The organism is Gluconobacter sp. P1D12_c, from assembly GCF_018812105.1.
GTDB lineage: Bacteria > Pseudomonadota > Alphaproteobacteria > Acetobacterales > Acetobacteraceae > Gluconobacter > Gluconobacter oxydans_A.
The window spans coordinates 56,964-114,634 of sequence record NZ_JACSIQ010000010.1; the positions used below are offsets into that span (position 1 = coordinate 56,964).

General features: G+C 55.8%; 54 protein-coding genes, 2 tRNA genes and 2 pseudogenes (1 of these 58 only partly in view). 38 read left to right on the forward strand and 20 right to left on the reverse strand.

What is annotated here, in order from left to right; translation table 11 throughout:
* From trpD to KP705_RS11920, 9 genes are all read left to right on the forward strand, one after another.
* A protein-coding gene (trpD, locus tag KP705_RS11880; protein ID WP_046901657.1) for an anthranilate phosphoribosyltransferase crosses the window boundary here: on the forward strand, positions 1–843 show its 3' portion. It extends 249 nt beyond the left edge of the window; the window shows 843 of its 1,092 coding nt (coding positions 250–1,092); its start codon lies beyond the left edge, outside the window; it ends in the stop codon at positions 841–843.
* On the forward strand, positions 840–1,763 hold the full coding sequence (gene trpC, locus KP705_RS11885; protein WP_046901656.1) for an indole-3-glycerol phosphate synthase TrpC: 924 nt from the start codon (positions 840–842) through the stop codon (positions 1,761–1,763). The genes trpD and trpC overlap by 4 nt, the downstream gene beginning before the upstream one ends.
* A 166-nt stretch (positions 1,764–1,929) precedes the next feature.
* Positions 1,930–2,934, forward strand: a complete 1,005-nt coding sequence (gene pdhA / locus KP705_RS11890) for a pyruvate dehydrogenase (acetyl-transferring) E1 component subunit alpha (protein WP_046901655.1) — start codon at positions 1,930–1,932, stop codon at positions 2,932–2,934.
* A 5-nt stretch (positions 2,935–2,939) separates the two neighbouring features.
* On the forward strand, positions 2,940–4,307 hold the full coding sequence (locus KP705_RS11895) for a pyruvate dehydrogenase complex E1 component subunit beta (protein ID WP_046901654.1): 1,368 nt from the start codon (positions 2,940–2,942) through the stop codon (positions 4,305–4,307).
* 6 nt (positions 4,308–4,313) lie between these two features.
* Positions 4,314–5,546, forward strand: coding sequence for a pyruvate dehydrogenase complex dihydrolipoamide acetyltransferase (locus KP705_RS11900; RefSeq protein WP_215764491.1), 1,233 nt, complete (start codon positions 4,314–4,316; stop codon positions 5,544–5,546).
* A 3-nt stretch (positions 5,547–5,549) separates the two neighbouring features.
* A complete protein-coding gene (lpdA, locus tag KP705_RS11905) occupies positions 5,550–6,956 on the forward strand; it encodes a dihydrolipoyl dehydrogenase (RefSeq protein WP_215764492.1) in 1,407 nt (468 codons plus the stop codon).
* 5 nt (positions 6,957–6,961) lie between these two features.
* On the forward strand, positions 6,962–7,930 hold the full coding sequence (gene lipA / locus KP705_RS11910) for a lipoyl synthase (protein WP_086633185.1): 969 nt from the start codon (positions 6,962–6,964) through the stop codon (positions 7,928–7,930).
* Complete coding sequence (locus tag KP705_RS11915) at positions 7,930–8,400, forward strand: type II toxin-antitoxin system RatA family toxin (RefSeq protein ID WP_046901650.1); 471 nt, start codon at positions 7,930–7,932, stop codon at positions 8,398–8,400. The genes lipA and KP705_RS11915 overlap by 1 nt, the downstream gene beginning before the upstream one ends.
* A 94-nt stretch (positions 8,401–8,494) precedes the next feature.
* Positions 8,495–8,815, forward strand: coding sequence for a hypothetical protein (locus KP705_RS11920; protein WP_046901649.1), 321 nt, complete (start codon positions 8,495–8,497; stop codon positions 8,813–8,815).
* Between the two features lie 61 nt (positions 8,816–8,876).
* On the opposite strand, the gene KP705_RS11925 is transcribed toward KP705_RS11920, so the two are convergent.
* The 3 genes from KP705_RS11925 to KP705_RS11935 are packed head-to-tail and all read right to left on the reverse strand — an operon-like array spanning position 8,877 to position 11,815.
* On the reverse strand, positions 8,877–9,362 hold the full coding sequence (locus tag KP705_RS11925; RefSeq protein ID WP_215764493.1) for a CinA family protein: 486 nt from the start codon (positions 9,360–9,362) through the stop codon (positions 8,877–8,879).
* The gene (locus KP705_RS11930; RefSeq protein WP_215764494.1) at positions 9,349–11,223 is read right to left on the reverse strand and encodes a lytic transglycosylase domain-containing protein; all 1,875 of its coding nucleotides are present in this window, start codon (positions 11,221–11,223) and stop codon (positions 9,349–9,351) included. The genes KP705_RS11925 and KP705_RS11930 overlap by 14 nt, the downstream gene beginning before the upstream one ends.
* Positions 11,204–11,815: a YjbE family putative metal transport protein gene (locus tag KP705_RS11935; protein WP_064272890.1), complete on the reverse strand. Its 612-nt coding sequence runs from the start codon at positions 11,813–11,815 to the stop codon at positions 11,204–11,206. Before KP705_RS11935 ends, KP705_RS11930 begins: the two co-directional genes overlap by 20 nt.
* A gap of 81 nt (positions 11,816–11,896) precedes the next feature.
* Here KP705_RS11935 and purB point away from each other — a divergent pair, with 81 nt between their 5' ends.
* The 9 genes from purB (at position 11,897) to KP705_RS11980 (ending at position 18,810) form a co-directional block, all read left to right on the forward strand.
* On the forward strand, positions 11,897–13,228 hold the full coding sequence (purB, locus tag KP705_RS11940) for an adenylosuccinate lyase (RefSeq protein ID WP_215764495.1): 1,332 nt from the start codon (positions 11,897–11,899) through the stop codon (positions 13,226–13,228).
* Positions 13,229–13,371: 143 nt separating this feature from the next.
* Positions 13,372–14,133, forward strand: a complete 762-nt coding sequence (gene purC, locus KP705_RS11945) for a phosphoribosylaminoimidazolesuccinocarboxamide synthase (protein WP_046901644.1) — start codon at positions 13,372–13,374, stop codon at positions 14,131–14,133.
* Positions 14,133–14,375 carry a phosphoribosylformylglycinamidine synthase subunit PurS gene (gene purS / locus KP705_RS11950; protein WP_046901643.1) on the forward strand — a complete coding sequence of 81 codons (243 nt, stop codon included), beginning with the start codon at positions 14,133–14,135 and terminating at the stop codon, positions 14,373–14,375. Before purC ends, purS begins: the two co-directional genes overlap by 1 nt.
* Positions 14,372–14,761 carry a Rap1a/Tai family immunity protein gene (locus KP705_RS11955; protein ID WP_064272889.1) on the forward strand — a complete coding sequence of 130 codons (390 nt, stop codon included), beginning with the start codon at positions 14,372–14,374 and terminating at the stop codon, positions 14,759–14,761. The genes purS and KP705_RS11955 overlap by 4 nt, the downstream gene beginning before the upstream one ends.
* A complete protein-coding gene (gene purQ, locus KP705_RS11960) occupies positions 14,758–15,459 on the forward strand; it encodes a phosphoribosylformylglycinamidine synthase subunit PurQ (protein ID WP_064272888.1) in 702 nt (233 codons plus the stop codon). The genes KP705_RS11955 and purQ overlap by 4 nt, the downstream gene beginning before the upstream one ends.
* Positions 15,456–17,660 (forward strand): phosphoribosylformylglycinamidine synthase subunit PurL, encoded by a 2,205-nt coding sequence (gene purL, locus KP705_RS11965; RefSeq protein ID WP_215764496.1) that lies wholly within the window; start codon positions 15,456–15,458, stop codon positions 17,658–17,660. The genes purQ and purL overlap by 4 nt, the downstream gene beginning before the upstream one ends.
* Positions 17,661–17,663: 3 nt before the next feature.
* Positions 17,664–17,894, forward strand: coding sequence for a BolA family protein (locus tag KP705_RS11970; protein WP_046901639.1), 231 nt, complete (start codon positions 17,664–17,666; stop codon positions 17,892–17,894).
* 88 nt (positions 17,895–17,982) lie between these two features.
* Complete coding sequence (grxD, locus tag KP705_RS11975; protein WP_046901638.1) at positions 17,983–18,318, forward strand: Grx4 family monothiol glutaredoxin; 336 nt, start codon at positions 17,983–17,985, stop codon at positions 18,316–18,318.
* Positions 18,319–18,510: 192 nt separating this feature from the next.
* The gene (locus KP705_RS11980; protein WP_046901637.1) at positions 18,511–18,810 is read left to right on the forward strand and encodes a hypothetical protein; all 300 of its coding nucleotides are present in this window, start codon (positions 18,511–18,513) and stop codon (positions 18,808–18,810) included.
* Between the two features lie 2 nt (positions 18,811–18,812).
* Here the strand turns inward: KP705_RS11980 and KP705_RS11985 are convergent, their stop codons facing one another.
* From KP705_RS11985 to KP705_RS11995, 3 genes are read right to left on the reverse strand one after another with little or no spacing between them, the layout of a single operon-like run.
* A complete protein-coding gene (locus tag KP705_RS11985) occupies positions 18,813–19,184 on the reverse strand; it encodes a YraN family protein (protein WP_308267496.1) in 372 nt (123 codons plus the stop codon).
* Positions 19,181–20,179, reverse strand: coding sequence for a porphobilinogen synthase (gene hemB / locus KP705_RS11990; RefSeq protein WP_252348350.1), 999 nt, complete (start codon positions 20,177–20,179; stop codon positions 19,181–19,183). The genes KP705_RS11985 and hemB overlap by 4 nt, the downstream gene beginning before the upstream one ends.
* 25 nt (positions 20,180–20,204) lie before the next feature.
* Positions 20,205–21,638: an APC family permease gene (locus KP705_RS11995; protein WP_215764498.1), complete on the reverse strand. Its 1,434-nt coding sequence runs from the start codon at positions 21,636–21,638 to the stop codon at positions 20,205–20,207.
* 92 nt (positions 21,639–21,730) lie between these two features.
* On the opposite strand from KP705_RS11995, the gene glyA reads away from it, so the two are divergent.
* Positions 21,731–23,035 carry a serine hydroxymethyltransferase gene (gene glyA / locus KP705_RS12000; RefSeq protein WP_215764499.1) on the forward strand — a complete coding sequence of 435 codons (1,305 nt, stop codon included), beginning with the start codon at positions 21,731–21,733 and terminating at the stop codon, positions 23,033–23,035.
* On the opposite strand, the gene KP705_RS12005 is transcribed toward glyA, so the two are convergent.
* On the reverse strand, positions 23,032–24,081 hold the full coding sequence (locus tag KP705_RS12005) for a succinylglutamate desuccinylase/aspartoacylase family protein (RefSeq protein ID WP_046901633.1): 1,050 nt from the start codon (positions 24,079–24,081) through the stop codon (positions 23,032–23,034). The genes glyA and KP705_RS12005 overlap by 4 nt on opposite strands.
* A complete protein-coding gene (gene argE, locus KP705_RS12010; RefSeq protein WP_211514293.1) occupies positions 24,078–25,253 on the reverse strand; it encodes an acetylornithine deacetylase in 1,176 nt (391 codons plus the stop codon). Before argE ends, KP705_RS12005 begins: the two co-directional genes overlap by 4 nt.
* Before the next feature lie 169 nt (positions 25,254–25,422).
* Here argE and KP705_RS12015 point away from each other — a divergent pair, with 169 nt between their 5' ends.
* Entirely contained in the window at positions 25,423–26,619 is a 1,197-nt protein-coding gene (locus KP705_RS12015) for a glycosyltransferase family 4 protein (protein WP_215764500.1), read from the forward strand.
* Positions 26,616–27,683: a glycosyltransferase family 4 protein gene (locus tag KP705_RS21140; RefSeq protein ID WP_215764501.1), complete on the forward strand. Its 1,068-nt coding sequence runs from the start codon at positions 26,616–26,618 to the stop codon at positions 27,681–27,683. The genes KP705_RS12015 and KP705_RS21140 overlap by 4 nt, the downstream gene beginning before the upstream one ends.
* Here the strand turns inward: KP705_RS21140 and KP705_RS12025 are convergent.
* A complete protein-coding gene (locus KP705_RS12025) occupies positions 27,680–28,918 on the reverse strand; it encodes a DEAD/DEAH box helicase (protein ID WP_215764502.1) in 1,239 nt (412 codons plus the stop codon). The genes KP705_RS21140 and KP705_RS12025 overlap by 4 nt on opposite strands.
* Here KP705_RS12025 and KP705_RS12030 point away from each other — a divergent pair.
* The 3 genes from KP705_RS12030 to KP705_RS12040 all read left to right on the forward strand — a co-directional run bounded on the left by KP705_RS12030 (position 28,902) and on the right by KP705_RS12040 (position 32,874).
* A complete protein-coding gene (locus KP705_RS12030; RefSeq protein WP_215764503.1) occupies positions 28,902–29,834 on the forward strand; it encodes a mitochondrial fission ELM1 family protein in 933 nt (310 codons plus the stop codon). The genes KP705_RS12025 and KP705_RS12030 overlap by 17 nt on opposite strands.
* An 11-nt stretch (positions 29,835–29,845) precedes the next feature.
* Positions 29,846–31,720: a hypothetical protein gene (locus tag KP705_RS12035; protein WP_215764504.1), complete on the forward strand. Its 1,875-nt coding sequence runs from the start codon at positions 29,846–29,848 to the stop codon at positions 31,718–31,720.
* A 197-nt stretch (positions 31,721–31,917) separates the two neighbouring features.
* The gene (locus KP705_RS12040) at positions 31,918–32,874 is read left to right on the forward strand and encodes a glycosyltransferase family 2 protein (protein WP_046901626.1); all 957 of its coding nucleotides are present in this window, start codon (positions 31,918–31,920) and stop codon (positions 32,872–32,874) included.
* Positions 32,875–32,941: 67 nt separating this feature from the next.
* Here the strand turns inward: KP705_RS12040 and KP705_RS12045 are convergent, their stop codons facing one another.
* Positions 32,942–34,081 (reverse strand): acyltransferase, encoded by a 1,140-nt coding sequence (locus KP705_RS12045; protein ID WP_215764505.1) that lies wholly within the window; start codon positions 34,079–34,081, stop codon positions 32,942–32,944.
* Positions 34,082–34,203: 122 nt separating this feature from the next.
* On the opposite strand from KP705_RS12045, the gene KP705_RS12050 reads away from it, so the two are divergent.
* Positions 34,204–34,278, forward strand: a tRNA-Val gene (locus KP705_RS12050).
* 324 nt (positions 34,279–34,602) lie between these two features.
* Here the strand turns inward: KP705_RS12050 and KP705_RS12055 are convergent.
* Positions 34,603–34,842 (reverse strand): hypothetical protein, encoded by a 240-nt coding sequence (locus KP705_RS12055; RefSeq protein WP_046901624.1) that lies wholly within the window; start codon positions 34,840–34,842, stop codon positions 34,603–34,605.
* A 630-nt stretch (positions 34,843–35,472) separates the two neighbouring features.
* On the reverse strand, positions 35,473–35,958 hold the full coding sequence (ruvX, locus tag KP705_RS12060) for a Holliday junction resolvase RuvX (protein ID WP_046901623.1): 486 nt from the start codon (positions 35,956–35,958) through the stop codon (positions 35,473–35,475).
* Between the two features lie 67 nt (positions 35,959–36,025).
* Here ruvX and gatC point away from each other — a divergent pair, with 67 nt between their 5' ends.
* From gatC to KP705_RS12090, 6 genes and pseudogenes are all read left to right on the forward strand, one after another.
* Positions 36,026–36,313 (forward strand): Asp-tRNA(Asn)/Glu-tRNA(Gln) amidotransferase subunit GatC, encoded by a 288-nt coding sequence (gatC, locus tag KP705_RS12065; protein ID WP_046901622.1) that lies wholly within the window; start codon positions 36,026–36,028, stop codon positions 36,311–36,313.
* Positions 36,313–37,800 (forward strand): Asp-tRNA(Asn)/Glu-tRNA(Gln) amidotransferase subunit GatA, encoded by a 1,488-nt coding sequence (gatA, locus tag KP705_RS12070; RefSeq protein WP_215764506.1) that lies wholly within the window; start codon positions 36,313–36,315, stop codon positions 37,798–37,800. Before gatC ends, gatA begins: the two co-directional genes overlap by 1 nt.
* On the forward strand, positions 37,797–39,254 hold the full coding sequence (gene gatB / locus KP705_RS12075; protein WP_099212552.1) for an Asp-tRNA(Asn)/Glu-tRNA(Gln) amidotransferase subunit GatB: 1,458 nt from the start codon (positions 37,797–37,799) through the stop codon (positions 39,252–39,254). Before gatA ends, gatB begins: the two co-directional genes overlap by 4 nt.
* Positions 39,255–39,346: 92 nt before the next feature.
* A tRNA-Ser gene (locus KP705_RS12080) sits at positions 39,347–39,438 on the forward strand.
* Between the two features lie 485 nt (positions 39,439–39,923).
* A pseudogene (locus KP705_RS12085) lies at positions 39,924–40,085 on the forward strand (damage-inducible protein); the annotation flags it as partial.
* Between the two features lie 67 nt (positions 40,086–40,152).
* Positions 40,153–41,208, forward strand: a pseudogene (locus tag KP705_RS12090) (IS3 family transposase).
* 5 nt (positions 41,209–41,213) lie between these two features.
* Here KP705_RS12090 and KP705_RS12095 read toward each other — a convergent pair.
* From KP705_RS12095 to KP705_RS12120, 7 genes are all read right to left on the reverse strand, one after another.
* The gene (locus KP705_RS12095; protein WP_252348352.1) at positions 41,214–41,990 is read right to left on the reverse strand and encodes an ABC transporter permease; all 777 of its coding nucleotides are present in this window, start codon (positions 41,988–41,990) and stop codon (positions 41,214–41,216) included.
* Between the two features lie 20 nt (positions 41,991–42,010).
* A complete protein-coding gene (locus tag KP705_RS20105) occupies positions 42,011–42,241 on the reverse strand; it encodes a hypothetical protein (RefSeq protein ID WP_252348353.1) in 231 nt (76 codons plus the stop codon).
* Between the two features lie 113 nt (positions 42,242–42,354).
* Positions 42,355–43,767, reverse strand: coding sequence for a TolC family outer membrane protein (locus KP705_RS12100; RefSeq protein WP_215764507.1), 1,413 nt, complete (start codon positions 43,765–43,767; stop codon positions 42,355–42,357).
* A gap of 38 nt (positions 43,768–43,805) precedes the next feature.
* Positions 43,806–46,238 (reverse strand): ABC transporter permease, encoded by a 2,433-nt coding sequence (locus KP705_RS12105; RefSeq protein ID WP_046901618.1) that lies wholly within the window; start codon positions 46,236–46,238, stop codon positions 43,806–43,808.
* A 5-nt stretch (positions 46,239–46,243) separates the two neighbouring features.
* On the reverse strand, positions 46,244–48,700 hold the full coding sequence (locus KP705_RS12110) for an FtsX-like permease family protein (protein ID WP_046901617.1): 2,457 nt from the start codon (positions 48,698–48,700) through the stop codon (positions 46,244–46,246).
* A gap of 15 nt (positions 48,701–48,715) precedes the next feature.
* Positions 48,716–49,399: an ABC transporter ATP-binding protein gene (locus tag KP705_RS12115; protein WP_015074006.1), complete on the reverse strand. Its 684-nt coding sequence runs from the start codon at positions 49,397–49,399 to the stop codon at positions 48,716–48,718.
* A gap of 14 nt (positions 49,400–49,413) precedes the next feature.
* A complete protein-coding gene (locus KP705_RS12120) occupies positions 49,414–50,733 on the reverse strand; it encodes an efflux RND transporter periplasmic adaptor subunit (protein ID WP_235271811.1) in 1,320 nt (439 codons plus the stop codon).
* Between the two features lie 198 nt (positions 50,734–50,931).
* Here KP705_RS12120 and KP705_RS12125 point away from each other — a divergent pair, with 198 nt between their 5' ends.
* From KP705_RS12125 to KP705_RS21415, 6 genes are all read left to right on the forward strand, one after another.
* Positions 50,932–52,101, forward strand: a complete 1,170-nt coding sequence (locus tag KP705_RS12125; protein ID WP_046902092.1) for a sigma-54 dependent transcriptional regulator — start codon at positions 50,932–50,934, stop codon at positions 52,099–52,101.
* The gene (locus tag KP705_RS12130) at positions 52,102–53,322 is read left to right on the forward strand and encodes a PAS domain-containing sensor histidine kinase (RefSeq protein WP_215764508.1); all 1,221 of its coding nucleotides are present in this window, start codon (positions 52,102–52,104) and stop codon (positions 53,320–53,322) included. It abuts the gene before it with no gap.
* A gap of 361 nt (positions 53,323–53,683) precedes the next feature.
* Positions 53,684–54,172: an O-methyltransferase gene (locus tag KP705_RS12135; RefSeq protein WP_235271810.1), complete on the forward strand. Its 489-nt coding sequence runs from the start codon at positions 53,684–53,686 to the stop codon at positions 54,170–54,172.
* A 60-nt stretch (positions 54,173–54,232) separates the two neighbouring features.
* Positions 54,233–54,544 (forward strand): transposase, encoded by a 312-nt coding sequence (locus KP705_RS12140; RefSeq protein WP_152659247.1) that lies wholly within the window; start codon positions 54,233–54,235, stop codon positions 54,542–54,544.
* A 147-nt stretch (positions 54,545–54,691) separates the two neighbouring features.
* A complete protein-coding gene (locus KP705_RS20110) occupies positions 54,692–54,787 on the forward strand; it encodes an IS3 family transposase (protein WP_235271809.1) in 96 nt (31 codons plus the stop codon).
* 34 nt (positions 54,788–54,821) lie between these two features.
* Positions 54,822–55,034: an IS3 family transposase gene (locus tag KP705_RS21415; RefSeq protein ID WP_080951504.1), complete on the forward strand. Its 213-nt coding sequence runs from the start codon at positions 54,822–54,824 to the stop codon at positions 55,032–55,034.
* A 52-nt stretch (positions 55,035–55,086) separates the two neighbouring features.
* Here the strand turns inward: KP705_RS21415 and KP705_RS12155 are convergent, their stop codons facing one another.
* On the reverse strand, positions 55,087–56,397 hold the full coding sequence (locus KP705_RS12155) for a D-serine ammonia-lyase (protein WP_046901615.1): 1,311 nt from the start codon (positions 56,395–56,397) through the stop codon (positions 55,087–55,089).
* 98 nt (positions 56,398–56,495) lie between these two features.
* On the opposite strand from KP705_RS12155, the gene KP705_RS12160 reads away from it, so the two are divergent.
* Positions 56,496–57,461, forward strand: coding sequence for a LysR substrate-binding domain-containing protein (locus KP705_RS12160; protein WP_046901614.1), 966 nt, complete (start codon positions 56,496–56,498; stop codon positions 57,459–57,461).
* Positions 57,462–57,671 lie beyond the last annotated feature (210 nt).

Here is a 57,671-nt window from a genome sequence, read left to right on the forward strand (position 1 = left end):
TGCGGAACGGGCGGAGATGAGCTAGGGACGCTTAATGTCTCCACTGCGGTGGCATTCGTCCTGGCAGGACTCGGCGTTCCTGTGGCCAAACATGGCAACCGGGCACTTTCATCCCGCTCCGGCGCTACGGATGTACTGGAAGTTCTGGGTATTCCCCCGACCGATGACCTGACGCTTCAGTCCCATCGGCTACGTGAAAACAATCTGGCCTTTCTGGCGGCACCTTTTCATCACCCCGCGATGCGTCATGCCGCCCCGATCCGGAAAGCTCTTGGCTTCAGAACTCTCTTCAATCTACTTGGCCCCCTGTGTAATCCTGCGCAGGTTCATCGCCAGCTGATCGGTGTTTTTGATGCCCGATGGTGCGAACCTGTCGTCCGGACTTTGGCTAATCTTGGCAGCACGCATGTCTGGGCTCTTCACGGAACCACAGATGAGGGCGGCAGCGATGAACTGACGCTGGCAGGCCCAGCTCAGATTGTCTGTCTGGAGAATACGAAAGTTCTCTCCCTTTCATTCGAACCAGAAATGGCGGGAATGGTCAAAACGCCGATCTCTGCCGTTCGCGGCGGAAACGCTGAAGAGAACGCCGTCGCCCTGCGCGCACTCCTCAATGGCGCTCCCGGCCCGTATCGTGATACTGTACTTCTGAATGCTGCAGCTGCCCTGCATGTGGCAGGCCGAGGTAGCGTCGTGCAGAACGGCACAATTGACGCACAGGCTTTTCGTAACAATGTAGCTCTGGCAGCAAGTGCCATCGACGATGGCTCCGCGCGCGCAGCTCTGGACAGAGCGGCCATGACAAATTCCACCCTTATAAAAACAAACGCAGGACTATCATGACCTTCATGCATCAGCGACCCGCGATGACCTATGCACCTGAAGGGGTAGAGCAGTTTCCTGACCCGGAAGTTCCGGAGACGACCACGCCGCCCATCAAGGATCCCGCCGTCGAGACAACCGATCGCAGCGACGTTCTTGCTCGCATCTGCGCCCGCACACGGGTGGATGTAGAACAGCGTTCACAGATCATGTCTCTCAAGGAGATCACGCTGCGCGCGCGTGAAGTCACGGCGCCGACACGAGGCTTCGGTCAAGCCCTCCAGCATCTGACAGCAGACCGACAGGTTGGACTGATCGCGGAAATCAAGAAGGCATCTCCATCCGCTGGTGTGCTCCGCCCCAATTTCAATCCTGTTGAAATTGCGCTGTCTTATCAGGCTGCTGGTGCAACGTGCCTGTCCGTTCTGACGGAAGGATCATGTTTCCACGGCAGCACAGATGATATCCGTGCCGTTCGCGAGGCGTGCAGCCTTCCAATCCTGCGCAAGGACTTCATTCTTGATCCCTGGCAGGTCCACGAGAGTCGTCTGATTGGGGCAGATTGCATCCTTCTGATTATGGCCGCCCTGACAGAAACGCAGGCATCGGAACTCATTGGAATTGCACGTGGCCTGGACATGGATGTGCTGGTTGAAGTGCATGATGCTGACGAACTGAACCGGGCTCTTGCGCTCGACACGTCTTTGATCGGCATCAACAACCGAAACCTCCGCACCCTGAAGACAGACATTCAGACAACGCTTGATCTGGCCCCTATGGTCCCACCTGACCGTCTGGTTGTGTCCGAGAGCGGCATTAAAACGCAGGACGATCTGTTGAAAGTCGGTGAAGTCGGCGCCAGTGCCGTGCTTGTGGGAGAAAGCCTCCTTCGTGAAGAAGATCCGGGCCAGGCTGCACGCCGGCTATTAGGTTTCGTCTAATTTTTCTTGCTGAGATGGGGTTCTTCCCCTCTCAGCCATGTCATTCCGCATCGAGCTCACGCCCTCCCGCTTTTCCTTTCGGAGATGTAACTGGGGTCGCTCTGGCCTTCCGGGTCGAGTGACGGTAAGAGCTTCCCCAGATTTGTGCATTTGCAGGAGACCTGCCATGGGCGAGACAACGTCCGCTTCCTACCGGAGCAATGGTCCGGCCCTTTCGCCGGAAACAATGAAGCAAGCCTACAAGGACATGCTTCTTATCCGACGTTTTGAGGAAAAAGCTGGTCAGCTCTATGGAATGGGCCTGATTGGCGGCTTCTGCCATCTTTACATCGGGCAGGAAGCTGTTGTGGCGGGTATCGGTCTGAACATGAAGCAGGGTGATAAATCCATCACCTCCTACCGCGACCATGGCCAGATGCTTGTGGCCGGCATGACACCCCGCGGCGTAATGGCTGAGCTTACCGGGCGTTCAGGCGGCTACTCACGCGGCAAGGGCGGCTCCATGCACATGTTCTCCCGCGAGAAAGAATTCTACGGCGGTCACGGCATTGTCGGTGCGCAGGTGGCTCTAGGCACAGGCTTGGCCTTTGCCAACATGTATCGAGGCACGGACGAAGTCTCCATCGTCTATTTTGGCGAAGGTGCATCAGCTCAGGGACAGGTCTACGAGAGCTTCAATCTCGCAGCCTTGCACAAACTTCCCTGCATCTACGTCATCGAGAACAACAGATACGGCATGGGCACGTCCATTGAGCGTGCTTCTGCCTCCAAAGATCTTTCTCGTAATGCTGAGCCTTGGGGCATCGCGAGCCGCAAGGTCGATGGTATGGACATTTTTGCCGTCCACCAGGCTGCGCAGGAAGCCATGGAACACTGCCGCTCCGGGAAGGGGCCTTTCCTGCTGGAAATGGAAACCTACCGTTATCGCGGGCACTCCATGTCTGATCCGGCCAAATACCGTGATCGTGCTGAAGTTGAGGAAATGCGTCGGACACGTGATCCGATTGAAACCTTGAAGGCTGAAATGCTGCGCAACGGCATAGAAGAAAGCATCTTCAAGGACATTGAAACCGAAGTGAAAGCCGTCGTGGCGGACGCTGTTGAATTTGCACAGACCTGTCCTGAGCCGGATCCATCCGAACTCTGGACTGACATTTTGGTGGAGGCCTGATTTCCATGGCATCTCTGATTCTGATGCCGGCCCTGTCGCCGACCATGACCGAAGGTACAATCGCACGCTGGCTTCGTCAGCCTGGCGATGCAGTGAAGTCTGGCGATGTGATCGCCGAGATTGAGACCGACAAGGCCACGATGGAAGTCGAAGCCGTTGATGACGGTGTGTTCGGTAAGGTTCTCGTGCCCGAAGGCAGCGAGAGCATTGCCGTCAATACGCCTATTGCTGTCCTTCTTGAAGATGGCGAAGACGCAGCCGCCGCTGAAAACGTGACGCGTTCAGCCGATCCAGTTGTCGGTGCATCAGTTGCTATCGAAACTCCGTCCTCACCTGCCACTGTCGAAGCTCCGGCCATCAAACAGGCTGACGACGAGAAAGACTGGGGCGAAACGAAAAACATTACGGTTCGCGAAGCTCTTCGGGACGCGATGGCTGCGGAGTTGCGCCGTGATGAAGACGTCTTCCTGATGGGTGAGGAAGTTGCCCAGTATCAGGGCGCTTACAAAATCAGCCAGGGTCTGCTGGACGAGTTTGGTGAAAAGCGTGTGATCGACATGCCTATCACCGAGCATGGCTTTACTGGCATGGCCGTAGGTGCGGCGCTTACGGGCCTGAAGCCTATCGTTGAGTTCATGACAATGAACTTCTCTCTGCAGGCCATTGATCATATTATTAATTCTGCTGCCAAGACGCTTTACATGTCCGGTGGACAGATGGGCTGCCCGATTGTTTTCCGTGGCCCGAATGGTGCCGCGGCACGCGTCGGCGCTCAGCACTCCCAGTGCTTTGCAAGCTGGTATGCTCATATTCCTGGCCTGAAGGTCGTTGCTCCGTGGTCTGCCGCAGATGCGAAGGGTCTTCTGCGCGCAGCTATTCGGGATCCGAACCCGGTCGTCGTGCTGGAAAACGAGATCCTGTACGGCCAAAAATTCCCATGCCCTACGGATGAAGACTTCATCCTGCCGATCGGGAAGGCCAAGATCGAGCGTGAAGGTAAAGACGTAACTCTTGTTGCGTTCTCCATCATGGTTGGCGTTGCGCTCGATGCCGCTGCCAAGCTGGCAGAAGAAGGCATTGAAGCCGAAGTCATCAATCTTCGTACGCTGCGCCCCCTTGATACTGAAACAATCATCAAGAGCGTCAAGAAAACTAGCCGGATTGTTTCCGTCGAAGAAGGCTGGCCGGTTGCGGGTATCGGCGCAGAAATCTGCACGGTCGCCGTTGAGCAGGCTTTTGACTGGCTTGATGCGCCTCCGGCGCGCGTCTGCGGGCTTGACCTGCCGCTGCCCTACGCGTCCAATCTTGAAAAACTGGCACTTCCGAAACCCGAGTGGGTTGTGGAAGCGGTCCGCAAGCAGTTCGGGGACTGACCGACAATGGCAATCGATATTCTGATGCCGGCCCTGTCGCCGACAATGACTGAGGGCAAGCTGGCCCGCTGGCTTAAAAACGAAGGCGACACGGTCTCTGCCGGAGATGTGATCGCTGAAATCGAAACCGACAAGGCCACGATGGAAGTTGAAGCGGTAGATGAAGGAATTCTCGGCCGTATCCTCGTTCAGGAAGGCGCGGAAGGTGTCGCTGTTAACACACCTATCGCCATTCTTGTCGAAGAAGGCGAAGATGTTCCAGCCGCGTCTTCAGCACAGGCACCCGCTTCAGTAGCTCCGGTTGATGCGCCTGCTGCTTCCGTAAATGCACCTGCGCCAGTCACCAAGGCAGCAGTTACGGCAGACACTTCTGAGCGTATTTTTGTTTCTCCGCTTGCAAAGCGTATGGCAAAAGAGCGCGGAATTGCTCTCGCGTCGCTCAACGGAACGGGACCAAACGGTCGTATTCTAAAGCGCGATGTAGAGAAGGGCGGCCAGCCGGCTAAAACTGCGCCGAAAGCTACGCCCGCGGCACCCGTTGCTAACGAGGGTTCCGTAACGCGCGTTCCGAATTCCACGATGCGTAAAGTCATCGCGCGGCGCCTGACGGAATCAAAAACGCAGGTGCCGCATTTTTATGTATCTGTGGACATCGAACTTGATGCTTTGCTTGCGCTTCGTTCCAAACTGAACGCGACGGCTGAAGACAATAGCTTCAAGCTTTCTGTTAATGACATGATGATCAAGGCCGTAGGGCTGGCACTCAAGAAGGTGCAAGGTCTGAACGTCCAGTTTACAGACTCGGAGACGCTGCATTTCGATAATGTGGACATCTCGATGGCTGTTTCCATTCCAGATGGCCTTATCACGCCAATTATTCGGAATGCGGACCAGAAGTCCCTGCGCGAAATTAGTCGTGAAGCCAAGGATCTGGCCAAGCGTGCCCGTGCAGGCAAGCTGAAGCCGGAAGAATTCCAAGGCGGGACGTTCTCGATCTCCAACATGGGGATGTTCGGCGTCCGCGATTTTGCCGCGATCATTAATCCGCCGCAGGCTGGTATCCTGGCTATTGCGTCGGGCGAGAAACGTGCCGTGGTTCGTGGAGACCAGCTTGCAATTGCAACCGTCATGACCGCGACACTCTCTGTTGATCATCGTGCCGTTGATGGCGCGCTTGGCGCACAGTGGCTGAACGCCCTGCGCGACATCGTACAGAACCCTTACACTCTGGTGGTCTGATCCATGTCCGATACTTTCGATCTGATCGTTGTTGGTGGCGGTCCTGGCGGTTACGTTGCAGCACTCCGAGCCAGCCAGCTTGGCATGAGCGTTGCCATCGTGGAGAGCACGCATTTTGGTGGTGTCTGCCTCAACTGGGGCTGCATTCCCACCAAGGCGCTCCTGCGCTCTTCGGAAATTCATCATCTTCTGCATGATCTGAACACGTTCGGCTTCTCCGCCGAGAATGTGTCTTTTGATCTTCCGAAGATTGTGGCGCGGTCCCGCGGCATTGCACGCCGTATGGGGGGCGGAATTGCTCACCTGCTGAAAAAGGCCAAAGTCACGACCTTTGACGGTCGTGCAAAACTGGCTGGACGGGCAGGGGAAGCACATAAGGTTTCCATCACCAAAGACGGCGCTGAAGTCGCAGTCATCAAGTCGCCCAACGTGATTCTGGCAACAGGGGCACGGGGTCGTCAGCTTCCAGGTCTTGAGACGGACGGAAAGTTGATCTGGGGTGCGCGTGAGGCCATGACCCCGGCAGAACTGCCGAAGCGTCTTCTGGTCATTGGCTCTGGAGCTATCGGCATTGAATTTGCGTCTTTCTACCGCAACATGGGTAGCGAAGTCACAATTGCTGAAGTTGCGGATCGCATTCTGATTGCCGAAGATCCGGAAATCAGCGCCGCTGCCCGCAAGGCTTTTGAGAAGCAGGGGATGCAAATCATCACCGGCGCAAAGGTTGGAGCGCTGCAGAAGGGCGAAAACGAAGTCTCCACCACGATTGAAAGTGCGTCTGGCACAATTGATCTGACGGTGGACCGCGTAATCTGCGCTGTCGGTATTGTCGGGAACGTTGAAGATCTTGGACTGGAAGGCACCAAAGTCCAGGTCGATCGCACTCATATCATCACAGATGGCTTTTGCCGCACGGCAGAGCCGGGCATTTACGCGATCGGGGACGTTGCAGGCGCTCCGTGGCTGGCTCACAAAGCAAGCCATGAAGGTATTCTCTGCGTCGAGAAGATTGCCGGTCGTTCGCCGCAGCCTCTTCATGCGTTGAACATTCCGGGCTGCACTTACTCTCGTCCCCAGATTGCTTCGGTAGGTCTGAGCGAAGAGAAGGCTATTGCCTCTGGTCATAAGGTTCGCGTCGGCCGCTTCCCGTTCATGGCGAATGGCAAAGCCGTAGCGATGGGTGAGACGGAAGGCATGGTCAAAACCGTGTTTGACGCGACCACCGGAGAGCTTCTTGGTGCTCATATGATCGGTGCCGAAGTCACGGAAATGATCCAGGGTTACGTTATCGCCCGGACCAGTGAGCTTACGGAAGCAGAACTGATCGAAACGGTTTTCCCACATCCGACAATCTCCGAGACGATGCACGAAGCGACTCTGGCGGCCTTCGATGGCCCGCTCCATATCTGAGCATCATGTCCCAGCGCATCACCATTGATCATCGGTCAGCGCCTTCTCCCCGTCATCCGGAGAAGGCGCATCGCCCCGATAACCCGATCCAGCGCAAGCCGTCCTGGATCAGGGTCAAGGCGCCCAATCATCCCGTCTATCACGAGACGCGAGCTCTGATGCGGGAAGCGAATCTGGTTACGGTGTGCGAAGAGGCTGCTTGCCCGAATATCGGGGAATGCTGGTCTCAGCGCCATGCCACCATGATGATCATGGGAGAGATCTGCACGCGTGCCTGCGCGTTCTGCAACGTCACAACCGGCTTGCCCAAGGCGTTGGACGAGGACGAACCTCGCAGGGTGGCAGAAGCTGTAGCAAAGCTCGGCCTCAAGCACGTTGTGATTACATCGGTGGACCGTGATGACCTTGCTGATGGCGGGGCGCGTCATTTTGCCAATGTGATCAAAGCCATCCGGACGGCTTCAGCGAGCACGACAATCGAAATCTTGACTCCTGACTTCCTGAGGAAGCCGGGCGCTCTTGAAGTTGTCGTGGAAGCCAGACCGGACGTTTTCAATCACAATATCGAGACTGTACCACGTCTCTATCCCACTATTCGTCCGGGTGCGCGATACTATCAGTCCCTGCGTCTGCTGGACGGTGTGAAGAGGCTTGATCCATCCATTTTCACCAAGTCCGGCCTGATGCTTGGCCTTGGTGAGGAGAAGATGGAAGTATGGCAGGTCATGGATGATTTCAGGGTTGCTGACGTCGATTTTCTGACGTTGGGACAGTACCTTCAGCCGAGCGTAAAGCATGCATCGGTCGAAAAGTTTGTTACCCCGGAAGAATTTGACGGCTATGCTGCGGCTGCCCGTTCCAAAGGATTTCTCCAGGTCAGTGCAAGCCCTCTGACACGATCCTCCTATCATGCGGACAGTGACTTCGCGAAGCTGCAGGCTGCGCGAAACAGCCGTCTGAAAGAAAGTCCCTGATGCCGACACATGCCGAGCAACGGTTGATTGCCTACACGCCGGAGCAACTTTTTGATCTGGTCGCAGATGTGGAAAGATATCCGCAGTTTCTGCCATGGTGCGTCAAAGCGACTATCAAATCCAAGACAGAGCATGAACTGGTAGCTGACCTGACAATCGGGTTTGGTCCGTTCCGTGAGACCTTTACGAGCCGTGTGACCTTGGAATGCCCTTCGCGTATCCGTGTCCGCTATGAAAAAGGGCCTTTCCGGTATCTGAATAACGTCTGGACATTCACACCTGACCCTCGTGGCTGCCTGGTGGATTTCTTTGTGGACTTCGAGTTCCGGTCCCGTCTGCTTCAGAATGCGATGGGTGTTGTTTTCAATGAAGGCGTTCGTCTGATGGTCTCAGCCTTCATCAAGCGGGCTCGTGATATCTATGGCGTACAGACGCCACAAACCCGTACTCCGCAGCCGGGACTTTCCTGAGCACAGGAAAGAATTCGTAATACGCCATGAACCATTTGGCGCATGTGGCGTTTTGAGCCCCAAGCACCGAATGGTGTCATGAAAGGATTACGCAATGAAGAAATTTACCTTCGGCGCATTTGCCTTCTCGGCTTTGATTGCTGCTGCTTCCCCGGCTATGGCCGAACACCATGGCCATCACCATGGCAAAAAGTCTGCTTCGCACATGCAGAAGTCCGATGAAGCGTCTGCAACAGACGCCCTGAACGCCCGCTCGCTCCAGCAGGCTCAGACGCCAGTTCAGGCACAGGCTCCAGCAGCTCCGCTTCCGGTTGCAACGGCACCGACGTCCGCGGTTGTTCCTACGGCGCCGGTCCCGACCGTACCGCCAGCGGCATCAACAATGCCAGCAACGGCCCCGACTGACGGTCAGTAAATCGTCAGTTGGCACAGTTTGCCATAAAGGCCCTCACCAGATCGGTGGGGGCTTTTTTTGTTCAGGCCTTCAAAATCATTTCAAGAGCATGTCTCACCGTAGCCTTTCTGACTGCAGTTCGATCTCCCGAAAAAACATGTCGCTCTGAAATTGCCTTTCCTGGAAAAACAGCCAGCCCGAAGCAAACAGTTCCCACAGGTTTCTCAGCACTTCCGCCATCTGGCCCTGCTATTCCTGTGACAGAAACCGCTATTGTCGCATCCGCAGCATGCCACAGTGCGCCCTCCGCCATGGCGCGTGCCGTCTCTTCACTGACTGCACCATATCGAATAAGAGTGTCTGCCGTAACGCCAGCAGCGCTGCTTTTCAGGGCATTGGAATAGGTCACAAGGCCGCCTTCGATCACGCTGGACGACCCTTCAATATCGGTGAGGGACGCGCAAATCATCCCGCCCGTGCAACTTTCCACAGTCACAAGGCGCAGGTTACTTGCTGACAGATGCGCCAGTACTTGTTCACAAAGTGATCGAAAATCAGTTTCCGACATTGGCAGTACTCACTCGATAAACCATCATGTTGGCTTCGATATTTTCGATGTACATTCGCGTTTCCCGATAAGGGAGACGTTCGATCCAATCGAGAATACCATCTTCAGATAAAGGATCGGCAGGTGGATTTGCTTTGAGCCACAGATCCACCCTATGCGGCCCAGCATTATAAGCAGCCAAGGCATAGGGAATGACGTTATCAAAGCGCGCAAGCAACTGGGATACGTAAGCATTACCAACGGTCAGATTGGTCTGAGGATCCAGCAGGGCCGCTGCGGAGACATTCATGCCCCCCAGATGGGCGCGCCTCACAACATCCGTTGCAGCCCCGGGCAAAATCTGAAGCAGTCCAATTGCATGAGCCCCGCTGATGGCAGCAGAATCGAACCCGCTTTCCTGCCTGATAACGGCTGGAAGCAAACCACCTGGAACAGTCGATGCCTCCGGCCATGGATTAGGGAACCCCTGCGGATAGAGGGCAACGCCTTTTCGTGACAAGGCATGAGCAGCAAAGACTTCAGCAGCAGGAACATTAAGACGTGAGCCAAGGTCTGCCACAGCTTTCTGGCCTTGCGCCGTCGGATTAGCGATCAGAAGAAGCAGGAGGAAGTCTTTAGCATGTTCCTGATCTCCTGACTGCATCAGGTCGGTGGCCGCCTCGACGAGATCCTGTCGCTGCAAGTCTCCTGACGCCACCGATGGAAGAGAGTGCAAGCTTTGCTGGAGCGCACTATCGAATTCCTGAGACGTCGTCCCGGCCAAAATAAAAGACGGCTCTCCGGAAAGAGCTGCCTGAGCAAGCTGGCCATGGAACGTCGTGGGAAAATGTGTCGCATGCTCAAATGCGTCCTGCGCGTCTCCGGAGTGCCCTGCGGCTTGGCGTGCGCGCGCAGTCCAGTACCAGCCTCGAGCCTGCATCGCGAGTGAGGAAGCCTGCTGGAGCGGCCTGAAAAACTCCTCCGCTTGGTCGGGAGAGTTCAAGAGCCGAAGCGCAATAAAGCCCGAGAGATTTTGCGCTTCCTGACGGTCGATTTCGGTGAGCGGCAGTGTTGTGTCCTGCGCTAGGGCATAAGCGTCCTGCACACGACCTGCGAGCAGCAGGGCGCGAGCCAGGCTTGCTCTTTCACTGGACCATTCATGAGAAGGAGCCGCAGTTTGCAGGCGTGAACCCGCATCATTCCAGAGCGCCAAAGCGTCATCCAGGTGGTCTCCGCGCCGGAGAGCCCGCAGGCGATAACGAATTAAAATGGGATCTGCACGCTCCGCAGGAGATAGAGCATCAAATGCGCTGTCGGCATCAGGGGAGACGGATCGTTCAGCGAGTCTCGCGCGTGCAAGAGCCTGACGCTCGGGCGGCAGGCGAAGGATCTGACGTCCCGCCGCCGAAAGCTGCCCCTTGGCCTCAAGAGTCGCATAACGCTGCCACTGATCATCCGCACTGAAGACAGTGGCATATCGCGCCAGAAGAGCACCTTCTTCCTGAGCAGTTCCTGCACCGGAAATCCAAAGCCTACGCGCTTCATTCACTGCACTGGGCAGATGATCCTGACAGTTCAGGAACGCCGAGACGAGTGTCAGGGGAAGAGCCGGACAGAGCCTGTCTAATGCGTCAGGATCAGACGTATGTGTAAGGGCATTCTGATATCGCCACAGAATTTTGGCGCGTTGCGGCCAGACCGGGGTCTGCAGAAGAAAGGCGGCATAGTCGTCCGCAGGTCGGTCTGTGGCTGAAGGCGCGACAAGGGACAGCCACTGAGCCAATCGGTCCTGAACCGAGGGTGTAGGAGGCAAAGGAGCTGCCGCCCCAAGAAACAGGGCAGCAGCCAGAAGAAGTGGTCGGTCAGTTCGGCAGCACAACATGATGCCAGATTTCTCCTCCGCCGCGGATGATAAGCTCAATCGCCACACCCAGAACGACAAACAGACCACACCATGCGATCCAGCTGTAACGGGCCAGAAGCCCGGCAATGAACGACGCGGCAACGCCCATCAGCAACACAGAGAACGCAAGACCGCCCATGAGAATCCATGGATGACCAACAGCAGCACCTGCGACAGCAAGGACATTGTCCAGACTCATGGAAAGATCGGCAATGACAATCTTGAGAATGGCAGGCCCAAGACGGGAAGGGGCGTCAACCTCAACGTCCGTATCACTGTGCCGGAGTTCCCGATACATTTTCCAGCAGACCCAGAGCAGCAGACAGCCGCCTGCAAGCGTCAGGCCCACAATAGCCAGTAGACGGGCTGCGACCAGTGCCAGTCCAATTCGCAGGACAGCTGCAAACGCCGTGCCGATCAGAATGGCCAGACGCCTCTGTCGCCCCTGAAGGCTACGAACCGCCATCCCGATGACAACAGCGTTGTCTCCCGCGAGCGTGATATCAATGAGGGTAACCTGTGCCAGCGCAAACAGGCCGTGAACGAAAGTATCAGGGAGCAAGGTTGTCATTCTTCCAAAAGGGGTCCGTGCAATATCCTCGTATTTGGTCTAAGCAGCCTCCGTAAAGCCCCACTCGCCTCCGGAGTTCTCATGGTTCCGCGTTATAGCCGCCCCCAGATGACCGCAATCTGGTCGCCCGCCAACCGTTACCGTATCTGGTTCGAAATTGAAGCCTTGGCCTGTGAAGCCATGGCGGAACAGGGTGCAATCCCTGCCGAATCAGCCAAAACGATCCGCGAAAAGGGGGATGCCGCAATGGCCGCATTCTCCGACGCTGACCTGGCCCGGATTGACGAGATCGAGGCAGAAACGCGCCATGACGTGATTGCGTTCCTGACATGGCTGGCAGAAAAAGTTGGCCCCGATAGCCGTTTCGTTCATCTCGGCATGACGTCTTCGGATGTGCTGGACACATGCCTGTCCGTTCAGCTGACACAGGCTTCCGACCTTCTTCTTGAAGATCTGGAGCGCGTTCTCGCTGCTCTCAAGGCACGCGCATACGAGCACAAGCTGACCGTGACGATCGGCCGCAGCCATGCCATTCATGCGGAACCGACCAGCTTCGGCCTGAAACTGGCTGGCCATTATGCAGAATTCGCGCGCAACAAAGAGCGTCTGCTTCAGGCCCGCAAAGAAATCGCTGTCTGTGCCATTTCCGGTGCAGTCGGCACGTATGCCCATATTGACCCGGCCGTTGAAGAATACGTTGCCGACAAGCTGGGACTTGTCGCCGAAAGCGTCTCCACGCAGGTTATCCCCCGCGACCGCCACGCAGCATTTTTCTGCACACTGGGCGTGATTGCCAGCGGCATTGAGCGCCTCGCTGTTGAAGTTCGCCACTTGCAGCGTTCGGAAGTGCGCGAAGCGGAAGAGTTCTTCCACAAGGGCCAGAAGGGTAGTTCCGCGATGCCGCACAAGCGGAATCCGGTGCTGTCCGAAAATCTGACAGGCCTTGCCCGTCTGATTCGCTCCCATGTTACGCCTGCACTGGAAAACGTTGCCTTGTGGCACGAACGTGACATCAGCCACTCGGCCGTGGAGCGGAACATCTGCCCTGACGCCACGATCGGGCTTGATTTCGCTCTGATGCGTCTGGCTGGCATGATGGAAAAGCTGATGGTCTATCCGGACCAGATGATTGCCAACATGGAAAGCCTTGGTGGCGTTGTTCATTCCGGTGAAGTGCTGCTGGTTCTGGCCCGCGCTGGTATTTCCCGCGAGGACGCCTACCGGATCGTCCAGCGCAACGCCATGGAGACATGGACGAAGCTGGGCCATCCTGACTTCCGCACGTTCCGCGAGAATCTTGAAGCAGATCCGGAAGTTGCCGGCCGTGTCAGTGCGGAAGTTCTGGACCGGGCCTTCGATCCGGCGCAGCATCTCAGCCAGGTTGATCGCATCTTTAACCGCATTTTCGGTTAATCTGGACAAACGGGGGCGGGAATAGTTTTCCCGCACTCTCGCGGTTCCGGTTCCGCAATGCTATGGAACCGAAAAACCGTCGCTGGACCAGCCGTTTCCGCATCCCTGACAAACGGGACGGCGCAACGCAGTAAGGATTGCTCATGGCCCGCCGCCGCCAGCTCTATGAAGGCAAAGCCAAGGTTCTTTTCGAAGGGCCCGAGCCCGGAACGCTCGTGCAGTATTTCAAGGATGACGCTACCGCCGGAAACGGCGCCAAAAGTGGCGTGATCACAGGGAAGGGTGTTCTGAACAACCGCATCAGCGAATACCTGATGATGAAGTTGCACGACATCAACATCCCAACGCACTTCATTCGCCGTCTCAACATGCGCGAGCAGCTGATCCGCGAAGTCGAGATCATTCCGCTCGAAGTGGTGGTCCGTAATGTTGCGGCGGGCTCGATCGCCAAGCGCCTTGGCATCCCTGAAGGGACCCGTCTGCCGCGCACAATCATCGAATATTACTACAAAAACGATACTCTCGGGGACCCGATGGTCTCTGAAGAGCATATTGCCGCATTCGACTGGGCCTCACCACAGGACCTGGACGACATGAATACGCTGGCTCTCAGGACCAATGATTTCCTGATGGGCATCTTCATGGGCGTTGGCATCACCCTCATTGATTTCAAGCTGGAATTCGGCCGTCTCTGGGAAGGCGAGGAGATGCGGATTATCGTCGCTGACGAAATCTCTCCCGATAACTGCCGCCTGTGGGACAGCAAGACCAGCGAGAAAATGGACAAGGACCGGTTCCGCAGGGACATGGGCCGCGTCGAAGAAGCTTATCAGGAAGTTGCACGGCGTCTCGGGATCCTGCCCGAAGCCAGTAATGGAGACCTCAAGGGTCCGGAGGCAGTATAATGAAAATCCGCGTTTTCGTTTCTCTGAAAGATGGTGTTCTTGACCCGCAGGGCAAAGCCGTGGGCCACGCTCTTGAGTCTCTGGGTTTCAAAGGTGTTGGTGAAGTCCGCGTTAACCGCGTGATCGAACTGGACGTTGCCGCGCAGGACAATGCTGCAGCTCTTGCGGAGGGTGAGGCCATGGCCCGCGCTCTTCTGGCTAACGAAGTCATTGAAGACTTCAGCGTCGAGGTGGCCGCATGAAGCTCTTCTCCGCTGCTCTTCTGGCTGCCGGTCTCGTGACCGTAGCCGCGGCTCCTGCTCATGCACAGCGCGTTTCCAAGGTCTCCGGAAAAGCTCTGGGCAATATGTGCTCAGCCAGCAAGTCCACCGCTCTCTGTGACGCGTATCTCGCAGGCGTCATGGACAGCGAAGTCTGGTCCAAGAAATATGACAGCTACGCCGATGACGCTGGCGCGCCGGTCGCGTTTTGTGTTCCGGTCAGCGAAACGACAACGCAGGTCCGCGGCAAGCTGATTTCCTGGCTGCACGCTCATAATGATGCGTTGACGCAGTCGGGCGGCAAGGCCGTTTACCGCGCCCTGCATGACGCTTACCCCTGCCATACGGCTCCGGAGGCTCAGAAATGAAGGCAGGTATCGTCGTATTTCCTGGCACGAACCGGGAGCGCGACATGGTGCACGCCCTGAAGCTGGTTTCCGGCCAGACCCCGAAGATGATCTGGCACCGGGACACATCCCTTGGTGATCTGGATCTCGTGGTTCTGCCAGGGGGTTTCAGCTTCGGGGATTATCTGCGCAGTGGTGCCATGGCTGCTCATTCTCCGATCATGCGCGAAGTCAAAGCTTTCGCTGAGAAGGGTGGCCATGTTCTCGGTGTCTGTAACGGTTTTCAGATCCTGACGGAAACGCATCTTTTGCCAGGCGCACTGCTTCGCAACGCTGGCCTGCGATTTCTGTCGCAGGACTGCCACCTGAAAGTTGAAAATGCCACGTCGGCGTTCACACAGGGATGGAAGAGCGGCGACATTTTCCGTGCGCCGCTTGCGCATGGTGATGGCAACTACACGGCCTCACCTGAAACGCTTGAGCGTCTCGAAGGAGAGGGCCGGGTTGCATTCCGCTATTGTGCCGCTGATGGACAGGTCTCAGAGGGCAATCGCCACTCCAATCCTAACGGCAGCGCGCGCTCGATCGCTGGTATCCTGAGCGAAAATGGCCGTGTGTGCGGCCTGATGCCGCACCCTGAAAACCTGACTGACCCGGAAATCGGCGCGACTGACGGCGTGCCGCTCTTCAAAGGCCTGGTGGAGGCTCTCGTCGGATGAGTGTTACAATCGACGCCAAACTGGCCCAGTCGTTCGGCCTGACACCTGCGGAATATGACAAGCTCCTGAACATCATGGGCCGCACGCCCAGCTTTACAGAGCTTGGCATTTTCTCGGTCATGTGGTCCGAGCACTGTTCTTACAAATCCTCCCGCATCCATCTCAAGACGCTGCCAACCAAGGCTCCATGGGTCATTCATGGGCCAGGCGAAAACGCGGGTGTTGTTGATATCGGCGAAGGTCTGGCTGCCGTCTTCAAGATGGAAAGCCACAACCATCCGTCCTTCATCGAGCCTTATCAGGGCGCAGCGACGGGCGTGGGCGGTATCCTGCGTGACGTGTTCACCATGGGAGCCCGTCCGGTTGCCAACTTGAATGCCCTGCGCTTCGGTGACCCAAAGAATCCGGGAACGCGCCGTATCGTCGATGGTGTTGTTCGCGGCGTAGGTGGATACGGCAACTGCGTCGGCGTTCCGACAGTGGGCGGGGAAGTCAACTTCCACAAGGCCTATGACGGCAATCCGCTCGTCAATGCGATGACGGTCGGTGTCGCCAAGCAGGACAAGATTTTCCTTTCTGCTGCTGCAGGCATTGGAAATCCGGTTGTTTATGTTGGCTCCAAAACCGGTCGTGACGGTATTCATGGCGCTACCATGTCCTCCGCCGAGTTCGACGATGAGGCCGCCTCCAAGCGTCCAACCGTTCAGGTGGGTGACCCGTTCATCGAGAAGCTACTGATCGAGGCGTGCCTTGAACTGATGGCCACAGATGCGATCGTGGCCATTCAGGATATGGGTGCGGCTGGCCTGACGTCTTCTGCTGTTGAAATGGCAGGGAAGGGGGGCGTCGGTATTGAGCTTAACCTTGATTCCGTCCCGCAGCGCGAACCCAGCATGTCAGCCTACGAAATGATGCTGTCTGAAAGCCAGGAGCGCATGCTCATGGTTCTCAAGCCAGAGAGCACCGAGCAGGCCCGGGCGATCTTCGAAAAATGGGAACTGGATTTCGCTATCGTCGGGCAGCTGACAGATAGTGGCCGCATCACGATCAAGCACAATGGACAGGTCGAAGCGGATATTCCGCTGGCGCCGCTGGCTGATGAAGCTCCGGTCTACAATCGCCCGACTGTTCCGCTGGAGGCCCCACGGCACATCCAGCCGCCTGCAGACCCGGTAGGGATTGAGCATGCTTTGCTGACATTGATTGGCAGCCCGGATCTGGCGTCCCGCGCATGGATCTGGAACCAGTACGATGCATCGGTCGGCGGTAACACGGCGCGTCGCCCAGGTGCAGCAGATGCCGCCATTGTGCGCGTGGAAGGAACGCGTCTGGGTCTCGCCCTGACGACGGACTGCACCCCGCGTTACTGTCAGGCTGACCCGAAAACCGGAGCAGCACAGGCTGTTGCCGAGGCATGGCGCAACATTACGGCAACAGGTGCGAAGCCTTTGGCCGTGACGGACAACCTGAATTTTGGCAATCCGGAACGTCCGGAAATCATGGCTCAGTTTGCTCAAGCCATCAAAGGCATGGGTGAGGCGTGCCGTGCGCTGGATTTCCCGGTCGTGAGTGGCAACGTCTCATTATACAACGAGACACGTTCACCGTCAGGTCTGGCCCAGGCTATCCTCCCGACACCGGCGATCGGCGCCCTGGGTGTTCTCGCAGATGCTTCGCGGTCCATCGGACTGTCCATGCCTGCAGATCATGATCTGGTTCTGATCGGCGAAATCCGTGGTGAACTCGGTCAGTCCCTGTGGCTCCGTGAGATTTGCCATCGCGAAGACGGTGCTCCGCCTCATGTTGATCTTGTTGCAGAGCGCCGGAACGGTGACTTTGTGCGCGGACAGATTGAAGCCGGGTCGGTCACGGCCTGCCACGATATTGCAGATGGTGGTCTTCTCGTGACACTGGCTGAGATGGTCATGGCTGGAGATGTAGGATGCGTGTTGAATGCACCCCCATCCAACATTCCACTGCATGCTTTCTGGTTCGGTGAAGATCAGGCGTGCTATGTTCTGGCGACCAAAAGCGCTCAGGCTCTTCTTGCCGCAGCCGAAAAAGCTCATGTCCCGGCCCGCAAGCTGGGTCATTCCGGCGGCAAGGAACTGAAGCTTGCGGATGGTATTGCACTAAAAGCCAGCAGACTGCGCGACATCAACGCAGCATTCTTCCCGAAATTCATGGGTGAGGACGCCTGACACATGCCGATGACAGCATCCGAAATCGAACGAACCATCCTCGCCGCTATTCCCGATGCCCAGATCACAATTCAGGATCTGGCCGGGGACGGGGATCACTACGCCTGCACCGTGGTCAGCACGGCATTCGAAGGGCTTTCTCGTGTACGCCAGCACAAACTGGTTTATGATGCGTTCGGAACCCGCATGGGTACTGAGCTGCATGCGATGGCTCTCAAAACCCTGACCCCTTGAACTCAGGGGGAATCATTCCCTTCTGAAGTGACTGCTGACAGCCAGGGAGGGCATTGCCTCTCCCTGATGCCGACAAAAGGAAAAACCAATGTCTGAGACCGTGTTCCAGCATATCCAGAACCTGATCGACGCAAACCCGGTCATGCTGTTCATGAAGGGTGATAAACTCTTCCCGCAGTGCGGCTTCTCTGCACGCGTTGTGCAGATCCTGAACCACCTTGGCGTGCCGTTCGAGACCTGCAACATTCTTGAAAGCGCTGAGCTTCGTCAGGGCATCAAGGATTTCTCACAGTGGCCGACCGTGCCGCAGCTCTACGTCAAAGGTGAGTTCGTTGGGGGGTGCGACATCGTGACGGACATGTACCAGAGCGGTGAACTTGAGACTCTGCTGACCGAAAAAGGAATCGCTACGGCGAATGCCTGACTTCGTTAATTCCGGCCGCTGAAACGGCCGGAATTCAACCTTTTTCAAGGCTTGCAGACGCCACAATTCAGCCATGATGTGTCCAAAAGTGGCAAGACCTTGATTTTTTCTAAAACTTTTCCCATCGGGGTTGTCGAACCCTCTGATTACGTCATACGGTAGTTCCATCAAAACAGGGATGGAAACACATCAATGGCGCGACAGTGGGCTGGCCGAATTGCTCTCGGCATTATGGGCGTTGGACTATGCATGGGGGCCGGAAAGGCTCATGCCCGTGCAGCCATCACCGATTATGAAGCCAGCAAGCTGACATTTGATGCGCTGACAGCTACCCCGGTTTACCACCGTCCGGTTGTTCACTTTGCTCGTCACTCCGCAAGCCACTCAATGGCATGGAGCGGACATCACGCTGTGATCCGTAACGTTGCTTACCGCCCGCATGCAGCTGCCGCAACAACAGCTCATCGTCACGTCCGCAGCCGTCGCACCTGATATTATGTAAGGCGTAGCGCATCCACGATGCGTCGCGCCTGCCCCTCGCGATTGACAGCAATAACGTCAAAACGCGTGTTCGGGCGTGACCAGTCTGGTCTGGTCACAAGAATATATTCAAAGGCGGCCATCAGCCGCGCAGCCTGACGAGGGCGAAGGGCTTCCACGCTATCCCTGAGTGTGGAACGGCTTTTTACCTCGACAGCGATAACCCAGTCTTCATCCGCAACCAGAAGATCGATTTCGCCATATGGCGTTCTGAGCCTTTGAGCCAGAATTTCCAGCCCTGCCTCTACCATATGGCGCCTTGCGATTTCTTCTGCGTTCAGGCCTCCGTAATAGGCCTGAACGCCTCGTGCACGACGATTAATCAGCGGTCTTCTTTCATAAGACGGGCAGCATCAATCGCAAAATACGTCAGAATTCCGTTACAACCGGCCCGCTTGAAAGCAATCAGGCTCTCCATAATGGTCCGATCCCGCTCAAGCCAGCCATTCTGGATGGCACCTGCCAGCATCGCGTATTCGCCGGACACCTGATAGGCGAAGGTCGGGACAGCGAAGCGGTCACGGATACGGCGAATAATGTCCAGATACGGCATTCCCGGCTTGACCATAATCATGTCCGCACCTTCACGAATGTCCTGTTCGACTTCACGAAGAGCTTCATCCGAATTGGCCGGGTCCATCTGATAGGTTTTCTTGTCGCCCGTCAGAAGACCACCTGATCCCAGTGCATCACGGAACGGGCCGTAGAAGGCGGAAGCGTATTTCGCGGTGTAGGCCATGATGCGAACGGTCTCGAAGCCGTTGGCATCAAGTGTTTCGCGGATTGCCTGTACACGACCATCCATCATGTCGGACGGCGCAATAATATCGTTTCCAGCGCGGGCCTGATTGAGTGCCTGCTGACGCAGGATCTCGACAGACTCGTCATTGAGGATGCGGCCGTCCTTGATAACGCCGTCATGGCCATGATCCGTGTAGGGATCGAGCGCCACGTCCCCAATGACACCAAGCTCTGGAAAGACTTCCTTGATGACGCGGGATGCGCGGCACATCAGATTGTCCGGATTCAGGGCTTCGGTGCCGGTTGCATCACGCAGTTCGACTGGCGTGATGGGGAAAATGGCAACCGCTGGAATGCCAAGCTCAACAGCTGGGCGGACATGCTCCACCAGATTGTCGAGGCTGACGCGCTCAACACCGGGCATGGAGGACACTTTCTGGCGCTGGTTTTCGCCTTCACAAACGAAAATCGGCCAGATCAGGTCATCGACGTGCAGTCGATTTTCCTGAACCAGCCGACGTGTAAAGGCATCGTGGCGATTACGCCGCGGGCGGAAGAGGGGGAATGATGCGTTCGTCATGCCCCCAATCATGCTCCTATATTTTCTATCTGGAAAGCAGGCTGTGACGTACTCCGTAACAGAAATAGATCGCTAGCCCGATTACGAGCCACACAACCAGCCGGACCCAGGTCAGCAAATCCAGTGACACCATGACTGCTCCGCAGGACAGCACGCCCAGAATTGGAATGATCGGCCCACCCGGCACGCGAAAAAGGCGTGGTGCCTCTGGCTCCCGCATCCTTAAGAGTGGAACGCCGACGCAGACAATGATGAACGCAAGCAGGGTTCCGATGGAGGTCATGTTGCCCAACTCACCAATCGGCAGCACCGCAGTCAGAACACTTGTCAGGGCAGCAAAGCAAAGATGGGACGTCCAGGGTGTATGCGTGCGCGTGTTCAGCTTCGCGAAGACTTTCGGGAGCAGCCCGTCATGCGACATGGCCAGAAATACACGCGCCTGACCTAGAAGAAGCCCAAACAGGACAGAAACGTATCCTCCTGTAATCCCCAGTTTGACGAGACTGGCGAGCCAGGGGGCACCCGCAGCATCAATCGCTGTTGCAACCGGGCTTGGATCATTCGCCATGACTTTATAGTTTACAACGCCCGTCAGAACCGCCGAGAACACTGCATAAACAACACCACAGATCAGCAGGCTTCCGATAATGCCGACCGGAATATCCCGGGCCGGGTTTTTGCTGTCCTGCGCGGTTGTGGAGACGATATCGAATCCCAGATAGGCAAAGAATGCCATCCCTGCGGCCCGCATTACGCCAGAGAAGCCAAAATGCCCGAAGGTGCCCTCATTCGGCGGAATATACGGATGATAATTTGCCAGCTTGATATGGGGGATACAGAACACCAGCACCAGAGCAATCACCGCCAGCTTTATCACCACAATGACGTTATTCACCGCAGCGGACTGGCTGACACCACGCATCAACAAAGCAGTCACGACCCAGATAGCCAGAACAGCCGGGAAATTGAACCAGGCACTGACCACTGACCCATCCGCGAGTGTCACGGGTGTCATGGGTGTCGCCAGAAGCCGCGGATCAATCGCAATGCCCCAGCCTGAGAGCAGGGAGGACACATAGCCCGACCAGCTCGAGGCCACAGCGGCCGCTCCCACGGTATATTCCAGCACAAGATCCCAGCCGATGATCCAGGCGATCAACTCGCCCATAGACGCATAGGCATAGGAATACGCTGACCCGCCTGACGGGATCATACCAGCCAGTTCGCCGTAACAGAGGCCGGCAAATCCACAGGCGAGGGCGGCAATAAGATAGGACAACGTAACGGCAGGGCCTGCATTCTGGCCTGCGGCAACACCTGTCAGGGAGAACAGGCCGGCACCAATGGTAACACCCACACCGAGTGCAATGAGGTGCCAGGGGCCAAGAACACGTTTCAGGCCTGTATTGTCAGACGCAGCGGAAGACACAGGCTTGGTCCGCCAGAGCGGATTGGTCATGAAAGATCCTCGTTGGAAACACGGATTGTTTTTGCCGACGCGCGCATTCTGCGGTAGTGACGGGGCGAACTCACCCTGGAGAATGGACCACGATGTCGGAACACGCCAGCCAGTCCACGCTGAATCCTTTTTTCCACGCGCCTCTAAAAGAGGCTGATGCCGAAGTTGCCGCAATCCTGAATGACGAACTGACCCGTCAGCAGGATGGTATCGAGCTGATTGCGTCCGAGAACATGGCATCTTTTGCCGTGATGGAAGCGCAGGGCTCTGTTCTGACCAACAAGTACGCTGAAGGCCTTCCTGGCAAGCGCTACTATGGTGGCTGCGTTGACGTGGACCGCGTTGAAACCCTCGCCATCGAACGCCTTAAGAAGCTGTTCGGCGCAGAATTTGCAAATGTGCAGCCGCATTCCGGCGCCAATGCCAATCAGGCAGCCTTCATGGCCATGGCAAAGCCAGGCGACACCATTCTGGGTCTGAGCCTCGCGGCTGGCGGACATCTGACCCACGGTGCGGCTCCGAACTACTCCGGCAAGTGGTTCAACGCCGTTCAGTATGGTGTGCGCGCGCAGGACGGTCTGATCGACTACGATCAGATGGAAGAGCTGGCTCGTGAGCATAAGCCGAAGATCATTGTCGCAGGCAGCTCCGCCTATCCGCGTGTGATCGACTTCCCGCGCTTCCGGAAGATTGCTGACGAAGTTGGCGCTTATCTGATGGTGGACATGGCTCATTTTGCCGGGCTGGTTGCCGCTGGCCTGTATCCAAGCCCGCTACCGTATGCTGACATCGTGACGTCCACGACTCACAAGACACTACGTGGGCCGCGTGGTGGCATCATCCTGACGAACAGCGCTGAGCTCGCCAAGAAGATCAATTCTGCGGTCTTCCCAGGCCTTCAGGGTGGCCCGCTGATGCATGTCATCGCGGGTAAGGCCGTTGCCTTCGGTGAGGCCCTGAAGGACGACTTCCGCGACTACCAGAAGCGCGTTGTGGCCAATGCGAAGGCGCTTGCGGATGAACTTCAGCTACGTGGCTTCGACATCGTGACGGGTGGCACGGATAGCCATCTGGTGCTGGTTGATCTTCGGCCCAAGAAGGTGACGGGCAAGCTTGCGGAAGAAATTCTGGAACGCGCTGGCATCACGGCCAACAAGAACGCCATTCCGTTCGATCCGGAAAAGCCGTTCGTCACGTCTGGCATTCGTCTGGGCAGCCCGGCTGCAACGGCGCGTGGTTTCGGCGAAGACGAGTTCCGCACCATTGCCCGCATGATGGACGAAGTTCTGACGGCAGCTCTGGCAGAGGGCGATGTCAATGACACGACCAACCGTGTCCATGAAGAAGTGAAGGCGCTCTGCCGTCGCTTCCCGATCTATAATCGCGCTTCTGCCTAAGAGTTAAGGTGGACTGCGGTGCGTCTGGCCAGACGCACCGCAAGTTGCCCCTGCTTGGGGCGAAGGTTGGGCACGATGAGCAGACAGTCATCGTATGGCGTACAGATAGCATCGTGGCCATCCCGGGCAATCACCGTTCCTGCTCTTGGAATGCAGGTGTTTCCGACCCAAGGCTCAACAAAACTAAACTCTGCACTTTTTGCCGTGACATTATCCGTCACGACAGCAAGCCTCACTGGCTGCGTTTTATCCTGAGCCACCCCCTGTAGATGCACATTCAGGGCTTCAGCCAGAAAACGACGGCTGACTTTCTCCATGACATCAACAGTCTGGGGCTCCCAATGTAGCCCGGCTTCCAGCAGACAGGATCGCCCGGTACCGCCGACGGCCATAAAGCGTGCATGTTCAATCAGGCGAGAACCGCCATGATGCCCAAGATCTGTCAGGACCAGCGTTGGTAATCCCGCTTCTGAGGCCAAGGCGCAGGCGAGATCACTGGACCGCCGCCTGGGCGGGACAATAAAAAGCGGATTGGATGGCCAGAGTGTCGAGTGAAGGTCCAGCAACAGATCCGCACGCTCGATGAACGGGCGAAGCTCACGTGCGCGCTCCAGTTCATTGGACTGCTCCTCACTGTTCAGACGTGATGGATGCCAAAGTCGGTTGAGATCCTCATCCTTGTAGCGGGAAGCCATCGGAGCGGAGCGATCAAAGCGATCAAAAGCCTTCAAATTGGCAAGAATCAGAGTGACCCGTCCTATTGCAGGAACAGGCGCAGTACGTCGAAGTCTCTCCAGGGCATGACCACCAGCATACTCATTCCCATGCACCATGCCGGTAATCACGACATCCGGGCCATTTCGACCGGATTCAAAAACCATGACACCGGGAACTCCGGATGGAGGACTACTCCAGGCCGAAAGATCTGGTGGATCAAGACAAACGGTCAGTGGAAAAGGCGGACGGCCGCTTCCGGGCAGGTCTTCAGTCAGGCGCGGCTGACGAAGTCGGATCGGATGGTGCCTCTGTCCTGCCTTACAACTCATGCCGCCCCGCTTACTCTCCGTGCAAAATCCCGAATGACCGTTTCACAGCGTTCAAGCTGCTCCTTCGCAATAAACTCGTCCGGACGATGAGCCTGCGCAATATCTCCCGGACCACAGACAATACTCTCCATGGCACCACGCTGGTAGATCCCAGCCTCGGTTCCATAAGACACTTTTCCCGTCGTGTTGCTGCCAGTGATCTGACACGTCAGTTCTGTAAGAAGATGGTCGGCAGCCAAGGCAAGGGGAGGCAGGTCTACCAACAACAGATAGCTGATGCCTCCACCGGGATTGTCTTCTCTCAGACTATCATCCAGCGGAGCGAGGGCCTCACGTAACTTCTCAAACTCTACGGAGCCCTCATCGCCGGGAACATTCCGCCATTCAACGTCGAATTCGGCCTGCTCAGGAATGATATTGAGAATACTGCCACCAGATGCGAGACCAACCTGCATGGTTGTATAAGGCGGCACAAACCCGTCAACACGACGCCCCTCAATTGAAAGCCGGTCAGCTTCATCAGCACAAATGGCGATGGCTCGCCCCATGGCATGCAAGGCATTTTTTCCGCCTTGAGGCAGGGAGGAATGCCCAGGCTTTCCAACCAGTCGGACGCGAACAGCGAAACGCCCTTTATGAGCGATTACGGGCGTCATCATGGTAGGCTCTCCCACCATGCAAAGGGCAGGAAGCAAGTGCGCCTGCTTTATGTCCTCGATCAGGTGTCGTGCACCATCACAGGTAATTTCTTCGTCGCAGGTAAAAAGCAGATGGATGGGCTTAGGGAGATCCATGGCCTTGAAATCGGGGACTGCGGCCAACATGCAGGCGACGTAGCCCTTCATGTCTGCGGCGCCGCGCCCATAGAGGCGGCCGTTTTCCTCCCTGAGAACAAAAGGATCCGAGGACCAGTCCTGACCGTCAACCGGAACACAATCCACATGCCCGGCGAATGCCATTCCCCCAGCTTTTTCTGGACCGATAACGGCATGCAGGTTCCACTTCCCGTCATCTCCACCCGGATACCGGGTAAAAGAGACATTATGGGCGGCCAGATAGCCTTCGATCCATTCGATAATCGAAAGATTTGAATGGCGGCTGGTCGTATCAAACGAGACCAATGCCGCAAGAATCGTCTCTACCCGGGGAGGAATGGTGCGTGGATCGGTCATGGATTGTAGTGTAAGCACGTTCCTGGCCAGTCGCCATAGAGCCTGTAACGGCTTTATGATGCTGATGCTCAAGGCAGGAAACATGTTGTAAAGAAGCAGGTGTGACGGCAACTGATTTTAAACTGAAACAGATTTTTCTCCGTACGAACCACGCCTTGAAGGACATGCCGTGAGCCACCCTGATCTTTCTGTTGCTCACAGGATTTGGCAAAAACTGCCTCAGGAACCGAGACGACGATTTTTTGCATGGGCAACAGCCCTCGTCGCGCCCAGCATCAGCAAGACTTATCCATCCCGTGCTTCCGGCATTATTGTAGCTGGAGAGCTGAGCCGCAGTTCAGGCCTGGGCGAAGGGGCCCGTCTGATGGTGAAGGCTCTGCGCAAGCTGAACATTCCCTGTGCGACCTGGGATATAGACACCCGGCGACTTGAAGGCGATGCAGTCGGGGCAGGCGCACCTCTTGTCATTCACGTCAATGCTCCAATGCTCCCCTCTGTCCTTCTCAGAATGCCGCGCTCTCTTCGGAACGGCCGGAAAGTGATCGGCTATTGGGCATGGGAATTGCCCGTCATTCCAAAAACATGGACTTACGCTCGGCGACATGTTCATGAAATCTGGGTACCGTCCCGCTTTACCGCAGATGCGCTCGCGCCCCTCAACATCCCGGTTCGCGTGGTGGAGCATCCGGTTGGGCTGGCTGGTCAGAAGCCCTCCCAGAAAGACCGAGTAGCATTCAACCTGCCAGATGATGCCCTCATTGTTCTTGTTTCGTTCAATCTTGCCTCCAGCATGGTCCGGAAGAATCCCATCGATACCATTCGGGCCTTTCGTGAAGCGTTCGGCATCCGTCCTGACCGGATTTTACTGCTGAAGATTGGCCATACAGAGAACTACCCAGGTGATATGGCCGCCATTCAGGCAGCGATCGGCGGGGCTCCCAATATTCGTCTCGATACTGCGCATTACAGCAGCGAAGACACGCTGGCGCTCATGGCTTGCGCTGATATTATTCTTTCCCTTCACAGGAGCGAAGGGTTCGGACTGGTCGTGGCGGAAGCCATGGCGTTGGGGCGCTGCGTCGTAGCCACGGACTGGTCTGCAACGGCGGAGTTCATGGATACTTCATGCGGGCTTCCAGTCGCCTACAGTCTGTCTCCCGCCCGTGATCCTCGGGGCGTTCTCGACATGCCGCAAACCAGTTGGGCCAGCCCTGACGTTCAATCCGCGGCACAGGCATTACGAGAAGCCGCTGATAATTCTGCTCTTCGGGAACGCCTGGGAAATGCCGCCATGAAGCGTGTGGAAGATCGACTGAACGGTCAGAGCCTTCTGCAAGCGGTACAGGCGTCAGGAGTTCAGGGGTGACAGCCAGGAAAGTTTTTGTCTGGCAGTGGGGGAAACGGGGCGCGGGGCCGCGAATCGCGGTGGACCTTGCCAATGGGCTTGCGGCTCTTCCCCGAACCAGTGTTCAGCTCTCGCTTTCCGACCAAGCGGAAATCCTTCATAGCCATCACGCTCCTGCGAATGTCCTGACATTCAGGACGTATCGCTCTGCGTTCGGGTTGTTCTGCAAATTCCTGCAGGCACCGGTGATTATTACACGTCTTTTCATGGCCATTCTGGGCAACAAACCCGATATCGCCATCTGTGCAATGCCAGGGCCGCTTGATGTTCTCATGGCGCATGCTCTGCGGCGGGCCGGAGTACCGGTCATCACGATCATTCACGATGCCCGAGCACATCCGGGAGACGGCTACCCGTTACAGATGTTTCTTCAACGCATTCTGATCAGGCAGTCATCCAGCTTGGTCACCTTTAGCCAGCACGTCGCCAAGACACTGTCAGGCGATGCATCGTGTCAGGGAAAAAGAATCCTGTCGCTTTCCCATCCACCATTTATCGGGACGAACGCCGCTCCGCCTTTCAGCCATCAGGGAAAACCCAAGCTGCTGATGTTCGGACGTCTTCTGCCCTATAAGGGACTGGACCTGTTGGCTGCGGCACTCCCGCAGGTTGATGTTCCTATCGAATGTCGCGTTATCGGGCAGGGGCCCGATAGCCCTGAACTAGCCGAGCTTCAGAAGATCAACGGAGTTCAGGTCGAAAATCGATGGGTTCCAGAAAATGAGCTGTCACAGCTGATTGGCTGGGCGGACGTATTGCTGCTTCCCTATCGGGAAGCCTCTCAAAGTGGCGTGGGCGCAATGGCCGCAGCAGGAGGGCGTTATATCGTCGCGACGAATGTGGGTGGCCTCACGGAGCAGTTCGCTGACAATTCACAGGCGGTACTATGTGAGCCGGAGCCGGCAGCTATCGCACAGGCAATCACCGGCCTGCTGAAGAACCCTCCACCAATCCTCCCAGTTCCTGACAGCACACTGGCCTGGCAGGAGCTGGGCAGAAATATTCTGGACCGCTATCTCCCTTAAGTGTCGAGGGCGTCTTCTGTTGCGATCCGAATGCGATAGCCAATGTGCTTTTCAATATCGCGCAGGAACAGACGCTCATCACTGTTGATGAGAGAGAACGCAGCGCCCTTCTTGCCCGCACGGGCCGTCCGGCCAATGCGGTGAACATAGGATTCAGGCGTTTCCGGCATGTCCATGTTGATGACAAGATCAACATCGGAGATGTCCAGCCCCCGTGAGGCGATGTCCGTGGTGACCAACACAGGCACGCGGCCCTGTCGAAACAGATCCAAAGCCTTGTTTCTGGCGCCCTGTGTCCGATCACCGTGCAGGGTTTCCGCCCTGATCTCATGACGGCGAAGCACCTTTGCCATCAGATCGACATTCACTTTTGTGCGGGCAAAAACCATGCTGCGGCCCGGAAATCTCTCCAGAATACGTGCAACAGTTTCAGGCTTGTCGTCTTTTTCCACAAACATCGCGCGCTGGCGGATTTTCTTTGGCGTGAAGGTTTCAGCAGCAACATCCACGCGTACCGGATCACGCGTTACACGCTTGGCCAGAGCCATAACCGGCTCCGGCAACGTAGCAGAGCAGAAGACGGTTTGAGGCGGTACATCGGGGAAATACGGTGTCAGCGCCGTCATGCTCTCGGAAAAATCTTCATCCAGAAGGCGATCAGCCTCATCCAGCACGAGGTAGGTCAAATACTCCAGAACCAGTTCACCCTGCATCACCAGGTCCAGCAGTCGCCCATGCGTGGCCACAATAATGTCAACGCCATCGCGGATCGTGCGCAGCTGCTGATCACGTGGTGTTCCACCGCAGATCACACGCGTTTTCAAAGACAGGCGCCGCCCTAACTGACGGCAGACTGCCGCAGTCTGCGCGGCCAGCTCCCGTGTGGGTTCAAGAATTAAAGCGCGTGGGCCCGGCGCAGCTTCCCCTTCATTCAGCTTCTGCAACATGGGGAGCACGAAAGCAGCAGTTTTGCCACTTCCTGTCTGGGATGCGACAAGCACGTCGCGCCCGGCCAGAAGCGGCGGGATGGCCTGAGACTGGATCGCGCTCGGGCGTTTGTGCCCAACCTGCTCCAGCGTGGCCAGAAGAGGGGGAATCAGTCCAAACTCGGCAAAACCGTCAGAATTGGAAATGGAAGGTGTTTCAGGCATCGTCATATCCGCTTCTTGCCAAATTTCTTCCGTTTCGGGAAATAGCGTCTTTTTTCGGAGTCCAACCATGAAGGCCACGATCATCGCCGAAGACTTCGCCGGGATGCGTGCGCAAGGTGCCGGTCTCGCGGAGAAAGCAGGAATGGACTGGGACTTTCAACCCGTTCTGATCCGTAAACCCTGGAACCATATTCCGGCCCGATACTGGCCGTCCCCTTTAAAGCGCATTGCCCCCATCACCATAGCGCCTGACACAAAACTGATCATCAGTATTGGTGGAACGGGAGGCATTGCAGGGGCAGCAGTTGCCAAACGGGAAGGGTTGCCCGTGGTGCAGATTCAGAATCCCCGAACTGACCTCACAAAATTTAATCTTATTGTTGCCAACAGCCATGACGGCATTAATGGCCCGAATATTTTGATCTCTCGCAATGCATTACACCCCGTCACGCCCCAGAAGCTGGATTATGCCCGTGCATTATGGGCTGATCGTCTGAAACATGACGAGCGGCCTTTGCTTGCCATTCTGGTCGGCGGCACAAACGGGCGCTTTTCTCTTGGGGCGGCGGAAGCAGTCAAAATGGCAGAAGGACTGATCGCTTTCGTGAACCGGAATGGAATGCAGGCTGTCCTGACCCCTTCACGCCGGACGGACCCAGCCGCTCTTGCCGTGCTGAAAGAAAAGCTTGTTCCAGCCAGTATCCGCATTCTTGAAGGGCAGGGAGATAACAATCCTTATTTCGGGATGCTCGCCTGCGCAGATATGATTGCCGTGACTACAGACAGTGTCTCCATGATTTCTGAAGCTGCAGCTACGACTGCACCGGTGATGGTTCTTCCGCTTCCGGGCAAGTCAGCGCGCATTGGCAGGTTTGTGCAAACCCTTGAGGAAGCAGGGCGCGTCCGCATATTCAACTCGACCTTGACATCATGGTCTGTCCAGCCGCTTGACGACACCCCCACTGTGGCGAGAGAAATGCGCCGACGACTGAAGCTCTGAAAGGGCCCTCTATGCTCGATATCCGCACTTTCGGTCCACAGGGTGGAAACGTGCTCTACAAGGCGCTGGCCCACCCGCTGGCAGCCGAGGCGCTGACGCGCATGGAGAAGGCTTTCGCCGGGCAGACAATCGTCATTTACGACCCCGAAGACACCGTCCGAACGCTAGTTGCCCTTTATCCGGGACTGAAACCTTCTGTCGTTCTGGTTCATGATACCGAGCAGGTTGGCCAACCCGACGGCTTTGGTGGAACGAAGCAAGCCCTTTTGGCACTACCCGACACTGAGGCAGATATCATTCTGGCGCTCTCGTTCGATGACGCCAAGATGCGCGGTCGTCTGGGCAAGCTCCTGAACGGGCGCACATTGCACACTCTCGCCCCGGCACGCCTGCCCGATGATATGATCGTCCGTGGTCGCCCCTATCTCGACAAGCTTAATTTCGCGACGAATTTTGCTTTTTTCCGGGATGACGATCAGTTTTCCACACGGATCGTGACAGCCAACTACTGGTCCAATTATGGCTCGCAGGATCTGCGGTACTGGCTACGTCTTTATGACCAGTCCGGGCAGGTCATCGCTCAGTGGGAGCAGCCTGTTACCCAGTCTGGTGCAGGCATTACGATCGATAGCGCCCAAATACGTGACCGTTTTAGCCTGCCACCGTTTATGGGGCAGCTTTTCATTCATGTGATCGGCGCGCGCGGGCATGACGTCGTCAAGTACGCGCTGGATGTCTGGGGCAGGAACGGTGACCCAAGCCTGTCCGTCACACATGACGCCAATGCTTGGCCCTCTGTCCGTTATGCCACGCTACCCGCTCCGGAAGCAGATGAGACCCTTACCGTCTGGGTCCAGAACAGCCATGCCACCACGATCCCGGCGGGAGGCATTACCTTTAACCCCATGGGCGTGGAAGAACATCGTGGCGTTGATCGGACGATCGGCCCGTTTGAGACAGTCGCGGTCGATGTCGGAAAGATCTTTCCCGAACTCGCATGGCCTGCCCAGCTCGAAATGCGCGCAGGACGTCATCTGGTTCGCCCGCGCTATGAAATAACGCAGCGTGGACGCACACGCATTGCACACCTGAATGTCGAGCGGGACAATATCCGCCCGGACCAAGCCATCAGGAATTTTGCACCGTCCTTAGGCCGAGGTTTTCTGCTGCCTTTTCCCATTCTGGACCCTGCAAAATTTGAAAGCTTTATCCAACCAAACCCCATGTCCGAAGCACTGGAAACGCTTCCTGTACGGCTGGATATTTTCGATGATGCCGGGCAGCTGATAGGCTCCCACTTCCTTGGAAATCTTCCCCGCAACCACTCAACAGCCATTGCCTTGCATGACCTGACAGACCGGCCAGGGCATGCAGATCTGGTATATGACTTCCGAGACGGAGGGGAAGCTGACGGCTGGCTTCATGCGCTCATGCGCTATCGCAACCGAGAGACCGATCATGCGGCAGAAACCAGCTTTGGGGCCCACATCTTTAACACACTCATGACATGGCGTTCCGAGCCGCAATCCTATTCTGGTCCACCGCCGGGCCTGACAACGCGTCTCTTCCTTAAGCTTGGCCATGATCATCTGCGTAGTTTCTGTTGCCTGATTCATCCCGCCTCAATCGAGGGGACGGATGAATCCGAAACGGTTCTGCTGCTTCATGCCGCTGACGGCACCCTGGTGGCCGAGACGGGTATCCGCATCCAGCCATCAGGCTCCTACATGGTTCGTCCCCATGAGCTTTTTGAGAGCGCCCATCTGGAGCGAGCCGGTGTCGGTGGATATATCCTGATCCGCGATCTCACATGCCGCCTGTTCGGGTACCATGGCCTTGAAAACGGGGAAGGCGGCTTCTCCCTCGATCATATGTTTGGCTTCTAAACCTTTCAGGCCTCTTGTTGAGGAATGGGTTATTACCCTTTCTTCAACAGGAAGTGCGGCAGTTTTCGCTAGCTGACGAAACCATGTCCGTCCGCAGTGAATCCACGAGCTTCCATCGGCCTTTGAATTTTACGCAGAATAAATTTATACTTCTGTAAGACGACATTTCACACATTCTGAATATTGGTCCCATCTCAATGCTTTCCAACGCTCATCTCTCTTCTTCTCGCACGGTTGTTCTTGTGCCCTGCTATAATGAAGAGGTGACCATTCAGAAGGTTGTGCAGGATTTTCGTGCAGCACTGCCGAGCGCAGATATTTACGTTTACGATAACAACTCGACAGATCGCACAAAAGAAGTCGCCAAAGCTGCGGGAGCAATTGTCCGTACGGAACGGATGAAAGGGAAGGGACACGTTATCCGCCGGATGTTCGCGGATATTGAGGCAGACTATTATATCCTGGTTGATGGTGACGCCACCTATGAGGCTGCTGCAGCACCCGGCATGCTCCATGCCGCCATGTCAGAAGGTCTGGACATGGTAAACGGTGCACGCGTAACAGACCGCGAAGCTGCGTATCGACGCGGACATGTGTTGGGCAACAAGGTACTGACAGGGCTGGTAACGCTCGTCTTCGGCCGTCGCCTCAGTGACATGCTCTCAGGTTATCGCGTGTTTTCCCGGCGCTTCGTAAAATCTTTTCCCGCTCTTTCTGCCGGCTTTGAAACCGAGACCGAATTCACGGTCCACGCCCTCGAACTCGGCATGCCAATTGGGGAAATTCCAACGGCTTATATCGAGCGCCCGCCCGGTTCAGCATCCAAGCTGCGCACCTACTCAGACGGACTGCTAATCCTGAGAACCATCATCAATCTGGTGAAGCAGGAACGCCCGTTGATGTTCTTTGCAGCGCTCTCACTATTTTTCACCCTTGTCGGTCTGATCCTCGGGATTCCTGTCGTGGTGACCTACCTCAACACAGGGCTCGTCCCACGCCTTCCCACAGCACTCCTTGCCACAGGCAGTATGATCCTTGCGGCGCTCTCACTGGTTTGCGGCCTGATCCTGGACAGCATCACACTGGGTCGACGCGAGTTAAAGCGTATGCATTACCTGTCACTGGCCGCACCGCCCTTGCTGGAAGAACAGTAAAAATAGCGTTCTGAGACAACTCACTGCGCGCGTTCCGAAAAGAAGCATCTGAGCCGGAGGCGGACTATTAGCATCTCACCTCCGGCTGAACCGAACTTGTCACTGGGCTTTTTTGATAGATCCGGGACGTCAACGCTCGATCAAGAAGCCGGGTAACGGGCTTGGCAAAGAGCCGCGAGACAGCTTCGCCCAGCCCCCAGATCACGATCAGGCAGACTGGATAGACAGTCCATCCATTGCTTTGCGGCCAATGATTATGCCTCCAGACCCGAACAGCCGCCATGACAACAAACATGTGGGTGAGATAAACCTCATATGACAGTTGCCCCATTCTACGGATCCACCAACTCCATCGACCACCTTCAAATGAACGCCAGCCACAGGCCAAAACCAGCATGGCAATGCCTCCATAAAGGACGGCAAACCAGCCGTCAGACAGCAGATGCCACCATGATAACGGACCGAACATCTCTGACAGCATCATCAGCAAACCAACGCCCCCCATCGCAACAGGCCAGCTTCCGTTAGGACGATACCGCGCTGCCACGATTGCCATGACAACACCCAGCGCAATGGTTCCCAAACCGGTCAGGGTAGCCTGCTCTCGCCAGATTTCATTGCCCTGAAGCGTTGCCTGATACACGGGCGCCGTTACAGCCAGGAGGAGAAGGCCGCCCACACGCAACCGCACATTCAATCGGCAGAGGAACGGGAACAGCAGATAGAAAAGCTCTTCAATCGACAGGGACCAAAGGATCGTCCAGCCTGCAACACTCCAACCATGCTGGGCCTGCCACACGTTAAAATACAGCCCGAAAGCTGCCATTGCCGCGCCTAGGAAGCTCTGACCCGGCTTTGAGAAGCGATAATCCTCGAAACCCACATAGTCGAGCACTCCCAGAACGCTCACAAGCAACACGAGGCAGGGAAGGATACGAATGGCGCGATGAATGAGGAACCTGACCGGCTGTATCCGATCCAAAGCACCGAAGGTCTGCGTAATTCTGGACGCAATCAGAAAGCCGGACAAAACGAAGAAAATGCTGACAGCCTCACCGCCATTATAGTTCAGGCCCACCAGGAACCAACGCGGCAGAAAGCTGGCCAACTCCGTATGAGAGAGGGGAATGCGTATTCCAATGTGATTACTGATCACAAAAAGGATTGCTGCTCCTCGCAGACAATCCAAAGCTGCATTCCGTTTCATTGTCGTTCCCAGTCAGACAAAATGTTTCTGACGGCGCAATGAGTTCAAACAAAGGCGATGGCATGGCCAAAAAATCGTCTTGTCAGACTGTATCGCCACTGTTAAAAGCCCGCTCAACGAATGGGCGCGTAGCTCAGCGGTAGAGCACTGCCTTCACACGGCAGGGGTCACAGGTTCAATCCCTGTCGCGCCCACCATTCGAATTCATTGAAAATATAGGTTTTCTTTGGCAACAATTTCAAAGAACCGTGCAATTGGTCCACGTTGACAAAAGACCTAATCGAGAGCCTGTTTATCAGGGTATCGTGGCTTTATAATCAGAGACCAGTCCCTCTGGTCAGAATAAATCTAAGGGCATCCCTGACTGTCACGTCGGACATGGATTTTGCTCGTAAAGCCGCCGCGTGACCGACCAAAAGCTTCCGTATGAACCCTCTTTTACGTCCGTGCCTTATGAATAGGCACAGAAAAGGACCGCGCTGCAAAAAGCGGCGCGGCCGCAGCCCCTTCATAAGAGGCGCTTATTCTCCGTCAGTGGCTTCGTCTTCTTCACCGTCGTCGAAATACACTTCTTCAACGGTGATCACCAATGATTCATTCTCGCTCAGCAGATCGGCGACAGCGTTTGCTTCGTCCTCATCTTCATAGAGCTCTGAGTCGCCCGGATCAGAAACCCACTTTTCCGTAGGATTCCAGAATTCATCTTCACCGTTTTCGAGTTCACGGCGAATTAGGTAGCCAGCAATTTCTTCATCAGCCATTTTGGGGCCCTCCTGTGAGGAAAAAAGCTTATTTGAAAACAGTATCAATTGCCACAGCCCGAAAAACAGGATAATTTTGGTCCGAATTAAGGAAGGACCGAGTTCATGTCTGACCCTTCATTGAAAAAAGATGTGTTGAATGATCGGATAAGCATTTCCCTGCACGCGGCAATGCTCGAAGTGTGTACGCGACATTCAGATCTGATGATTTTCCGAGAAAAACATCAAACACAAATAAATTTTTCATGGAAAGAATCGTCTCGGAACACAGTTTTGACGATAAACATTCCATCAGAAATAATTAATATAAAAAATATTTACCCTTAGATGGATTTATTACCGAATTTCAATCAAATGGAATTTTACTTTCAATAACTATTGAAATTAATATTTATTCACACAAAAATATAATTTTCTCGCCTTGGACGAGGCAATATCGTACTGTTCAAGTATGACCGACCGAACAAACATCGATGATACCGAAGACGAAATTGCTCTTGAAGCGACGGAGGAGGGAGAATCTCTGCTCTCCACCATTATGCTTCCAGTCTGCATTTTTGTTGGGATTGCAATTCTGGTGCTTATGGTTGGTCTAAATTTCATATAATTCAGACCAACCAGAGACATTTTTCACAAAAATGTCTTTTCAGAGCTGCTCTTCGTCGCATCAAGCCAGCCTTGCAGCATGTAGGCGGCTGCCATTTTGTCCACGACTTCAGCGCGTCGCCCACGCGTCATATCAGCGTCCTGAATAAGGAAGCGGTTGACCGCACTGGATGAGAGCCGCTCATCCCATAGACACGCCGGAATACCCAACCGCTCGGAAAGAGCTGTCGTCCAGTCCGACGCAGCGCGTGCTGCGGGACCAAAAGATCCATCCAATGACAGGGGCAGACCGACCACCAGCGCCCCAACGTTCTGGCGCTTTGTAATCTCTGCCAGCTCCTTGGCATTTTCTCCCAATTTCCGCCGTTTCAACCCCATGAATGGCGAGGCGAGCATGAGGGAAACGTCTGTCAGGGCAACGCCGATCGTCTTCGATCCAGGGTCCAGCCCAAGGATACGCTGATCAGTTTGAAGAACATTACGGAGGTCTTGTGGATTGAACAGGGACATAACCCGGCGTTATGATCTGTCTGACGGCTGAAAAGCTACCATAATTTCCTCTTTTTCAGGAATGTTCATGTCGCTCGACGCGAAAACGGTCACGCGCATCGCCAGATTGGCGAGAATTGGTCTCGAACCGGGGGAGGTAGACTCTCTCGGGAAGGACATGGGTTCCATCATCAATTGGGTGGAACAGCTTAACGAAGTGGACGTCACAGATGTCCCTCCCATGATTGGCACAGGCCTCGCCACGCCACGCCTGCGGGAAGACCGCGTCACGGACGGCAATCGCCGCGATGACGTGCTGTCAAACGCTCCGGACCGTGAAGGTCCGTTCTACACGGTTCCGAAGGTGGTCGAATAATGTCCGGCATGCACGATTTTACGCTGGCTTCTGCCCGGGATGCCCTTAAGGCTCGCAAGATTTCCGCGGTTGAACTGACGAACGCCCACCTGGATGCCATCGAGCGTCTGGATGGTCGCCTCAACAGTTTCATCACCCGTACGCCCGATCAGGCTCGCGTAGCAGCCCAGGCTGCGGACGACGTTCTGGCGAAAGATGAGGGCGGCGCACTGACCGGCATTCCGCTCGGCATCAAGGATCTGTTCTGCACGACCGGCGTCCGCACGACGGCGGCCAGCAAGATTCTCGGCAATTTTGTTCCGCCTTACGAAAGCACGGTGACGTCCAATCTCCTTCGTGACGGCGCCGTGTTCCTTGGCAAGCTGAACCTCGATGAATTCGCTATGGGTTCCGCCAATCTGAACTCAGCCTTCGGCCCGGTAGAAAACCCTTGGAAGCGCAATGGCTCTGACGCCAAGCTGGTTCCGGGCGGTTCTTCCGGTGGCTCTGCCGCTGCCGTAGCCGCAGGTCTGGTGCTGGGCGCGACCGGTACGGATACGGGTGGCTCCATTCGCCAGCCGGCTGCCTTCACAGGGATTGCCGGTATCAAGCCGACCTACGGCCGCTGCTCCCGTTTCGGCACGATCGCTTTCGCAAGCTCGCTGGATCAGGCTGGCCCGATGGCCCGCAACCTTCAGGATTGCGCAATCCTGCTGGAATCCATGGCTGGGTTCGACGAGCGGGATTCCACAAGCGTCAACACCCCTGTTCCAAACTACGAAGCAGCGCTGACGCGAGGGGTCAAAGGCCTGCGCGTTGGTATTCCCAAGGAATATCATGCCCCGGGCATGCCAGCCGAAATCGAGGCACTCTGGCAGCAGGGTATCAACTGGCTGAAGGCCGCGGGCGCAGAAGTGGTGGAAGTGTCTCTTCCGCACACGAAGTACGGCCTTCCAACTTACTACATCGCAGCTCTCGCAGAGGCATCTTCAAACCTTGCCCGCTATGACGGCGTGCGTTTCGGCGAACGTGTAAAGGGGGATTCCCTTGATGCACTGTACGAAGCCACCCGTGCCGCGGGTTTTGGTGAAGAAGTGAAGCGCCGTATCCTGATCGGCACGCATGTTCTGTCGTCGGGTTATTACGATGCCTATTACCTACGCGCGCAGAAGGTCCGTACGCTGATCCAGCGGGACTTCCTGAATGCCTTCGAGAAGGTGGATTTCCTTCTGACGCCAACGGCGCCGTCCAGTGCATTCGCCCAAGACGAAAAGCCGACAGATCCGGTGCAGATGTACCTGAATGACATCTTCACTGTTCCAGCCAGCATGGCAGGCGTTCCTGCACTCTCTGTTCCAGCCGGTCTGGACGCACAGGGCGTTCCGCTCGGCCTTCAGCTCATTGGCAAGTTCTTTGACGAAGAAACACTGATCGCAGCAGGACACGTCATCGAACAGGCAGCGTCCTTCACCCACAGACCCGCCATCCATGCAGGAGTGTCGGCATGAGCTATCGTATCACCGGCAATACCGGCGAATGGGAAATTGTCGTGGGGCTGGAAGTTCATGCCCAGGTCATCAGCCAAGCGAAGCTGTTCTCTGGCGCCTCCGCCTCTTACGGCGGCGAGCCAAATACGCATGTCAGCCTGATTGACGCGGGTTTCCCGGGGATGCTCCCGGTTCTGAACCAGGAATGCGTTGCGCAGGCAGTGCGTACCGGCCTTGGCCTGAACGCGCAGATCAATCTTTTCAGCCGCTTTGATCGCAAGAACTACTTCTATGCCGATCTCCCCACTGGCTATCAGATCAGCCAGTTTGCTCATCCCATCGTGGGTGAGGGCAAGGTGCTGGTTGATCTTGCGGATGGAAGCACACGTGAAATTGGCGTGACGCGCCTTCATCTGGAACAGGACGCAGGCAAGTCCATCCATGATCAGGACCCAACGCGTTCCTTCATTGACCTGAACCGTGCGGGCGTCGCCCTCATGGAAATCGTGAGTGAGCCAGACATCCGCTCACCGGAAGAAGCCGGAGCCTACCTGCGGAAGCTCCGTCAGATCCTACGTTATATCGATACCTGCGATGGCAACATGGAAGAAGGTTCCATGCGCGCTGACGTCAACGTGTCCGTGCGCAAGCCGGGCGAGGAGGGATATCGGACCCGCTGCGAGATCAAGAACGTCAACTCGATCCGCTATGTCATGCAGTCGATTGAAGTTGAAGCTCAGCGTCAAATCGAAATCTGGGAAGCGGGTGGTGAAGTCGATCAGGAAACGCGCCTGTTCGATCATGTCCGCAGCGAAACACGCTCGCTTCGGTCCAAAGAAGACGCGCACGATTACCGTTACTTCCCGGACCCGGATCTTCTTCCGCTCATCATCGAGCAGTCCTGGGTTGACGAACTAGAAGCTGCCCTTCCCGAACTGCCAGAAGCCAAGCGGGACCGCCTGGAGCGGGAATACGGCGTCAGTCGCTATGAAGCGAGTGTCCTCACCGCAGAGCAGGCTGTTGCAGACTTCTACGAGACCGTTGCCAAAGGTGCTGATGCGCGCCTTGCCACCAACTGGATGCTCGGAGACTTCTTTGCTGCCCTGAACCGCACTGGTCGCTCAATTGAAGACAGTCCGGTCAGTGCAGAAGGACTTCGTGAGCTGTTAAGCCTGATCTCGGATTCGACCATCAACGGCAAGATTGCGAAGGAAGTCCTTGAAGACATGGTAGAAACCGGCGAATCGGCTTCTGCTATTGTTGAGCGGAAAGGTCTTCGTCAGGTGACGGACACAGGCGCCATCGAAAGCTCCATCCGCGACATCCTAGCAGCAAATGCGGATAAGGTTGCTGAATTCAAATCCGGCAAGGACAAGCTTTTCGGCTTCTTTGTTGGCCAGACGATGAAGGCCATGAAGGGTAAAGGGAACCCTGCTCTGGTGAATGAAACCTTGAAAAAGCTTCTTTCCGAATGAGATAAAAAAATTGTTCTTAAGGGGTTTGACGGCGAGGCCGTTCCCCCTTAAGAACGCCTTCACGAAAGCAGTATAAAAATTGCTTTCCACGCGGAGGGGTGGCCGAGAGGCTGAAGGCGGCGGATTGCTAATCCGTTATACGATGTAAGTCGTATCGTGGGTTCGAATCCCATCCCCTCCGCCAATTACTTAAAGATCAAATAAAATCATTTAATTATACCTTCATACCGGTAATAGCCCGCTACCATGTCGGTAGTCCTTCCATGACCCAGAAGGCGCTACAGGATGATGATATGCATGACTCGGGGTAGACAGGTAGGCCTCACATGATCTGTGCATCTGTCTATTCTACGTGATCGCCGCGCAGATGCTGGAAAAATCTTGACAACCAACACAAGCATCCAGCAGGAAGCTATCCGGGCAAAACCCTTAATGCCATGCATTTTATTCAGGGGCCGCAAGTAGAAGAATTTTTCTTCGACAGCAGGATTGGAAAACCTATTAGTTCAGGTCCTTACAGCACTTTTGTGAGCTAATTTAGAGCGCGAGCTGAAAAAAACATCCTACCTGTCGGGTGCAAATTGGCATTAACTTGCGCAATCATATAAGAACAAAATATGAACATATAGTCTTGAAATTCTGCCAGATAAGGGGCGACGGACCTGTGCAATGAGTGCTTCTTCCGACATGAAGCCAGCCCTAGAGACGTTGCGTGCTGCCATCAGCCGTCTGGAAGGTGTTCTGCCTTTTGGCGTGAGGGAGATCGACAGTCGTCTGCCAGGGGGAGGACTCGCGCTGGGGGCTCTCCATGAAGTGGCCGGTGGCGGGAATGGACTTGCTACGGTTTTGTGCCGGTTGACTAAGCGTTTTAAGCTCGCATCGGGGGACACACGGAACCATGGCAGTGACGCACACAGAAGAATTTCGCCGTGAGGCAGTGAGGATTACCTCGAGCAGCGGTTTGTCACGGACCCGAGTGGCGGCGGATCTGGGGATTGGCAAATCGACATTGGGGCACTGGATTTCGCAGTATCGGACGGCCGAACTGCCAGTGCCTGAACCGCAGACGGATCTGGCTCGGGAGAACGAGCGCCTTCGCCTGGAAAACCACGTCCTGCGGGAGGAGAGGGAGATATTAAAAAAAAGCCATGCAGTTCTTTGTGAGCCAAAAGACATGAGGTTCGCTTTCATCCGCGAGCATCGTGCCTTCTGGTCCATCGAGAGACTGTGCCGGATTTTGTAGGTCTCCACACGCTGCTATGTGCCTGGGTTTCCAGACGTGTTTGCCAAAGCCAACGCACTGACCTGAAAGTTCTGGCGCATCTTCGCGAACAGTACGCCCTGAGCAACCAGACCTGCGGCAGGCCCCGCATGACCGCAGAGCTTAAAGAGGCAGGGCTCAATATTGGCGAACGTCGTGTCGGACGGCTGATGAAGCTCAACGGCATCCGTCCCGTGCGCACCCGCCGGCATAAAGTCATAACCGGCAGGCGATCTCACCGACATCTAGATCAACGAAGGTTGGCTCTACCTCGCCGTCGTCATCGATCTGTTCAGCCGACGCATTATAGGCTGGGCGGCACGCGACCGGATGAAAAAGGATCTCGCCATCAGAGCGCTTGATATGGCGATGCGTCTGCGCACGCCTTTGCCTGGCTGTATTTTCCACTCTGAGCGTGGGAGCCAATACTGCTCTCATGATTTCCAGCAGAAATTAACGGAATACAAAATGACCCCGTCCATGTCTGGCAAGGGAAATTGCTTTGATAATGCCGCCGTCGAGACCTTCTTCAAAAGCCTGAAGACCGAACTGCTCTGACGACAAACATGGCCGACACGGTGGCAGGCAACCACTGCCATCTTCCAATATATCAATGGATTTTATAATCCGCGACGACACCATTTATATCTCGGCAGCATCAGCCCGCTCGCTCTCGAAGCTAAAGCCGCCTAACAGGATCACATACCGGCACAAAACCGGCACAAGTCCAAACAACCCCACAGATTGACCCAGTGCAGCGCCAGGTCCGTAAACACTGTTCCGAGAACAGCGGCCATCATGTAGACTTCGGTCATGAACTGCGCAACCAGGCGCAGCCGCGTTGCTCCCAGCACTTTTCTGACAGCGACTTCGCGGGCCCGCAGGGCAGAGCGTGCCGTAGCCAGATTAACATAATTAATGATGGCTGTTGCCAGAGCAGCCAGTCCGATCAGACCGAGGATACGCACAAGCGCACGGCTGTTTCCACCTTCTCCAATGGCAGCCGCGTGGAAATGGAGGTCTGGCAGTGACACCAGATCCAGTCCCCCGCCACCGAATATTTCCTGAAGCAGATCCTTTGTCCAGTTGCCGGTATGCGGGTAGGGATAACGCGCCAATCCAGCTCGGACGCGGGAAATAGCGCGTGGATCGTCGATCCGAACCCAGAGTGTGCCCCACATCGAACCCCAGTTTGTGAAAGCATATTTTGAGAGCCAGCTTGTCGGAATGACCTCGATCAGATCGAACTCCATCGTCTGGTTCGGAGGCTGTGGCGCCAGAACGCCACTTACGATCGCTTCCGTCTGACCGTTATCGATCCGCAGGCGCTTTCTCAAAGCCTGTTCGGTCCCGAAATACTTACGAACCATATCCGTCGAAATCACGACGTTCCCCGGACCGTCCAGTGTGGTAGAGCTATCCCCGGCGAGGAGGGGCAATTTGAAGACGGAAAAGAAGGCGGGGTCCGTCAGCATCACTTTTTCCTGTGACAGCGTCAGCGCCGCCCGAACAACCAGCGGTCCTGCAGCATCCGTATGGCTGCTCCAATCTCGGGAAAATCCTGCTTAAGGAACGGGAAAGGAACAAAACTAACGTCATCGCTTTCGGACGGCGCGCGACCGGCAGGTCGAGATACGTCGTTCAGAACATAAAGGTGGGAAACATTAGGAACGCTGGCGTCGTAGCTGTTTTCGTAACGCACAATCAGTGCCATCGTAAGGAACACGGCAATGCCGAGTGCGAGGCCCGCCAGATTGAGAAATGTATAGCGTTTCTGACCGGTAAGAGTACGCTAGGTGGCTCTGAGAGTATCGGCGAACATAATCAGGTTCTCCTTTCTTACCAACCAGCCTTGTCGATAGAGGAGATCGGCGCCTGAAGAGGTTCCCAGCCGCGTGTCCGCGCATGCTGAAGTTTTGCAGCAGCGTCGTAATGAGGCATTCTGGGTAGGAGATCCCCACTCTGAAGCCGCCCCATCGCTGCAAGGAGCGTTGCTTCTGCGACGATGGTATCATGACGACTGCTGGCAAGTTCCACCTGGGCTGACCGCAGGTTCTGATCTGCATAGAGGACGTCGGTCGTGCTCCGCAGACCGTAGCCATATTCGATCTGGTATCCTTTGAGAGACGTCTCGCCGGATTTGACTTCGGCAATCCCGGCACTAATCGCCTGTAATCCGTTTTCAACGGCATGCCAGTTGGTTGCCACGTCCTGAAGCGCGGTCCGCCGCGCGAGTTCAATGTTCTCCCGGGCCTGTTCGTCTATGTTCCGGGCCTGGCGGATCTGGGAGTTGTACAGATCTCCGTTGTAGAGGGGCTGGACGAGTTGCACGATGCCAGTCACTTGTTCGCCATACTGTCCGCCCCGGAAAGGTGAGGCGGGACCAATCGTTCCGAAAGTGCCCTGAACCTGAATTTGTGGTCCCCACTGTGAGCGTGCGGTGTCGATGTCTGCAGACGTGGCTTTCTTTGTTTCCTGCATCTGGGCGAGCTGTGGATTAAGTGTAAGCGCAGTTTTCAGCGCCTGATCAAGCGTTGCAGGCAGACCCGGCAGGCTATCGGGCATTGTGAGTTCACTGGGATCTGCACCAATAACTGCCCGAAACTGGGCTACAGATGCAGCAAGCGTGGCCTGAGCCTGCGTGACAGCCACCTCTGCTGACCGGCGGCGCGTCTCCGCCTGCTCGACATCGGTGCGCGTAACCTGTTCGGAGGGCTGTCCGCCAAGGTTGTAACGCGAGGTTGTCAGCTGAACCTGCCTTGTCAGCATCTCCATATCTGCCCGACGGACGTCGAGGATGTTTCGATCTCGCAATACATTCATGTAGGCCGTGACGACATTGGTGAAGACCTGCGCCTCGACGAGCCTCAACTGATGCTGCTCCGCCTGGGAGCGAGCGTCCGCTGCACGGACCTGATTGGCGACATGGCCGAATGAATACAGCGTCTGCTTGGCCGATACATAACCTTCAGCAGAATTGGACGTATAAGAGCCAAGCGCAAAGGCGCTGGTGTACGGTCCCTGTTGATAGGAAGCGTCCATGTTGAGCTGAACGGTGGGCCTCCAGCCTGACCTGGCTTGCGCTGAGTTTTCGGTAATGGCGCGCTGATTGGCCTGCTCACCCCGCAGGGTCGGATTGCTTCGGTAGGCGAGAGCCAAAGCTTCCTGCAACGTTTGAGCATCTGCAATGACTGGGAAAGCGGCCGTGGACGCGACCAGCAGGGCAAGAACGAGGGGCGTGCTGTGTCTCATGATCGGGCAAGGTCCTGAGAGGTGAGTAGAGCAGCGGTTCATGAAGAGCCCAGAGCGATGGCCGGTGCACGGCGGGCACCGCGGCGGATCTGGAACAGAGTGGTGAGAACCGCGAGCGCGAGTACGATCAGGGCAGTCAGGGCGAAATAGAGCGGAGAAAGGCTGATCCGCCGGTCAAACCCGGACAGCCAGTTACGCATCACCCACCAGGCAACAGGCCAAGCAGCGATGTTCGCAATCAGGACGGGGCGCAGGAACTGGAGGATCAAAAGGCGCGTCACCTGTTGGGCTGTTGCGCCGAGCACTTTACGGACCCCGATTTCGAATAATCTGCGGCGAACGTTGAACACCGCGATGCCGTAGAGCCCGACACAGGAAATGGAGAGGGTTACAAAGGAGGCGATAATCATCAGCATTCCGCGCTGCTGTTCTGGCCGGACATCCTCATCAATGATGTCACCGACACTGCGCAGATTCAGCGCGCTTTCCGGATAGACCTGCTTCCAGATCGTAGCGATTGCTGCTCGCGTTGTGTTTTCAGGAGCGTCTCTGTAGCGGACAGAGAGTACGCCGTACCCAATGGGCCCTGATATGGCATAGTAAAGCGCAGGCGTAACGCTGGCCCGACTATTTTTGAAACGCATATCGGCAATGACGCCGATGATCGTCTGGATGTCCTTTCCATGCAATGTGATCGACGTTCCGATGGCGCTTGCGTCATTGGCGAACCCAAGCGCTCGCACGGCGGATTCATTGATGATGACATTATGTGTGCCGAACGCCAACGCCTGGCCGGTGAGGAAACTGTCGAATGGGGATGCTGGCATAGGGCGACTGTCGTAATCATGAGAGCTGTCGAACAGGCGCCCGGCGAGAAGGTGTGCCCCCCAGATCGGAAGCGTTGAAGATTGTGTTCCGATCACAGCCAGTATGGCAGGAGTGGCATTCCCTGCTCGCGTTATGTCGAAGGTTATACCTGCGCTACCTCCACCGGGTGCATCGTCCGAAACCGTAGCGCCAGTGACGCCCGGAAGATCACGTACAAGATCGGTCAATCGCTGCTGTCGCAGACGCTCGGTCGGATCATTCGGCAAATGGCTTACGAGAAGGCCGGATTGATGGAACCCGCGATCCATGGTCTGGAGCAGGTGCGTCTGGCGCCAGATGACCAGCGTGCAGATTGTCAGTGTCACAGCGAAGGAGAACTGAACGATGGTCAGCCCTTCGCGCAGGCGGCTCCCTAGGCGACCGCTTCCTGGCAGGCGGGCAGACGAGAGAACCGTAGCCGGCCGGAAGCGTGAGAGGACCCATGACGGATAGGCTCCTGCGCAGGCCCCTCCGATAACGGCCGTAATGATAAGGAGGGGCACTGCAAAGCCGAAATCGAGCCGGATGGGCCAGCCACTCAGCGTCGTGATCCAGGGCAGCGTCAGTTCAGTCAGGGCGAGGGCGACAAAGGCCGCAATCAATGCCAGCCCGATGGCTTCTGCCGTAAACGACAGCCCCAGCATCAAGACCGTCGCTCCCAGCACCTTGCGCATCGCGACTTCACGGGCCCGGGTTGCCGCAAGAGCCGTGGATAGTGTGACGAAGTTAACCAGCCCGGCACCTAGTGCCAGCAGACCGACGATGCCGAGGATCATTGGCAGGCGTTTATCAGTCCCCCGCATACCAATGGTGGCGTCGAAGAAGTGCAGACTGGTGAGAGCACGCCCGCGGACAACATATTTTTTAGACTCTTGTTCCGACATCCCTGCGGCATGTCGTTGTACGAGACCGTTCAGGAAAGTTGGCAACCGGGAAGCAACGGACGGCGGGACCCGCACCCAGATTTCGGATGTGGCCATTGGCCAGAGATCATTGATGTGCAGGGCTGCCTCCGAAGAGGGAACAATGATGTCAAATCGTGGTGTGGTATTCGCGGGAAGTTCCTTCAGAACGCCCGTGACATGCAGCCTGTGGGTCTGCCCTTTCTGGATCAGGTCGAGTGTTTTTCCAAGAATGCCATGATCGGCCCCGAAGAAGCGTAGTGCTTCTGCCTGTGACAGGACCACGCCGTCTGGGACCAGAGCAGTTGCGGGATCTCCTTCCAGAAGCGGCAGAGCAAAGACATCGAAGAGATGCGGGTCGGTGCGCGCAATGAAGACGTCCCAGGCGTTTTCATTGATGCGAATGGTCGCTCCGGAAAAGCCTCGCAGGACGGCGGTCGCGTTCCAGTCCGGATGTTCGGCGCGTAGTGCATCGATCAGGCGGATGCTGGAGACGGAAGCCTCACTATCATCGAACGCGTCCAGCCGGTAAACGTCCGCAGCGTGTGGAAACCAGCGGTCAAAGCTGAATTCGTAACGCACGATCAGGGCCAACGTGAGAAACGTTGCCATGCCGAGTGCCATGCCAAGCACGTTCAGTGTTGTAAACAGACGGCGCTGGACGATTCCGCGCCAGAAAACCAGGACGATGTGGGACAGCATGACGCTTACTCCGCTCTGAGCGCACGGGCCGGTTCGGCGCGGGCAAGACGTAGTGTTTGTCCGAGGACGGTGAGGGCAGCGATAGTGATGGTCACGCCGGTAACAATCGCGAAATCGAGCCATGAGACGGCGATCCGCTGATGGAAGCCTGAAAGCCAGGACTGCACCACGAGCCATGCTGGGACCGCGGCGAGGGCGCAGGCGACAAGCACGGGGCGCAGGAAATCACGCAACATGAGCGTAAGGACCTTCTGGCTCGTCGCCCCCAAAGCCTTGCGAATGCCGACTTCATGCGTTCTGCGAAGCGCAATAAAGGACGCAAGCCCATACAGCCCGAGGCACGCAATAGTGATGGCAATGCCTGAGGCGATGGAGAATAGCCAGCCACGTCGCTGCTCCGTGATGTAGAACGTGGACATACGTTCCTGAACCGTCTCGAAACTGGAAGGAGCATCAGGGAAAACCTGGTCCCATGCCGACTTGAGACGTGTTCTCATGATGTTCTCAGAAACACCAGAAAAGCGGACTGACACGTGCGAATAGGCCTGTGGGTCGTTGGAATTGAACGTGACCTGTGGGGAGACCTCGTCGCGTGCAGAGATAAAGCGCAGGTCTTCGGTCACACCGATGATCCGCAGCCTGATCCCTCCACTCTTGACCAGAGTCCCGATCGCGCTTTCAGGTGATGGGAAGCCCAATCGTGAGAGGGCCGTCTGGTTGACAACGACGTTGAAGGTTTTCCCTTGGCGCGTGAAGAAGCTGTCGTCGGCAGGGCTGTTATCCTCACCGTGGTTGATGTCGAACCAGCGTCCGGCGAGAAGGCGGGGACGATAGGTCGTCGCGTAATCCCCAACAATGGTGTCGCCCAGTACGTGAATGTCCTCGCTATGTGGCCCGATGGGAGTCACATTGAAGCGGTTGCGATTTTCGATCTTTGGGGTGAGTTGGGAAAGGGATGCCGAGACCACGCCGGGCGTGTGACGCAGGGCTTCGATGAGGGCGCGCTGCTTTCCGACATCATTCGCCATGTCGCCGGAACTAATAAGCACGCCTTCACGCGCAAAGCCCAGATCCAGCGCCTGCATGAAATTGGCCTGCCGGTTCACCACGAGCGTACAGATCGCGAAGGCCACGGCGAATGCGAACTGTATGATGACGAGCCCATTCCGCAAACGCGCCGCGTTCCGCCCGCCGGACGGCATCCGGGTTGCGGTAAGGACGTGTGCCGGTTGGTAGGACGAAAGAATGATCGCCGGGTAGAGGCCGCAGGCAAAGCCCGTCAGCAATACGACCCCGAAAAGGAAGGGAAGCGTGAAGCCATAGTCCATATGCAGCGTCGTACCGGTGAGGGTAGCCGAGAAAGGGAGGGCAACTTCACACAGAGCGAGCGCGAGTACACCGCCTACGGCGGTATTGACGATGGCTTCACCCACGAACTGGATAAACAGTACCATTCGCGTGGCACCCAATGTCTTACGGATAGCCACCTCTCGCGCACGCAGACCAGCCCGCGCCGTTGCGAGATTGACAGCGTTAAAAACGGCGAGCAGGAGCGCCAGAACACCGATCAGTTCAAGAATATTGACGACCGATCGGTCGGTTGCCTCATCTCCGCCAATGACCTGTAGATCGTGAAAATGCGTTTCGCGCAGGCTGACCAGTGAAAGGCCGAAGTGGCGTTCGGGATGGACACCTTCGCTGTTATCGTCATTCGCGTCTCCGGATGCGTGATCGATCACAAAACGGGTCAGGTTTTGTGAGATTACACCGCGATCAGCGGCATGATGTACCCGTACGAAAATATTGCCTGCGCTGGAGCCCCAGCGTGTGAATTGCGGTTTTTCCATCTCGTAAAAGGGGATGGGCGTTACAGCGTCAGGTCTAATCGTCACAGGTCCGCTTGGACGGGCGAGTATGCCCGTTACCGTCTGGCTGACGCGGTGGCCTTCATGGTCTGTCGTGATGATGCGTCCGAGCACATCCGTCGTACCAAACAGGGCCTGTGCCGTATTGGCTGAAAGGACGATCGCGTCAGGTCGGGTCAACGCCGTGCGTGCATTGCCGCGTTCGAGCTTTAGAGTGATGACATCAAAAAAAGATGGATCGACCATAGCAGTGTCGGCCGTGACCCTGCGATCGCCTGCACGAAGCTGATAATCCGCTGTTTCGTAGCGTGTCGTGGCAAGGATCTGAGGGAAGTCCGTATGCAGGAACGGAAACGCGATGAACGGCACATCGGCGTTCTCCTGAGGAGCGTTTCCGGGATTCATGTGATGAGCGTCCAGGCGCAGAACGTTCGCAGCGTCAGGGATGGATGCGTTGAAGCTGTATTCATACCGAACCTGCAACGTCAGAACGAGACAGACCGCCATACCGAGCCCCAGCCCGATCACGTTGAGAGCCAGATAAAGAGGCTGACGCCGGGCCTGACGGACGATATTGCGCAAGATGGTGATGAGCATGACGCTTACTCCACCTCAGATAGCGTTGCGGACGGAGACCACGACCTGACCGTCGAGCATGTCGATGCGGCGGCGCGCAAGATCGGCGTGGCTGGGGGAGTGTGTGACCATGATGATAGTGGCGCCTTCGTCATTGAGGCGCTGGAGGATATCCATCACCTGTGCGCCGTTATCGGTGTCCAGGTTACCGGTCGGCTCGTCGGCGAGGATCAGGCTGGGCTGGCCTACAATGGCGCGTGCAATGGCCGCGCGCTGCTGCTGGCCGCCTGAGAGTTGAGAAGGATAATGCCGTGCACGGTGCGCGATGCCGACATGGTCCATGGCATGCGCAACGCGGTCCCTGCGCTCGCTTTTGGGCATCTCACGGTAGATGAGTGCGAGTTCGATGTTTTCTTCGATCGTCAACTCATCGATCAGGTTAAAACTCTGGAAAACATATCCCAGATGTTCCCGGCGGAATTTAGCAAGTTCCGCTTCGTTCATTGCGGTCAGTTCCTGTGTGCCGAAGCGATAGGAGCCACCGGTTGGCCGGTCGATCGTGCCGAGGATGTTGAGCAGGGTGGATTTGCCGCAGCCTGAAGGCCCCATGATTGCGACGAATTCGCCGGTCTCGATCTGAAGATCGATATCCTGGAGGGCCGTGGTTTCCACCTCGTCGGAACGGTAGAGGCGCTGAATATGAGAGAGTTCGATCAGCATGATGTTCGGCCCTGTCAGTGGATCGAGAGATGGTTGAAATTCTTGTAGGAATTGTAGGAGGAGACGATCACCCGATCGCCATCATGCAACCCGCCGGTGATTTCGACCTGCTCTGGATTGCGACGCCCGGAGGTAATTGAAACCCGGTCAGCACCGTGATCTCCTGAGGCCATAACAAAGGCCGAAGAGCCGCCACTCGCCTCCAGCCATGCACCATTTGGCAGAACGAGGGCGCGATGAGTTTCACCGAGCGTGATGCGCAGATCGACGCTTTCTCCGCGCCTTAACCCTGCTGGTGGAGGACGGTCAAAGGTAAGTTCCGCACGAAACTGGCCGTTCGTGACCTGTGGATGTACGCGGGATACGGTCATTGGCAGTTTTGTGTCGCCAAGATCAGCCTCGGCCCGTTCGCCAATTGCGACGCGACCTAGATAGAATTCATCAATGTCCGCATCGAGACGGTACTGTCCCTCGCTGTCGATCTGGCCGATCTTATCTCCAGCTTTCAGTGACTGCCCCGGCTGAAGGTCAAAATTAGTCAGTCGGCCATCCAACGGCGCACGAAGGACGAGTGCATTGAGGCTGGTCTCCACGACGTCCAGATTGGACCGCAGCCGCTGGGCTTCTTCGTCAATCTCGTTTCCCTGCCGATCTGCAACCTTCAGATCCAGTGTCAGTGCATTGTCAAGGCGCTTTAGGCGCTGGGCGTAATAGTCAGCCTCGTCACGATAGGACTGAACGTTCGCGTCAGATTCAAAGCCTTGTCCGTGAAGTTGCTGGCGAATGGAAAGCTCGCGCTGGGCCTTGAGAAGATTATATCGGGCCTCGGCGAGCTGCGTTTCTTCGGTTGTACGGGTCTGTTGCAGGGTCAGGCGCTGGGCGCTGACTGCACCGAGTTGGCTTGCGATCTGTGCTTCTCTGGACGTGACGTCCAGCTGGAGCTGAGGATTGGTCAGATGTGCCAGAACGTCCCCCTTTTTCACGAGGGCACCATCCTTTGCCACGACCTCAGAAACTTCTCCGCCCTGTATGGCGTCGATAAAAGTGACGTTGAGCGGAGCAACGGTGGCACGCACTGGAAGGTAATCGAGAAATGGTGCGGACTGTACTGTCGCGACTGTCAGCTGGTCCTGAGATACCGAAAGCGTTCCCGATGCGGGTACGAGACGCCATCCAGCCCAGAGAAGACCGACGACTACAACAGGAGCGCCATAGCGCAGGGTCTTCCGGAGCACGACCTTACGCCGTGAAGGAGGAACCGCCCGATCCATAACGGCGCCTGATGCCGGGCGCATCGTAGTGTTCGACGACGCTTTGGAAACGGGTTGATCCATGCACTGTTTCTCCTGTTCGCAAACAGTGTATCATGGAGGTAATCGAATTTATCTTATTGATAAATAAGGAAAAAATTAAAGTGCTATCTAGGGTATGTCCGGTTTCGAACGTGGTGTCCGGAACCGGACACCTTTGAAAGGCCTGTCAAGATCGAAATGAATGACTTCCGCAACGAATCGGGAGAAGGAAAGTCTTTAGTGCCCCGTCTTCTCTTCGTCGATGATGATTGCGATGTGCAGATTGCTGCGAGGCTATTATTTCGCAGAAATGGGATCGAGATGCTGTCCGCATATGGAGCGGAAGAGGCTCTGACACAGCTTGCATCTTTTCCTGTGGACCTTGTGCTGCTGGATCTCAATTATAGAAAGGGCGAAAGTAGCGGCGCAGAGGGACTGGCCTTACTCAGAGATATCCTGGTTCTCCGTCAGGATCTGCCCGTGATCGTCGTAACCGGCCATAGCGGCGTAACGATTGCGGTTGCAGCGATGCGAGCAGGCGCTGCTGATTTTGTTATGAAGCCCTGGAATAATGAGCGCCTTCTTGCGCTGGTTGGCACAACTCTGAAGGGGCGTCGGGCCGATCAGGCGGCTGAAACCGATCCTGTTATGATCGTGGCGTCGGAAAAACTGCGCCGTATTGTCACTGAAGCCGACCGCTTGGCCGTTACTCGTGCTCCACTGGTCATTACAGGGCCGCCAGGGGTGGGAAAGATGCTGCTTGCAAGGCGTATTCATGCGCTTTCTCAGGAGAGCAATCCTGCAGTGACGATCCGCGCGGAAGATTGCGAGGAACTGCCGGAAGAAGGCGGAACGTGGATCTTTCGCAACTTTGAAGCGCTGTCTGCACCCATGCAACGACATCTGGCAGACAGCCTGGATGAACCCACGCCCCCACGGGTCATTGCCCTTTCATCTGTGGATCATACTGGTTTGGAGGCTGCTCTTGACCAGCGACTGATGCTGCATCTTGGGATGGTAATACTGTCGCTGTCGCCTCTTCACGAGCGACCTGAGGATATCCTTGCCCTGAGTGGACATTTTTTACGCTATTTCTCAGTTCGACACGGGCTGATGGAGCCAGCGATAGATGAAGAGCGGCGTCAGTTGCTCTGCGGAGAAGCATGGCCGCAAAACGTGCGAAGCCTTCGTGCAACCGTTGAGCGGGCGGTCCTCATGGGAAAATGGAGCGGGACATCATCCAACGGGCAGGACGCGGCTTCAAAAAGCACGCCTACACTGCGAGATACAGAGCGGTCCCTGATCGAGGCAACTCTTCGCAAACACGGATTCAATGTCACACAAGCGGCGCGGGAGCTGGGCCTGACACGACCGGCGCTCTACCGCCGGATGGCAAGGTATGGGCTTTAAATGCGGGTTGCTATTGAAACGCTTCTGCTGCTTTCTGGCATCGTAGCAGCCTGTCTGATCACCGCTCCGGCGTGGCAGCACGGGTTTTACGCGACGGCTGTTCTGCTATCGTGCCTGGGATTGTTTTGTGCTGGCTCTGTCGTAGAGGCACAGATCCGTATGGCACGACGCCTGAAACGACAGGAACCGTCTGTCGTGCGATCTGTGGATCGGGAAAAACTGCGCAATCGGGCGCTGCTTGACCATGCTCCGGTTCCGCTGCTGATCCAGTATATTGATGGCACCCTGCATGCTTCCAATCGCGCGGCACGGCGTCTGTTCATGACGGAAGGTGTCCTCCGTGATCCACCACCGCCACTTGTCAGAGCACTAGAAAATGACGAGACGGGGCCCGAAAAACGTTTGATCCGGCTAGCGTCCAACGGAGGCTCATCCCGGGTCTATGCGTTATCGGTGGGGAAGGGTGGTGGCGCAGGAGGCATCGTAGCGTATCTGGCACTGACAGACGTTGAAGCCGGACTGAACGCTGCTGAAGCACAGGCACTTCGTGATCTGCTGCAGATTTTGAGTCATGAAATCATGAATTCCCTCACACCCATCGTTTCTCTGTCGGCGACGGCAGAGGATCTGTTTGCCGAACAATGCACTTTGAAGAGAGAGCGTTATGAGACAGACGATCTGATCATCGAGGCACTTGGGACAATTCGTCGCCGTACTGAAGGGCTGGATCGTTTTGTTCGTGGGTACCGTGATCTTGCCCGCCTGCCAGAGCCGGATCTGAAATTAACGGACCTTGGTGCATTGGTTCGGGAGATTGTCCGAATTTTTACTGCGCGATGGAAAGAATGTGTGGCGCTGGATGTCGTTGTACCGTCCGGCCGTATCATGGTTCGGCTTGATGCCGTGCAGATGGAGCAGGCTCTGTTAAACCTTCTGAACAATGGCGCGGAGGCTGCTCTCAACCAAAGCGCTCCTCGTGTGCAACTGGCTGTCAAAACTGCGAATGACGCGATTACTATCTGTGTTTGCGATAATGGGCCGGGTATAGACGTGGCTCTACAGGAGAAAATCTTTGAGCCGTTTGTATCATTCAAGTCTGAAGGAAACGGAATCGGATTGCCTCTCGCGCGCCAAATTATCAGAGGTCACGGGGGTAGACTGACACTAGGAATCACAGACGAGCAATCACATTGGAACACAACGTTTGAGGTACAGTTATAATACCTTCCGCAGGGAAAAGCAGGTTTGTAAATACCATGTGAGATAGGCAGGTTTTCTTCATTTATAGGCTCCGTAACCCTTTTAAATTTCCACTATAATATGTTGGATTAAGAGCCGGAGTATAATTAGAGGAATTATAAATACCCAACGAAAAATTTTCTTTTAAAAATTATATAATTAATTATTCAAATACATTGGCATCTCCTCCGCCACTTCCTAATTTACCATATAAAATCAAATATTTAACCAAAGAGAGTGTCACTTCGCATTAACGCTGCGTCATTGGTCAAGCGTCACCTTGGCGACAAGCGCCGCAAGCGTCTCACGTCGCTCTTGATGCTATGGCTCGGGCCTGCCTTCGTTGATAGAAGGTGGCATTAATACGCTGCTTTACAAGCTGGCACGCACCAACTGGGCGAAAAATATCGTCGAATTCGGAGCGTCCTTCGGTCTCTTCACCATCCATCCCGCCGCCGCGCTGCGCGACAATGGCGGTGGCAGGCTCATTACCACCGAGTTTGAACCCTCCAAGATTACCCGCGCCCGGCATCATCTTGAAGAAGCAGGTCTGGCAGATCTTGTGGAGTTCCGTGAGGGCGACGCCCCGCAGATGCTGGCGTCCGGTCTGCCCGAAAGCATCGATCTCGTACTGCTTGACGGCGCCAAGCCGTTCTACCCCAATATTCTCGATCTTCTGGAGAACAGGCTGCAGGCCGGCGCGCTGATCGTCGCGGATAATGCCGATCACAGCCCTGAGTATCTGGTGCGTGTCCGCTCTCCTGCCGCCGGGTATCTCTCCGTGCCGTTCGCCGGGGACGTCGAACTGTCCCGTAAGGCTTGGCTGAACTAGACGTGTCGCGGTTTAGTTCTGGACCTTTAAGACCGAAGATGGTCATGAAGGAGACGTGGAATGGGACGGGTTTACAAAGCTGAGTTCAGCTACGGGGCGGTGCATCTGGCTCTGAGTAGCGGTCTGTCACGTGAGCGTATTGCCCAAGATCTGGGTATTGGGTCTTCGACGTTGAAGAAATGGATCCGCGATGCACAGAAGCTTGATACTGTAGTCGCTGACACCACAGATAATACGGAGTTAACCCCGCAAGAACCCTCTGCTGCGGGAGAAGAGGAAACTGTTAAAAAAAGGCAACACAATTCTTCGCGGACCAAAGGTCTGAGGTTTGCCTTTATTGCTCGATATCATGGGCCACTTTCGCGCGAATGAATCTGCTGCCTGTTTGGGGTCAGTGATCGGGGTTTGAGAGCCAGGCGACAACGTCCGGTCTGTGCCAGCAGAAGACAGAATGACATCCCGATAGTGCATATCCGCACCATTCACGCTCAGAGCAGGCGAAGCTACAGACATCCCCGCATGACAGAGAAACTCAGGGGTGCCGGTCCGTCTGTCGGGCATCGTCGCGTTGAACGTCTGATGCGCGAGCATGACATTGGTGTTGTCAGGACATAAAGGTTCAAGGTGACAACCAACAGCGCTCACAGTCATGCCATTGAACCCAACCTGCTGGGACAATGCTGTCACGGAGAGCTTTTTCAAGACTTTGAAAGCTGAACTTCTGTGGCAGCACGCATGGATGACGCGCCAGGAGGTCGACCAGGACATCACATGCTACATTAATGATTTCCATAATCCGCAGAGGCTACATTCCGCGCTCCGATGGAAAAGCCCTCTGGATCACGAGCGCAACGCTACTTAACAGGTAACCAATAGTCCGGAACTAAACCGTGACACGTCCATGTCGCAACATACTACGAGAAATGCCTAACTACCTGCTTTTTAGCCATATTCCTGTAATGAACGCGCTGAAGTTCTGGAACAAGAGAACCTCCTGTTGCCCAGATAACATGTGTGGCGTGATCTGGAACGATTTGATGTCTCTTCAGATATTCTCGCCCTCCTTCGGTTTCATTGAGCCACATTGGCCCACGCAGTCCAGCCGCTGCAGATGGCTCCAGTAAAAATCCCAGATATTTTTCTACAAGACCCATATTTTCGTATAATTCGTCATCGGAAACCGTAAATACACCTGCCAACATTTCCTGAATGTGACGCGCGACCAGTAACGATGCCTGTCCGACAGCAAGTCCGTCAGCCTCCGTTTTGTTATCCAGTCCGATTTCCGCAACGGAAAACGACCCCGTTTGACCAGAACACAACTGGAGCAGCATGGAAGGTGACGCGACCGGTTCGGCAAAAAAGCAATGTACGTCTGGGCCAAAAATCGCTTTCAGCCCGACCGTAATGCCGCCGGGTGCACCGCCTACCCCGCACGGTAGATAAACCAGCAACGGCGTCTGGCTATCCACCTTGCGACCGACCGCATGCAATTGCATTTTCAGTTCCAGCGCTGCGGTTGCATAGCCGTAAAACAAAAGGGCGGATGCTTCATCGTCAACAAAGTAGTCGGAATCTTTCATGAGCGAACGCGCCGTCGCAACCGCGACGGAATAGTCCCCCTGATGTTCAACAACAGCCACGCCCCGCGCCAGAAGACGATCTTTCTTCCATTGCTTGGCATCGGAAGACATATGGACTTCGGATCTGAACCCAAGGGCCGCCGACAGGGTCCCAATTGCAAGGCCCAGGTTTCCAGTGCTGCCTACGAGAATCTTATGTGTGGAAAAGAGTTCTCTGGCCGCCTTTCCTGCCAGACAACGCCTGTCGGAGGCTGGATTAATGATGCCATGGTCAAGTGCGAGTTTTTCGGCATAGGTGAGAACCTCGTGAAATCCACCCCGCGCCTTGATCGAGCCTGCGACTGGAAGCAGGTCATCACGCTTGATGAACCACGCGCCCGGTGCAGTTACAGACGAACATGCGGCCAGTTTCCCAGCCTCGGTCAAGGGAGACTCAATTCTACCGTCTGTCGGCCCCAACTCGTTGAAGAGCGCTGCCAGAAGCGGCTCGCAGCGCTTGAAGCGCGCGCCAGCGTCAGCAATTCCAGCTAATACAGACTGCTCAGGATGGATGTCGGGAAACAGCTTCTCATTAAGCCACAGACAACGCTTTTTCGTGCGCAAGCAATCTATAATTTGGCTAAAATCTTCACTGTTCGTCATTTTACGCGGCCTGAATGATACTGTTCTGCTGGGAACGTGTAGCGTGTCGTGGTGCCACGTGGAAACGATATATTCTAATTAATGCATTAGTGGAGCTAATGGATATGTCTTTACCCTCAACATCAGTTCTGGGAGCACTTCGCAGCTTTCATGTCGTCGCAACGAGGCTTTCCTTTACAAAGGCAGCCGCCGATCTATGCGTAACCCAGGGGGCGGTCAGTCAACAGATCAGGCTGCTTGAAAAACATCTCGGACTCAAATTGTTCATACGCTCCCCGCGCACCCTTACGTTAACAGGAAAAGGGGAGGCATTGCACAATGTCATGACACGTGTGTTTTTAGATACCGAGGCTATTCTTGAAGAACTACAGACTCCCGATACTCCTCTTCAGATAAGTTGCTCGCCTTCGTTCGCCCTGCATTGGCTGACGCCCCGTCTTGCAGATTTTAACGCACGGTATCCCCATATCCCGGTCCGGCTTGTTGCAGAGTTTCAGGATCTGGATTCCGATGAACTAGCACGAGGCCGTATTGATCTCGCCATTCGTTACGACCCCAAAAAATATAATGATGTAGCGGCGGAAGTCCTTCTGGATGAATTTATTATTCCCGTATCGACACCATCATTAGCAGAAAAAGCACAATCACTAGAAATAAGGAATATCCACCTTCTGCACGATAACGAACCGTGGACAGGTGCCCCTGAATATTGTGAATGGAATGACTGGATAACAGAAAATACGGACGATTACGAAAACACGATTGGCGGATCGCAGTTTAACTTGTCCAGCCTCGCGCTGGGATCTGCCATGAAAAATCAGGGTATGGCGATGGGTAGAATGGCCTTGGTGTATGACGACATCCTTTCCGGAAGACTTGTTTTTCCATTTGGGAAGCCAATACCTGCCAGAGCACGTTATGTCCTGATCTGCCGTGACGCTGCAGACAAGAGAGTAAATGTTTTCACAAATTGGCTAAGAACTGAATGTGCTCATTTTCGGCGACAGCGAGACAATATGTTGAAATCCATACCACCAGAGGCCCAAGTATTGAAAAACAGATAATTGCCTATCCGGTAGAAATACCATCGCGCGTCGTTGGCTTTCGCTCTGAGCCTTCAGCGTCGCCGAACAGCAACACGGCAACTCGCAGCACTTTGCGTCGAAGCAACCGCATCGATCATCGCTCGCATTGAAATCCTGCGTCGCTCACGCACAGCACCTCGGTTCACTGGGAAAGAGCGCTTAACGGCATCTAATTCAACGGCAGGTAAC

Coding starts and splice junctions, on each gene's coding strand:
- trpC (WP_046901656.1), top strand. CDS start 840: ATGACCTTCATGCATCAGCGACCCGCGATGACCTATGCACCTGAAGGG.
- pdhA (WP_046901655.1), top strand. CDS start 1,930: ATGGGCGAGACAACGTCCGCTTCCTACCGGAGCAATGGTCCGGCCCTT.
- KP705_RS11895 (WP_046901654.1), top strand. CDS start 2,940: ATGGCATCTCTGATTCTGATGCCGGCCCTGTCGCCGACCATGACCGAA.
- KP705_RS11900 (WP_215764491.1), top strand. CDS start 4,314: ATGGCAATCGATATTCTGATGCCGGCCCTGTCGCCGACAATGACTGAG.
- lpdA (WP_215764492.1), top strand. CDS start 5,550: ATGTCCGATACTTTCGATCTGATCGTTGTTGGTGGCGGTCCTGGCGGT.
- lipA (WP_086633185.1), top strand. CDS start 6,962: ATGTCCCAGCGCATCACCATTGATCATCGGTCAGCGCCTTCTCCCCGT.
- KP705_RS11915 (WP_046901650.1), top strand. CDS start 7,930: ATGCCGACACATGCCGAGCAACGGTTGATTGCCTACACGCCGGAGCAA.
- KP705_RS11920 (WP_046901649.1), top strand. CDS start 8,495: ATGAAGAAATTTACCTTCGGCGCATTTGCCTTCTCGGCTTTGATTGCT.
- KP705_RS11925 (WP_215764493.1), bottom strand. CDS start 9,362: ATGTCGGAAACTGATTTTCGATCACTTTGTGAACAAGTACTGGCGCAT.
- KP705_RS11930 (WP_215764494.1), bottom strand. CDS start 11,223: ATGTTGTGCTGCCGAACTGACCGACCACTTCTTCTGGCTGCTGCCCTG.
- KP705_RS11935 (WP_064272890.1), bottom strand. CDS start 11,815: ATGACAACCTTGCTCCCTGATACTTTCGTTCACGGCCTGTTTGCGCTG.
- purB (WP_215764495.1), top strand. CDS start 11,897: ATGGTTCCGCGTTATAGCCGCCCCCAGATGACCGCAATCTGGTCGCCC.
- purC (WP_046901644.1), top strand. CDS start 13,372: ATGGCCCGCCGCCGCCAGCTCTATGAAGGCAAAGCCAAGGTTCTTTTC.
- purS (WP_046901643.1), top strand. CDS start 14,133: ATGAAAATCCGCGTTTTCGTTTCTCTGAAAGATGGTGTTCTTGACCCG.
- KP705_RS11955 (WP_064272889.1), top strand. CDS start 14,372: ATGAAGCTCTTCTCCGCTGCTCTTCTGGCTGCCGGTCTCGTGACCGTA.
- purQ (WP_064272888.1), top strand. CDS start 14,758: ATGAAGGCAGGTATCGTCGTATTTCCTGGCACGAACCGGGAGCGCGAC.
- purL (WP_215764496.1), top strand. CDS start 15,456: ATGAGTGTTACAATCGACGCCAAACTGGCCCAGTCGTTCGGCCTGACA.
- KP705_RS11970 (WP_046901639.1), top strand. CDS start 17,664: ATGCCGATGACAGCATCCGAAATCGAACGAACCATCCTCGCCGCTATT.
- grxD (WP_046901638.1), top strand. CDS start 17,983: ATGTCTGAGACCGTGTTCCAGCATATCCAGAACCTGATCGACGCAAAC.
- KP705_RS11980 (WP_046901637.1), top strand. CDS start 18,511: ATGGCGCGACAGTGGGCTGGCCGAATTGCTCTCGGCATTATGGGCGTT.
- hemB (WP_252348350.1), bottom strand. CDS start 20,179: ATGACGAACGCATCATTCCCCCTCTTCCGCCCGCGGCGTAATCGCCAC.
- KP705_RS11995 (WP_215764498.1), bottom strand. CDS start 21,638: ATGACCAATCCGCTCTGGCGGACCAAGCCTGTGTCTTCCGCTGCGTCT.
- glyA (WP_215764499.1), top strand. CDS start 21,731: ATGTCGGAACACGCCAGCCAGTCCACGCTGAATCCTTTTTTCCACGCG.
- KP705_RS12005 (WP_046901633.1), bottom strand. CDS start 24,081: ATGAGTTGTAAGGCAGGACAGAGGCACCATCCGATCCGACTTCGTCAG.
- argE (WP_211514293.1), bottom strand. CDS start 25,253: ATGACCGATCCACGCACCATTCCTCCCCGGGTAGAGACGATTCTTGCG.
- KP705_RS12030 (WP_215764503.1), top strand. CDS start 28,902: ATGAAGGCCACGATCATCGCCGAAGACTTCGCCGGGATGCGTGCGCAA.
- KP705_RS12025 (WP_215764502.1), bottom strand. CDS start 28,918: ATGATCGTGGCCTTCATGGTTGGACTCCGAAAAAAGACGCTATTTCCC.
- KP705_RS12035 (WP_215764504.1), top strand. CDS start 29,846: ATGCTCGATATCCGCACTTTCGGTCCACAGGGTGGAAACGTGCTCTAC.
- KP705_RS12040 (WP_046901626.1), top strand. CDS start 31,918: ATGCTTTCCAACGCTCATCTCTCTTCTTCTCGCACGGTTGTTCTTGTG.
- KP705_RS12045 (WP_215764505.1), bottom strand. CDS start 34,081: ATGAAACGGAATGCAGCTTTGGATTGTCTGCGAGGAGCAGCAATCCTT.
- KP705_RS12055 (WP_046901624.1), bottom strand. CDS start 34,842: ATGGCTGATGAAGAAATTGCTGGCTACCTAATTCGCCGTGAACTCGAA.
- ruvX (WP_046901623.1), bottom strand. CDS start 35,958: ATGTCCCTGTTCAATCCACAAGACCTCCGTAATGTTCTTCAAACTGAT.
- gatC (WP_046901622.1), top strand. CDS start 36,026: ATGTCGCTCGACGCGAAAACGGTCACGCGCATCGCCAGATTGGCGAGA.
- gatA (WP_215764506.1), top strand. CDS start 36,313: ATGTCCGGCATGCACGATTTTACGCTGGCTTCTGCCCGGGATGCCCTT.
- gatB (WP_099212552.1), top strand. CDS start 37,797: ATGAGCTATCGTATCACCGGCAATACCGGCGAATGGGAAATTGTCGTG.
- KP705_RS12095 (WP_252348352.1), bottom strand. CDS start 41,990: ATGCTGACGGACCCCGCCTTCTTTTCCGTCTTCAAATTGCCCCTCCTC.
- KP705_RS12100 (WP_215764507.1), bottom strand. CDS start 43,767: ATGAGACACAGCACGCCCCTCGTTCTTGCCCTGCTGGTCGCGTCCACG.
- KP705_RS12105 (WP_046901618.1), bottom strand. CDS start 46,238: ATGCTGTCCCACATCGTCCTGGTTTTCTGGCGCGGAATCGTCCAGCGC.
- KP705_RS12110 (WP_046901617.1), bottom strand. CDS start 48,700: ATGCTCATCACCATCTTGCGCAATATCGTCCGTCAGGCCCGGCGTCAG.
- KP705_RS12115 (WP_015074006.1), bottom strand. CDS start 49,399: ATGCTGATCGAACTCTCTCATATTCAGCGCCTCTACCGTTCCGACGAG.
- KP705_RS12120 (WP_235271811.1), bottom strand. CDS start 50,733: ATGGATCAACCCGTTTCCAAAGCGTCGTCGAACACTACGATGCGCCCG.
- KP705_RS12130 (WP_215764508.1), top strand. CDS start 52,102: ATGCGGGTTGCTATTGAAACGCTTCTGCTGCTTTCTGGCATCGTAGCA.
- KP705_RS12140 (WP_152659247.1), top strand. CDS start 54,233: ATGGGACGGGTTTACAAAGCTGAGTTCAGCTACGGGGCGGTGCATCTG.
- KP705_RS20110 (WP_235271809.1), top strand. CDS start 54,692: ATGACAGAGAAACTCAGGGGTGCCGGTCCGTCTGTCGGGCATCGTCGC.
- KP705_RS21415 (WP_080951504.1), top strand. CDS start 54,822: ATGCCATTGAACCCAACCTGCTGGGACAATGCTGTCACGGAGAGCTTT.
- KP705_RS12155 (WP_046901615.1), bottom strand. CDS start 56,397: ATGACGAACAGTGAAGATTTTAGCCAAATTATAGATTGCTTGCGCACG.
- KP705_RS12160 (WP_046901614.1), top strand. CDS start 56,496: ATGGATATGTCTTTACCCTCAACATCAGTTCTGGGAGCACTTCGCAGC.